This window comes from Lactiplantibacillus daowaiensis (assembly GCF_005405085.1).
Classification (GTDB): Bacteria; Bacillota; Bacilli; order Lactobacillales; family Lactobacillaceae; genus Lactiplantibacillus; species Lactiplantibacillus daowaiensis.
This window is the reverse complement of record NZ_BJDJ01000007.1, coordinates 57672-115342: the sequence shown is the minus strand read 5'-3', so window position 1 is coordinate 115342 and position 57671 is coordinate 57672. Positions and strand designations below refer to the sequence as shown.

The window sequence follows — 57671 nt, the reverse complement described above, 5'->3', positions numbered from 1 at the left end:
TCTAGAATTAGTTAAGTAAAACATAATTCCTGTGATCATGACTATAATAACATACGTATTATTTGAAATATTTCCGAAATTCAAATAGAGATATTCCAAAATACAAATCATAATCAAAGCGCCAGTAACATTAAACTGATTAAACCCTAAAGAGTCTCGCACAACAGTACTACCACCACCGCGCAAAGCAATCCTACTGGGAATCCAGCCAACTCTGTTAGCAATTAATATTATACCCAACAGTACAGTTCTTAATGTAAAATCTTTCCTAATGAACCTATTCAGGTTAATATTTTTTGCCGCGATAGCAAACATCAAGCCCATCAATAAAACATTTTTCCCAACTATAAAGAAAGCAAAAAGGCCAAGTATTAAACTCGAAATAACAAGTAAAAATTGGTCAAATGTGTATCGATTAGTAATAGAGAACATAAATAGGCCAACCATTACACATAGATTGATTATCATCGTTACTCGTGTTGTGTTAAAGAACGTATTAATATTACTGGTTCCTAGAAAATAGTAACAGGTTTCATAAATTGCATATAACCAGAAAAAAAGCTTTTCGCGAAGTGACTCACGTTTTTCAGCTTTTAATATATTAAAACTTTCTATCACTACATCAACCTCCAATTTTCCTTAAATTATTCATCATTAATGCGATGTTTAACGCAAGTGAGCCAAATTTTGTATGTTTTCTAAAACCTGCTTTCACAACAACTGCCAACCTCGCTATTGTTTTAGTATCTTTCATTGAAAGAAACATACGTCCTTTATCAGTCGTCTTAAAGTGAGTACGCTGAACAGATAAATTTCCTTGAATTATTTGCAATTCTGTTTGCATTCTAAATTTGTTGAATCTTCTAATTTTAGCAAACTTATGCCATAAGTTCGTATTGATTCCCACCTGATTGTCTCCATGTTGCCGATATAATATCGTCGCCTGATTTACAAAATTAATTTGTCCAGACTGTGATGCGATTTGTGCGAACCACCAATCATGCATCACAATGCTGTCAGTGTTAACAGGCAAGACTATATCTTTTAATGCTTGATTTATCATGACTGTACAGCCAGTAACGATATTATCGAACAAGAGGTTATCTGGACAAATCCAGTAATTAATATCAACACTTGATAGTACCGACTGATCAAGTGTTTTTAAATCACTATCAACCAATTTTAAATCTGTAAAAACTAATTGTGGTATTAAGGAATTCTCCTTCATAGCGGCCAAAGTTACTTCGATTTTTCTAGGTAACCACACATCGTCCTGATCACAAAACATATAGTAATTAGCCTTGGTTTCTTTAAGTAATATAATGAAGGACTCTTTTACACCAACATTTTTGACCTTTTGTCTATTTATCCATTGAACCCTATCATCTTTTCCAATAAGCTCCTGTATAATATTTGTTGTTTCATCAGTTGAACCATCATCTCGTATAAAAAGTTGCCAATTTTTATACGTTTGTCGACGAATTGACTCAATTTGATCTTTCAAATACTTTTCACCATTATATGTTGACAACAAGATCGCCACTTCTACTTTAGCCAATTAATTAATTCCCCCTAGATAAATTTCACTAATGCATTCAGATGCGGAACTCAAATCATAATTTCTCTTTTTCATTGCCTCTAAATGTGATGTTCTACGGTAACTCCCCATCTTGTCGTTAATAACTGTAGCCCACTCTTTATTTGATTTTTTTAGTGAAATAGGAAAAACAAGAGAGTCTAAATAATTTCCTAATGGCATTTCTTTAGATGGAAAAATTTTTAATCCTATGGTCTGTGCCTCAAGTAGTACTGTGCTCAATCCTTCATTGTAAGACGGCATAACCAACGCATCCATTGCTTGATAATAATCCCTAACATTGCTGATCTTTCCCGTCATGATAACTTTTTCAGACAAGTCTAATTCAATTATCTTATCTTGAATTTTATTTAAAAGGGGACCGTCGCCTATCAATACTAATCTTGCACTTGGTGTCTTACTTAAAATATCCTTAAAAATATCCAATAGTCTTAATTGATTTTTTCGTTGATTCAAGATACCAACATTACCAAATAGGATCTCATCATCTTTTACTTTTAACTTTTTCCTGTAAACACTTCTCGATTTTTGATTAAAGGTAAACTCTTTTAAGTCAATACCATTTGAAATAACCTTATAATTATTTAGTCTAATAGTCTTTTTTTCAAACATCCAAGTAGCAGCCTCCTCAGAAACTGCTATATTTATTGGCCTCGTTTTTGAAACTACTTTCTTTCCAATCGCATGCAATACCTCCAGCACCTTAAATACAATCCATTTACCATCAGATGCAAAATAAGTATTGTGAGAATTTATAACTATCTTTCCTGAACAAAAGTAGTTAGCGAAAACAATTGGGAGAAAGTTCCAAAGGGCGGTTTCGTTGAAATGAATTACGTCATATTTCGATGCATTTTTTTTAAAAAAGCTAAAAGCCTGCAAGTTATGTTTTATTAACGAGCCGTTTGCGGGAGCAATAACATGGAATTTCCATCCTAAATTTTCTACTCTTTCTTTACATTCTTCAGAACCAGAAACTGCCAACGCTTCAAACTTTAAATCAGAGCTTGATATATTTCCAATTACATTAAAAATATAATTAGTCATTCCGCTAGACTTAAGAAAATCTCCAACCACTAAAACTCGCATAGCAGCTCAACTCCCATTTCTAATTTTTAGCTTTTTGTTGTCTCTTACGACTGCTATTTTTTCTTTGCTTATAATACAAAAATAGACAAACAAGATATGCCAATACTCCACCAATTAAAGCACCGTTCTTAATATATTGAGCATATGGTGTTTTGCTAACAATTGCAGTAGAAGGCCTAGCTTTGGATAACTGATTTACCACTAACTTCTTATCTTTTTTTGTATATTTTGTTTTATAGCTACTAATTACACTATCTACAATTACACTAGATTTCTTTGCGCTATCAGTAGTGGCCGAAACACTCAGGATAGTGCTAGTTGGCTTAGTAACCACGCTCACCTTGTTCTGTAAGGCCTTGACCGAAATACTGATATTATTTTTATCTTTAATTGAACTACTTACTGATGCATAAATTCCAGGATCACTCATTTCACTCTGAACAACACCTAGGCGATTTACATCAGTATTTAATTGATCAAGATTACTCTCATTACTCTTAGTTTTATGATGGACATCCACACTTGATGCAACCATATAAGTTGGTGTATATGTTTTACGCATAACATAATAGCCAACACCTGAACCAATTAATGCAAAGACGATAATCCATACTAATCGATACCACAATACCTTAAAAAATGGTAAAAAAGAAAACTTTGAATTCATAATTCCTCCATAAATGTTTTAACTATAATATACCCAGTAAACAGTAATCAGTTTTTAAAGCCACGAAACTTTCTTAAAACAAAATTTCCACCCTTTTTTAACCAATTCTGTTTCTCCATAAAAACATAATTCACTTCTTTATATGAATAACCGTTTTTAACTAACCATACATCCAAAAGTAGCTCACTCACAAAGCCAATTACTCTTGATTCATATGCATCATATTCGGTTGTGTCAATTCTTCTTTCTAAGCTGGCAAGAATATCAAACATCCATTTACAATATTCGTCAAAATATTCTCGTTTCATTATAAATATGTTAAACATATGTGCTGATGTCTTTTTCATAACTTGATCATAAGCAGATAAATAATCCGGATAAAGTTTTTTTATGACATCTCTACACGCATCAAGTGGCTCTTTATGATGCGCATGAATATAATGCGAATAATTAGTTTCAATATAGTATTTTCGCTTTTTGGGCAGAATTATACTATTATCTTTCAACAAACTAATTACTTGATCTTTTGACAATACTTTTGAAAAGCTTTTTTCATGATTCAAGCTCAACAATCTCCTATAGTGAACGAGACCAATTGCATCAGCATCCAAATTTTTCCAGGCCCAGTATATTGCCGTTAACTCATTGTACGATCCATTTTTTAAAGAAATATTATCCCCCGTATCATCAGGCTGATATGGTAGATTCAAATCTGGATGTAGAGCTTTTCCAACCTGTACGGGTAGATAAAGCTCCTTATCATCCGGCATTCTTGCATTTTTATGTGCTGCCACCAAAACTTTTACTTTCAATTAATTACTCTCCTAAATTATATTTTTTGATAAACGCCTACTTAGAAAATTTTTTTAGAAGCATATCTTTACCTTCTAAAACAAGATTTGGTTGTAAAATAAGTAATATCCCAGAATAAATTAATACGCCTTCCGTTATTTGAGCCAATAAACTTAATACGGAAATATTCATTGTTATATTCAAAAAATATACGCCAAAAAACATTACTACACCTGCTATTAAATACTTTCCCAAGTCTGTAAACAAGTATTTAATAGTCAATTGTTTACGAACGCTGACAAGCTGATAAATTGTAACTGCAAGCTCCGCTGCTACCGTGGCAATTGGGGCACCCACGGCTCCCAACCACATAATCAAAGGAATATTAAAAACAATATTCACTATGGCCCCCAAAATGACTGATTTAGTATATGCTGGAATTTGCTTTGTTGGCATCATGTATTGTTGACCAATCACATTACTCCAACCAATCAAAATAATAACAGGTGACTCAATAATTAAAAGTAAGCCTGAAACCGTGAAGTCCCGCCCAAAATACCATGGTGCTAATGCTGTTGCAATACCTGAAATACCAAACATTAAAGGAATTGCAATAAATGATACAAATTCAAACGACTTATACAGATAATGTCTGATTTCTTCTAATTTTCCTTTAACATACAAATTAGCCATATGGGGCAACATAACTATTCCTGTAGCCGTCACAACGGCCAAAACAGTCTTTATTAATTTATCTGCATAATCAAAGTATGCTACTGAACTCACTGAATCAAGATTTCCGAGCATTGTCTTGTTAACTTGTTGATACACTAGATTAGCTGCCTGTGGCACAAAAAGCATCAACGCTGGAACATAATGTTTCCACACGTTCAACTTTCGTGGTTTAACAAACACAACGTTATTTTTTAAATACGGCCATAATGTAAAATTACCGAGCAATTGTGACAAAGCCAGAATCAGAATATATAATCCCAAATCACTTCTACTTTTCACAAAAATAAAAATAGATGCTAATGTTGCCAGTTTAACTAAAGTATTTCGAAAGACCGTTTTTTTAAAATCTTCTATTCCCATAAAAAACCAAGAAACATCAAACGCCCCCGCTAATAACTGAAATGCCTGAAAAATCATAAATAGTCTATATCTATGATCCAGTACCATAAAACCACCAAAGAACAAAAATACAATTGCTACGTTAACCGCCTGGAGTATTTCTATTTCCCAAAATGTTTTAGATCTTTCAAAGATATCATCTCTATGAAATGCCACTTGCTGATTTCCATACACTGTAATTCCAAGTGTTCCTATCAAAACAAAGTAGGTTATTATTGAATTAGTATATGAATATATTCCTACACCATTTGGCCCTAAAACACGTGCTACATATGGAACTGTTATTAATGGCGTTATTAAGATCAAGACTTGATAACTAGCATTATACAAATAGTTTCGTATTAATTTCATGTTGCCTCCCAGCACCTATTTATTAAAGTAACCCCAGAGCCTTTTCAAACAGGTGACCAGAATTTTCTAAAGTTAATTTTTTTACACTACGTTGCCCATTTTGAGCAAGCTTTACTCGTAATTGATCATCATCGAGCAATTTTTTTAAATTTAAATACAATTTCTGTGGTGAATGTACAGGCGAAATAAGAGCTGTCTCATTATTTATACCAAAATCATCTACACCACCATTATCTGTTGAACAAAGTGCGGCTCCACAGGCCATTGCTTCAGTAGCAGTTAGTCCCCATCCTTCTGAAACACTGGGAAACAAATAAATAGTTGATTCGTTATAAATCTTTTCACGAAGATATTTTCTACTAGGATTCTTAATGTACTCACAATACTCGGGTAAATTTTTAGGCTTATCAAACACACCAAAAATTTTAATTCGTACCTTTTTATTTTTTTCTCTAATCATCTTTAATGCATTAATCCCATCTTCTGAACCCTTTACAGCGTGCTCACTATATAACATTGAAATAGTTGGCACTCTTGCCTCGAAATCTTTGACCATGTAGAAATTATCTTGCTGAATGAAATTTGGAACTAAACATGCTTTTTCTCCGAAATTTTCTGCAATTTTCTTAAGCCACGTGGCAATTACTATTTTGTGTAAAGGCAAATGCCATGTCGCATCAACACGTTCCTTGCCTCCCCAGATTTCATAGTGTTGAATAAAGTAGTATTTAGTACCGCAACTATCTGGCAATTGTGCGACAAATTCTGCTGTTTCCCAAGCTGTCGCAATCACTTTGTCAGCATCTCTAACATCTTCATTTCTAACTTTACCAATATCCCTTACTTTTATCCTCTTATCCAGAATAAACCAAGGTTTTAAGATTCCCAGTTTTCTTAATGCTTTTTTTAATCTATACTTCAAAAGAGAGATTACCGATGCTTTTCCCTGTGTTGGTAAAAACATTGCGTGAAGGATTTCAATATCATATCCTTTTTTTACCAAGTAGTTAGCATAGTCATAAACTACTTGAAAGCCACCAACTGGGAAACGTGCAATTCCTGGTAATATAAACGTTATTTTCATGATTGTCCACCAATGTTATACTTTTGAAAAAAACTATGATCCAATAATAACTTGTAATTTGACTCTCTATTGGACTTTTGCGAATATTTAATCTTATAACTTAGTTTAAAGAAGAAAGTATCACTTTTTAATAATGAAATTGTATTTTCATCTGGGAATGTAGCATTAAGTCTGTTAATCAAATCTTCCTTGTATACATTACTTTCCGGAATACCGTTCATCACATTTCGAATCTTTGGTGAACGCCGACAAGCATATTCTATTACATAATCAAGAAGTAAGTAATCAATCAGAGCAGGTTCTTTACTATTATAATCAATCAAAACATCTCTAATAAAGGAAAAAAGTGGATTGCCAGCTTTGCCTCCAAAAACATAAGTAGTCCACCGCAAATGAGCAACACTAATATAATATAAGGGACTATTTTTATCTAAATCATTTCTAATAGTAAACACAGGCAACTCAAAAATTCTCTCCGGAATTAATCGAGTAACTAGTACCGTAGCATCAATCCAAAGTCCACCGTAATCAAACAACAACCAAAAACGGATAATATCACTATATTCAGTTATAGTAATTTTTCCCTCAGACACTCTTTCTTTTATAATATTTGGAATTTTTAAATATGTCTCCAAATTATCTTTAGTAATCAGAATAACTTTGTGCCCATTTGCATTATTTTTAACACTTGTAAACGTTTCTTTTACTATTTCTGGCATAGCCTGTTCACCCTGATACCAAAATACCCAGATATTATCACTCTTATTTTTTTTAGGAGTGACTGTTGTAAAATTCACGTTCGAATACTTTGCATCTAAATAATCTAAAATCAATTGATCTTTCCTTAACCATGCTTTTTCTTTCATTTTATATGGTGTATATCGAGACATCGTTTCTTTAAGATGTAAGGTTGCTAATTCAAATGAAAAGTATCTGGAATCGGTATAAAACTTTTTTGTAATCTTTATTATTTTATTCAATTTGCACCCCAGCTATCTTATTGATAGACTTCAAATTTCAGAATTAACCAGGACAAGAGCTGCGTGGATAACTTGATGCATATCGTAATAACGATATTGGCCCAACCGTCCACCAAAAATAACATTGCCTTCTTGTTTGGCCAAGGCAGCATATTGCTTATAAAGTGAATTATTTCGTGAATTATTAACTGGATAGTAAGGTTCGTCCCCACGTTTCCAATCAGCAGGATATTCACGTGTTATAACACTCTTACCTTTATCCCCTTTGCCAAATTCAAAATGTTTATGTTCAATAATTCGTGTAAATGGCGTCTCTGCATCTGTATAGTTAATAACTGCATTCCCTTGGTAATTATCAACATCCAATTCTTCTGTTTCAAATCGTAGTGAACGATACTCTAATTCACCCAATTGGTAATCAAAATATTGGTCAATCATCCCAGTGAAAATGACCTTTGGATAGTCTTTAAGGTATTGATCTTTATGAGCAAAAAAGTCCACACCAGTTTCAACATCAATTTCTGGATGATCCAACATTTTTTCGACAATTTGGGTATAACCGCCAATCGGAATTCCCTGATAAGTATCATTGAAGTAATTATTATCAAACGTGTATCGAACCGGTAGCCGGCGAATAATAAATGCGGGTAAATCGGTTGCCTCTTGTCCCCATTGTTTTTCGGTATACCCTTTGATCAGCTTCTCGTAGACGTCAGTCCCAATCAAAGAAATAGCTTGTTCTTCAAGATTCTTAGGCTCTCCACTTAGCTTAACAGCATCTTTTTGTTCCTGAATCTTTGCTCTAGCTTCATCAGGTGTCCGTACGCCCCATAGTTCACTAAAAGTATTCATATTAAAGGGCAAATTGTACATATGACCTTTATAATTAGCTACTGGACTATTTGTATAACGATTAAATTCCGCAAATTGGTTAACATAATTCCAGATATCTTTATCGGAAGTATGGAAAATATGTGCCCCATATTGATGAACTTGAATCCCATCAACTTCCTTAGTATAGATGTTACCGGCAATATGATTACGTTTTTCAATTACTTTAACCTTTTTCCCGCGTAATGCTGCCTCATGTGCAAATACTGCTCCAAAAAGGCCTGCCCCAACTATTAAATAATCATAATTTTTAGCCAATTTATTTTCCTCCAATAAAAAAAGTACCATCGTAGTATTATATCAAAAAAAACTAAAGAAAAAAGTAGCGTTATCAATCCTATTGTAACGTTATACCAGTCTCACTGACATTTCATTTCACTTACAAAGTTTCTTAAAAAAAACAACCGGATCGTCTATACTTTACGACAACCGGTTGCATCAAATTTAGTATCTATCCAATTCCAAAGAATCCATGCATAAACAAGGCCGCACAAGCTGCCCCAACAAATGGTGCAATCCCAGGAACAATAATCCCGTATTGCCAATCACTATCAGCCTTATTTTTAATAGGTAAGATAGCATGGGCAATACGAGGACCCATATCACGAGCAAGGTTCATCGCGAACCCGGTTGGACCACCAAGACCCATCCCAATTGCCCATACTAACAAGCCAACACCAATCGGAACGATCCCCGGCGTCTTCACTTCAGAAATAGCTAAAATGCCAGAAATAAATAAGAAAGTATCAAAGAATTCAACGAAGAAATTCCGAGGTAAGTTCCGAACAGCGGGCGCCGTTGAGAATAAGTTACGAATCGTAATTGGTGAGATTTCGCCTTCAGAAGCTGCAAAATGATCAGCGTACATAATCCAAACGATTACGGCACCAACAACCCCACCTAAGACTTCAGCAACTGAATATGGGATAAACATCGCCCAAGAAATGTTGCCTAACATACATTGTGCCAAGACCATTGCCGGGTTAATGCAGACATTACCAAAAATAAATAGTGCGATGGTAATCCCAAAACCCCAAGTTGTAATTGCAAAGATATGGCCAGAACCACGATACTTAGTCCCTTTCAAAACCTCACTACAATGTACACCGACACCAAAAATAATCATCAAAGCGGTTCCCATGAACTCTGCCAGAAGCTGATGAATCACTATAATTCTCCTCCAGTGGCGCTCGTCACGCCGTTTTATTTTGAATCCAGTCACGTTAGTTATCTTTCTGAAAGTAACGATCATTTTTTCACACGAACACCATTATACACAAAAAGCGAACGGTTTAATATGCTTATTTGATAATTAGGTGTTTTTTGGCGAAGTTCTGGTATTGACCGTCAGTTAAGGTATACTTAAATTGTAAGACAAACTGTAAGTAAGGGGGCCACTTTCATGATCAACATCGAAGGTACTGAAATTCATCGTGGCTGGAATCGGCGGATGGTTACTGGTAAAACACTCGCTGAATGTGACGAAAAGTTAACTAACTACCTCAACAAACAAGACTACGGCGATGGCGAATTCACCGTGTTACACGAAAACGATGGGACCAACCAAAATACCGGCTATGATTTACCAAATGATGATGTTTGTTATATCAGTTTCTTGATTTACAACAGTCGTCTTTAAAAAAAAAGACAAAAACCACATTTGTAATCAACAAATCTGGTTTTTGTCTTTTTTATATGCTTTATTTTTGAAAGAAAAAGTGATTTAACCGTTTTGCCGTTAAAAACTTTGTTGGATAGAATAAAAACTTCAAAAAAGATACTCTTTCAATAATAAAATCGCAAGCTATTGCGAAATAGAATGAAACTATTAATCCCAATGCAATTTGTATACCCAAGTTTACAATTCCGAATTTTAACAATAGAATTCGGAAAACAGACTCAAATGGAGCATGAATCAAATATATAGTAATGGTTATTGGACCAATCTTATCAAAATACTTGAAGAAGGCAGTATCTGTCTTTTGAGATTCAAAAACACTAAACGCAAATACAACAATGCATAGAGAAATTAAAACCTGCACAATACCCAAATTTGCATAATTTACGCCAGTAATTCCCTTAGCAGGAATAAAGATACGAAAAATCATAAACACCACAACAAAAGCTCCAGACAACCATCTAGTCATGTTAGACGTAATTAACTTAAAATGCAGGTGCAGTTGTTTACCAAAATAGAAAAATAAGGTCCACATAAAAGTTTGCTGAATACATACGATATTTGTAGGAAAAAATGTTACGCTTAAAAATCCAATAATCAGTATCAGCATAACGACATTAGGATTTATTATCAATGAATCCAACACCGATACAAACAAAAACACAAAGAAAAGTGTATATAAGAACCATAAAATTTCTATTGGAGATTTATAAATTTCCAACAAACTTGAAAAAGGAATACTTACTCTGGCAGTGCCCTTTCCAACTGCTTTAAGGCCCCAGTAAACAATTGAAAACAATACATATGGAATTCCCAGACCAATAAGCTTTCTAATATTAAAAACCAATAATTCTTGTGCTTTTAAATGATTATTCCTTAAAGAATAGACAAATCCTGAAATCGCAAAAAAAATAGGCATATGTGTAGAATACAAAATACCCATTATATATCTCATAAAATACTCTTGATTGTTGCTATATAAACCTGTTCCGTATAACCCTAATAAAACATGACCTAAAACAACTAATACCATTGTTAAACCTTTTCCAAAATCAATCCATTCGATCCTTTTTGCCAAAAAAAAATCCTCCTCATATTAAAAAAAGCGACAAAAATAATACTAACCTACATTATACACATAAATACGTTTATTAATTATGAATATAAGTTTGAAAGTTACTTTTTCTTTTTAGATTTTAAAAAAACATTCACATATTTTCCCACCACATGAGATTTAGGCTTAATCTCATGTTCAAACCACTCTTGGACGGTCGCGTTAACGACCCCGCCAAACATCAATAAGATGCCTGAAAAGTTTAACCAAAACATCAACACAATCAAACTTCCAATCGTTTGATATGACGTAATCCGCCGCGCAAACAATTCAACATAAAACCGAAACCCTTGTGAAATGACAATCCAACCAATCGACGTCACTAACGCCCCTATCCAGATGTAGCGTAACTTGACGACTGCATTGGGGACAAAGTAGTACAACACGATAGCTAAAACAAACATCCCCACAAAAGTAATCAAGTTCTTGTTATCTAACAATCGTTTCCACCAGCCTGGTATAATCGAACGCGATGAATTGGTTAATTCCAGAATACCGTCCATAATAACTTGACTAAGCGTGAAGAAGATGGATAATGCCACAATGAGTAGTAATAGCCCCAAAGTTAATAGAAAGGCCATCAAACGCGTCACAATGGCCCCCTGTGCATTTTTAACCCCATAGGCTTCATTTAGACTGCGCCGAATCGCCGCAATAATCTGTGACGCTGACCAGATGGTAATGACAATCCCAATAGACAAACTGCCACTACCACCACTTGATAAGAAAGAAACTAAGATTGGCTTAAAGGTCTTATAAATGTTGCTCGGAATAAACTCTTGCGCGTAAGCTAGAATTAATCCAGTTTTTAAGTTAAAGCGTGCCACGATGTTCCCAACAATCAAAATGATGGGTGCAATCGACATTAACGCATAATACGCTAACACGATTGCATTATTACTAACATTAGCTTGATTAAAGCGGCGAATTAATATTTCAATCCACTGCATCGTTTTTGGATAACGTTCTTTTAATTTCAACATAATGGTTCTCCGCTCTAAACTTAGTAATGTTAATTATACAATGGATTGTCTTCAGAAACATCTGTTATCCGTTTTATGGTAAGCTATTGAGGATTACATCACTGGGATGGGGGGATTTTAAGATGCAAAAAATCAGTTTAATCGTGCCTTGCTATAATGAAGAATTAACTATTGAAATCTTTTATAACACCGTTGAAAAAGTCTTCCACGATAACCCGGAAACTTTTAAAGATATTGCACACGAATATCGCTTTATTGACGATGGCTCAACTGATAAAACACTACCAGAATTACAACAACTACAAGCTAAACATCCGGAAACAGTTCATTACTTATCATTTTCACGCAATTTTGGTAAAGAAGCTGGCTTAGCTGCCGGTTTGCAACACGCTGAGGGAGACTATGTCGCCGTCATGGACGTTGATTTGCAAGATCCTCCAGCACTGCTGCCTGAGATGCTAGAACTGTTGCAGACGGGCAACTATGACTGTGTGGGGACGATGCGTGCCAACCGCCATGGCGAACCAGCCATTCGGTCATTCTTCTCACGCGCATTTTATTCCGTCATTAATAAAATCTCTAAAGTCCAAATCGTGCCTAATGCACGAGATTATCGACTCATGACCCGTCAGATGGTGGATGCAATCCTCGAGTTACCTGAATATAACCGCTTTTCAAAAGGAATTTTTAATTGGGTTGGTTTTAAAACAACTTATCTGACTTTTGAAAATGCCCCACGTTCGGCTGGTGAGTCTCATTGGAGTTTTTGGCAGTTGCTTAATTATTCTATTGAAGCCATTGTGGACTTTTCAGAAGTACCATTGAAAATCGCGACTTTTATTGGTGGTATGTTCGCTTTCCTATCAATTATCGGGATGATTTTTATCATTATCCGTAAACTGTTTTGGGGTAACAGCGTTGGCGGCTGGGCTTCATTAGTTTCGATTATGTTATTTGTTTCTGGTATTCAGCTATTTTGTTTGGGTATTATTGGTAATTATATTGGTAAGATTTATCTTGAAAGTAAGCATCGGCCACAATATATTGTTAAAGAACAAAGATAAGGTAGTTACAGCTGCTATGAACCATCATTCATGGCGCTGTAACTACCTTATTCTTTTAAACATTTATTGGGAAAGCTGTATATTCTCGAAGAATTATGATTAATCTAACTTCTTTTCAATAGCACTTAAAATATATTCAGCTGCATGACCATCACCATAAGGATTTTTGGCATTAGCCATTTGACTATATTTATCTTGATTGTCCAGTAAGGATTCCATAGCGGACTGCACTTCTTCACCATCAGTACCGACTAGTTTCAAGGTTCCTGCCGTAACCCCTTCTGGTCGTTCAGTTGTATCACGCAATACCAATACTGGTTTGTTCAATGAAGGCGCTTCTTCTTGAACACCGCCTGAGTCAGTCATGATAAAGTAACTCCGAGCTGACATATTATGAAAATCAACGACATCTAATGGGTTGATTAAATGAATACGTTCAGTATTACCTAGTATCTTTTTGGCAACGGTTTGAACTGCTGGACTTAGGTGAACGGGATAAACCACTTCAACATCATCGTGCTCAGCTACTACTCGCTTAACTGCCTTAAAAACTGACTCCATTGGCGCACCCTGGTTTTCGCGGCGATGCATTGTTAACAAGATCATCCGATTTCCGGATTTCACTAAATCAAGCGCATCATGATGGTAATCTTCACTAACGGTTTGTTTCAAAGCATCAATCGCTGTATTTCCAGTGACCGTAATATTAGCTTCATCATGATTTTCTTTTAGTAAATTAGCCTTACTTAATTCAGTTGGAGCAAAATACATATCAGCTAAAACATCAGTTAGTTGCCGATTCATTTCTTCAGGATATGGCGAGTACTTACTCCAGGTTCTTAACCCAGCCTCTACATGTCCAACCGGAATTTGATGATAGAATGCGCTAACACTAGCAGCGAAAGTTGTCGTGGTATCACCATGAACTAGAACAATGTCAGGTTTGACCTCATCCATAATTTCATCTAATTTCATTAAAACGCGACTGGTAATCCCAGCTAATGTTTGATTGGGTTTCATAATATTTAAATCATAATCTGGTTTAATATGGAAAATATCTAATACTTGGTCTAGCATCTCTCTATGTTGTGCCGTCACTACAGTAATTGGTATAAATTTATCTGATTGTTTCTGCAATTCTAACACCACAGGTGCCATCTTAATCGCTTCAGGACGAGTCCCGAAGATTGTCATTACTTTAAGTTTGCTCATAATTCAAAAGTGCCTCACATTCAATGTTATTAAGAAAAACGACTTAAATTTGATAAAACAAATTAAGTCGTTAAAAGTTTACTTATTTCTATGCCGAAGTATTAGGAACAATCATGATATAAAATGTTCGCAAGATAATTGAAAAGTCCTGCCACAAACCAATACGTCGAATATATTGAATATCCAGTTGCACCATTTCATCAAAGCCAACTGCATTTCTATCTCCAACTTGCCATAAACCAGTACAACCTGGTTTAACCATCAATCGTTGCATATCATAGTCGGTATATTGATTGACTTCTCTCTCTAAAGGTGGCCGCGGCCCCACTAAGGACATATCTCCTTTTAAAACATTCCACAATTGTGGTAGTTCATCTAAACTATATTTACGAATAATTCGACCAATCGAAGTTACACGAGGATCATCGTGCATCTTGAACATCGCACCATTGACTTCATTATACTTTAATAAGTCTTTCAAACGTTCATCAGCATCAACATACATTGATCGAAACTTGTACATCCGAAATTTTCGTTGATTTTTGCCTAAACGAACTTGAGAATATATGAAACTCCCTTTGGGATCATTTACTTTTATACAAATTGCAATTATAAGAAGAATCGGGCTCAATATGACCATACCACAAAGGCTTGCAACAATATCAAAAGCTCGTTTAATTGTGAAAAATAAGCCTTTACGTTTTAATTCACGCAAATTAACCTTTGGGAGCACTTCACCATCTTGCTGATACAACATAGAACCTCCAAAATAAATACATTATACATAATTTAAGACTATCTTAGCATATTACATATCCTGTACACATTAAAATAATGTAACATTCCTTTGTGAGAAAGCTACTCATTTCATAATGATATAACAAACCTACAAAAATATAAAGTTTCATCACATAGAAAAAAACCATTGCGGTATTATTTGTATCATCGCAATGGTTAGTATTTTTACAATATTATTTCGTACTTGTATTCAGTAAAATTTTTTCAATCAATCCAGACACAGAATTTGCCCCAGACCAAGAACTCTGATTACTAAATAACACAACGGCTATTTTCCCATCATTAGTCCCAAAGTAATAACTATGAAATCCATTATCAGCGCCACCAATCCGCACATTATTATCAGCCTGATAATAAACACCACCAGAATACTTCAACTTCAGCCCATCCGACAATTCCGCAAAGCCAGCCTTACCATCCAACTTCCCCGTAAACAGACTATTAATAAACGTATAATAATCCCCAACACTCGCATAAACATTGCCACACCCCAACTCACTTGATAATAAGTTCGTCGAAATATCATCGGCTTGCGATTGGCCGTTTTTATACGTATAGGACAATGGGGTCACCGCGCTACTTGGGATCTGATTATATAAAAATGTGTGCTTCATCCCCAGTGGTGTTAACACATCGCTTTGCAAATTGCTCATCAAACTCTTCCCCGTCACTTTACCGATAATCCCACTCAACAACGTAAAGTTGGCATTGGAATAACTCCATGTAAACTGTCCCGTCGAATCCAGATGCGCAATCGTAAAAGCGACTTGGGCGGCATCATTAGTCAATGGCGTTGCTGGTACGGGTTCGCCCATATGAATCCCAGAGGTATGATCCAATAATTCACGAATCGTGATTTCATTCGCATATGGCACTTGTGGGTAATATTTACTCAAAGTCGTAGTCATCGACAACTTACCTTCATTAATTAGTCGTTGCACGACTGCCCCGGTTAAGGCCTTCTCTAATGACGCTAATGGATACGGTTCATCGGTATTATTCGCAATTTTCTTAGCCACATTGGCATAGCCATAATTCATCACTTTGACCCCGGCTGACCCATTATTCGTGACTAATAAGGTCCCCATGATATGATTCTGGGTGATCAACGCATTGATTTGCGACAATGCTTGGGCTTCAGTTAATTGTCCAGTCGTACTCGTCCCTGTTGCGGGCTTGGTCGTCGACGTCGGCGTCACCGTTTTAGTTGCGACACTACTATTCGACTGGCTCGTCGGTTTAGTGACTGGTCGTACCACGACCGGCTTGGTTGACGTTTTAACCGGCGTCGTTGGACCGACAGTTTCTACTGGCGCTGCTGGTATCCCAACAATCCCTTGGGCTGGTGCGACCTGAACACTCACTGGTTTAGGTGCCGTCACGATCGTATCGGCATTGGCAGGCAAGCTTAACACAACCGTTGTTGCTTTCACCCAACCAGCTACGCCTTTACCCGCTAGTTGATAATACGTCCCCAAGTCGGTCTGTACCGTCTTCGTCACTTTTAAATGCGCTGCTGTAGCTTGCTTGGCCGTTAACGTTCGATATTGCATCGACTTCTGGGTCGCTTGCGGGCCATTAACATCGATCGTCAAACGTTTAACGCCGTTTTTAGCGGTTACACTACCACTAGCTGACCGGGTTCGATACATCGCTAACGTGCCATTGGCATTGACGTGTGTTAGCTTAGTCGTCTGGGTCTGCTTGAGCCAACCAATCAGCTTAGTCCCGCGCAACTGGACATATGTCCCACCATGACCAGCACGCCGCTTAACGACCCGATAGACTTGGTTAGCCGATACCGTTTTATGCTGGGCTTTTTTCACCTGTTTAGCGGTAGTTGGTACTTGCTTATAAACCGCGACCTTCCCTGCATGTGGCTTGACTCGCACATAACTGGCCTGACTAGCTGACACCACCCCCACAGCACCACTCATCAATGTCGTCGCACTGATCAATCCCACTAAAACCCGTTGTGCATTTCTCATCGCAATCTCCCCCTTGCGCTTAATTGCCGATATCATAAGGCCAGTACTTGAGAAATGCACTTGATATTAATTTAATGTTAAACTGCCTAACGTTATTTTTATAACTAGCTTAAAGGGATTGCCACGTTATCGTCGACAATCCCTCAGTCCATTAGGCTGAATACCGGTACGTTACCTTTTCAATCTCATCTAAAGTAACTGAAATCGTGTCCCAGTCATCCGGTGTATCGCCAACATCTGCCAAAAAGTGAGTCGCGTCTAAGACCTCTACAATTGCAGCGTTACGACCATCCTTTAATAAAACACAATCAAATTCATGAATCACCATTTTATCACCAGTTCCTCTGTTGACATTACAAGCATAACTTATCATCAAAAAACGACTAAAAAAATAAGGTTCTCATTTGGAGAACCCCATTTTTTATAACATTAATTATTCAGCTAACACAGCTTCAATCTGTTTCATCGTCGTCTTAGCGGTCACATGATCGCCCTGATTCCAAAAACCAACCACATTGACTTTTCCATCGCCAGAACGAAGATAGAAATTACTAATATGATTGTCGTAACCCGTTGCGTGTTGCCCACCATCGGTATGATAGTAGAAGCCACCCACATAGTGATGGGTCGTAATAACGCTCGTCAACTCAGCCCGCGCCGTCGTTGACAACAACTTGCCACTATTGAACGCGGTAATGAATTGATAATAATCATTCACTGGCATACTAATATCGCCAGCGCCCAATTCACTTGATAACAGCGGCTTAGAAATCTTATAAACAGTATCGTAATCCGCCGTATCAAACGCATATGGTGTCGCCACACCCGTTGTTGGCAGTTTAGCGACCGCATACGTTTGCGTCATCTTCGCTGGCGTTAAGATCCGTTGTTGCAAGTTCGTCGCATATGACTTCCCGGTCACTTGGCGAATAATGCCCGCTAACAACGTAAAGTTAGCGCTGGAATAATGCCAAGTATGCTCATTAGTTGAGGTTAAGTTGGCTAAAGCCCAATCAAGCGCCCCTGTTTCAGACAATACCTTACTTGGCCGGTCTTCTGGCATCGTAATGCCAGACGTATGCGTCAATAATTCCGCAATCGTAATTGACTTGGCATATGGAACCTTCGGATAGTACTTGCTTAATGGCGTAGTCATCGATAACTTACCAGCTTGGATCAACTGTTCGATTATCGTTCCAGTCATGGCCTTTTGCAGTGAAGCAATTGGATAGATCGTCGTTGCAGTATTCTTAGTTTTGGTAGCCGCATTCGCATAACCATAACTCCGAATAACCGGCGTCTTACTAGCCGCGGTCGTCATTAACAACGTCCCTTTTAAATGGGCCGCGTTGACCAGCGCATCGATTTGTTTAGCCTTCGTCGCGGACAAGGTTGTCGTCTTGGGCTTCGTCGCGGTGGCTTTTTTAGCCGTATACTTGAACCCAGTTGACTTGACCCAGCCGTAGTTCTTGCTATTTTTTTGTAATTGATAGTACTTCCCAAAATCAGTCGTACTTTGCTTAACGACGCGATACGCACTCGTGGTCAACGTCTTTGACGTGACTTTTTTCGTCGTCAACTTAGCTTTCGTCGCTTGTGGTCCTTGGACCGTGACCGTCACCTTTTTAGACTTACCGGTAAGTTTTAATTGACCGGCTAACTTCTTGGTTTGATATTGCGTTAATAAGCCATCTTTAGTGACATGCGTCAAAGTCTTCGTATCTGATCGGTTCAGCCAACCGACTGACTTGCCCGCTAACGTTTGCACGTGGATATATTTGAAAGTCAAATAACTCCCCGTCGTGGTCCCGCGATACACTTGATCACTGGCAACCTTAGCATCGATCCCGTTTTGTAACGTACTCGTTGAATCCGGAATTTGTTGATACACGGCTAACTTGCCGTCATATGGTTTTAATTGTAAATAGACTGGGCGCGTCGTCGCTGTACTGGTCGGCATCCCGAACAATAAGCTCCCACCAAGGCTCGCTAAGCCTAACATCCCAAGTATTCCTACTTTTTTAATGGTCATTCTGCTTCCCCCTGTGATAACACGCTCATAACTATACGGCTTCCGCTTGCAGAACGCAAGATTAGGCGCATGGTTATTGTTACAAGTATTGTACATTAGTTACAACGGAAAGACAGCTTACTTGGATTTTGTGGGAAGTTGCTTAACCAAAAAAGTCGATATTTTTCATATCGACTTACTTCGATGTATTGGCTAACATCATACATTAATATGGCACATTTTTAGTTGCGTAAAAAGTCCCATAGTAGGCTAGCTTATCATTCAATTCAATTATCATTCGATACGCCGAGGTGTCCATCGTATCCAAATTAATAATCTGATGTTCAGGTACCAAATGGGCCCCATCAAACACCGTAAACTTGCTTGTCGTTGCATCCTGAAAGCGAATTTTAAAATTCAAATAACTTTTCTTATTCTCCGGAGCTAATGGAATATCACTATTAGTCCACTCTGCGGGGAATGCATCTTCTCCACGATGCATTTTAATATTAACTTGCTCGTCATCCATCAAAACTTCATCAACATAGGTCCAACGCTTAAAAAAGTAAATTCCAGCATCATCTACTTGTACTCGATTAATATATTGGTCTAAATGCTTAAGTTTCAACAGATTAATCAACGTTTCTTTTTCTGCTACACTCCGTACAACAATATATAGCAAGTGTTCTAATGACAACTCATGTGGAACCACAATTTCGGCATGGCGATGATGGATAATGTTATCGCGATCATCTGGACTAAAGGCTTGATCATGATAAATGAGGTCGAACGGCAGTTTACTAAATGCTTCTGATCCAGACAACAATTCTGGTTCACGGTGCAACGCTAAACTTGTTGGACTAAATCGGGTATTAGGCAGATTTAGTATTTGTGCCAAGGGAAAAAGCAAGAACACTGGAAACGGGCAGCTTGCTTGATGATACTTAGACCCTGGTCGAAAGCCTTCATTATTATTTAGCGTTGGTGTTCGTGGTCGAAAATACAATCTTACATTCTGAGTGATTGACTCACTAGTGCCTGCAATTACTTCTGGATTTGCGTTATCATTCGACATGCTGTTAGTTTGTTGTGCATCCCAACGCGACACTAACCGGCCGGAACGTAGAATTCTAGCCAAATTACTCTCATCCGTAAAATGATAACAATACCTTGGCCAAATTTTTTGTTTAGTTAGACTTAATCCAGTATCAATATTGCCATTTAACAAATCATTGATTGTATTTGTGTAAGTCAACGCTAAGCCCCCTATGCTAGCCGAACACTAGCTTCTCGAACTTCTTCTCTTGGTAGATCACTTTTACTCAATTGTAAGCCATCCATCCTCTGTCCCCGATAAAATAAATGAATAATTTTAACATACGGTAATTTTCTTAATAACGCCTCAAAAAAGTGATCATCATCAGTACGTATAACAACACTTGGAAATTCAGGAACTATCAAAATACCGTTATTCCGTAACTTATTCCAGCTTTCCGCAATATCATTTTTCGTCAAAAAGTAATCCTTATCGTCATGCTTAACATGAATCGTTTTGGTATCACCGTCAACAGGTTCCATTTTTACAACCTTTGCTTCAAATTCATGATCTGCTATCAATGCGTCATTCAAATCTTGAATAACTTGAAAATAACTTAAAGCTGTCGGCGAACTATCTAGCCATTGTCTAATTTCTTTTGGCTGCGTATATTCTTGGTTTTCTTTACCAACTTGATAGATATGAATATAAACTCGAATTGGCAATTTACTCAAATATTGTTCCATCAGAGGTTTAACTTCCGTTTCCCAATCTAAGCCACCATTACCAGCACCTAATTGTGGAAACGCAATTGATGTAATTCCCCGTTCTTCATAAGTTTCAACAAACTTTTTTAATCCAGCCTCAATATAAGATAACTTGGACTTATTTCGCCAATTTTTTTTAGTTGGAAAATTTAATATCCATTTATTGGGCGTTTTATATAGCCAAAGCTTGCCGATTGTTAACTGTCCATTTTCACAGAACTTTTGATATTGTTTAAACATGTCCGGATACATTTTTTTAAAGTTAAGTGCAATTCCTTTTCCCATAACACCAACTGTATTAACAGTGTTAACGAGCACTTTAGCAGGACTATCAAACAAATTGCTATTCATATACATTAGCATGTTAACACCCCATCTCCAGTCATTTAACAAACAAAAACTTACTCAATCCCTGCTTTAACTTATCTATCATCGGTCACTGTGTATCTAATAGGAATAAAGCCTGATACACAAGGATTTCTAACTAGTAAAAGTATAACATATAACATATTTATTCTGATAAGAAGCATGCCATCTTTAGAAAAGAACAACATCGTACGCAATTGTATTTGATTAATTACTATCCACAAAAATTCACACAAAATTAGTCATTTTATCTAGTGCATTACCCGAACAAAACCAGTAAAATAAGCTTTATAGTTAATTTAAATATGGAAGGATGATTATTTTGAGTAAAGCAACCGATTATTTGCAACACGTTTATACGGTGATTGAACAACGCGATCCGCACCAAGCTGAATTTCTTGAAGCCGTCCATGACTTCTTCCAAACGATGACGCCCGTCTTTGAACGCCATCCTGAATACATTGATGCCAACATCTTGGAACGTTTGACCGAACCAGAACGGGTTATCCAATTCCGGGTGCCTTGGCTGGATGATGCCGGTCACGCCCAAGTCAATCGTGGCTTCCGGGTCCAATTCAACTCCGCCATCGGCCCTTACAAAGGTGGCTTACGGCTTCACCCTTCCGTTAATTTAAGTATCGTTAAATTTTTAGGCTTCGAACAAATCTTTAAAAACGCCTTAACCGGCCTCCCTATCGGTGGTGGTAAAGGTGGCTCTGATTTCGATCCTAAAGGTAAATCCGACAATGAAATCATGCGCTTTTGTCAAAGCTTCATGACCGAACTCAGTAAGTATATCGGCTTAGACACCGACGTTCCTGCTGGTGATATTGGTGTCGGCGGTCGTGAGATCGGCTTCTTATATGGCCAATATAAACGCCTCCGTGGCGCTGACCGCGGCGTGTTAACCGGGAAAGGTCTGTCCTACGGCGGTTCGTTAGCGCGGACTGAAGCTACTGGTTATGGGTTGGCTTACTACACCGATGAGATGTTAAAAGCCAATAACTTAAGCTTTAACGGGCAACGTGTCGCGATTTCCGGGGCCGGTAATGTCGCAATTTACGCGATTCAAAAAGTCACCGAACTTGGTGGCAAAGTCATCACTTGTTCCGATTCCAACGGTTACGTGATTGATGAAAACGGCATCGACTTTGCAGTCGTTAAGCAAATCAAAGAAGTTGAACGCGGCCGCATCAAAGACTACGCCGACCGCGTACCAAGTGCGACTTACCATGCTGGTTCCGTTTGGGATGCCACGGTCGCTTATGACATCGCTTTACCATGTGCGACTCAAAATGAAATCGATGGTGACCAAGCTAAGACCGTCATCGCCAATGGTGCCAAAGCCGTCGCTGAAGGGGCTAACATGCCAAGTTCACCCGAAGCCATTGCCGCCTATCAAGCTGCGGATGTCTTATACGGTCCAGCTAAAGCTGCCAACGCTGGTGGTGTCGCTGTTTCGGCCTTAGAAATGAGCCAAAACAGCATGCGTTTGAGCTGGACGTTTGACGAAGTTGATGCCCGCTTGAAGCAAATCATGCAAACGATTTTTGCCCAATCGGTCGCTGCGGCTGACGAATATGATGTTAGTGGCGACTACTTGAGTGGCGCTAATATCGCTGGCTTTACTAAAGTCGCTGATGCCATGTTGGCGCAAGGACTTGTTTAAAGCCAAGTCTTATTGAGTAACTATTAACAAACTAAAAGCACGCCTGACCAGTTAATTTGGCCAGGTGTGCTTTTTTGGCGTGCTATTGGAGATGCCTTTAGTGCTTTAAAGCCCTCTCCACCTTTCTAATGGCAAAAAAGCGCTCTCCACTAAAAGAGAACGCCCAATAATCACTATCATCTAATTTAAACTTTCGAATCCGGATACCCAGTATGCGCCGCTAACTGGGCATAAGTCTCATGTAACGTTTTCGCCGCTGCGTGCCAGCCAACTTTTAGTAGTGGTATCAAATGTAGTGGATCTTCCACTGGAATCTGATGTTCATGCGCAAATTTAAAAATAGCTGGTAACACTTCCATATCAGGATTGGCAAAATAATAATTACCCGCATCCGTTACAACAAAAATCGTGGCACGAAAGGCCCGCCGCGGATCTAACGCTGCTGAAGCGTGCCAACGAATCGCCCCAATCTGAATCAGCTTAATGTCCGCTAACAACATCTCACCCAAGTTTCGTTGCTCTGGTGACCAGAGAATGACCTTCGTTGGTGTGAGCTCCACAATGGCATACTTCTCACTGTGGGTGCCCGAAAGCCGCCGGAGCCAATTTGTCTCTTTCTTTGGTGCCGGATACTCCTGGCCCTTAATTTCAAAGTGAAACGGCACAATACATTTCTTTGCACGATCAATTGCGCGATAATGTCCGGCAATCTGATGGTTAGTAAAAATTGACGCCATTGGTTTGAACATGTCAGTCACGCCCCTTTCAGTGATTAGTATACGCTTTCATGTGGTGATTTACAGTGTTTTGAATTTGTTGGTTTATGGATATTGATGTTTGGTTATTTGGTCGATTGGTGGTTTTGGGTTGGCGGCGTTCTAGCTTGTGTACCGAAACGTGTTCGCTCGGACTGTCAGCTCCGCTTGCTACGCTAAGACAACCAGTCGGAAAAACCACCGACTAATTGCCTTAGCTAGGCAATGCTCACTGACACCCCGTCCTCGCTCACACTCTATACAAAAAGTGACCACCAAATTACTCACCCGTAACCTAGTCGCCACTATCTAATTGATCGCCATCTTAGTCCTCATTCCTATGTGCGCATAATTGCTATTATCAAGTATGTGTGCTGACGAATTATTGAATTAAACCGCCACCCCCAACTATGAACAACTAAGCCAACCATCAACTTATGTGATATTCGATGATTGCAGTGCCTCCAAAACAATGCCTTTTGACCCTGTCTGTAACTATGTTACTGGAGCAACTATCTCGACCGAAGTTATTGTAGCACACTTGTTAGCGCTTACACAAGCCTGTATTAAAATTTTTATATTCACTTAAGTTAGCCTTACAAAAAAAAGGTGACTCACCATTTGGTCAGTCACCCAGCATTTTAAACATGAATTGGTTGTGGCATTGCTTGGCCTAAATAAGGCTTCGCTACTAAGCTAACATCATGCGCAATTGCTTGTTGAATCATTGTTTGTAATTGCGCATCGCTCACAGCTGGTTGCGTGACCGCATAGCCATGGGCGGCTTGACTAGCTGCATAAACTTTCAACGCCTCGTTTTGGTCCGTTAACCGCTTGGTTTCAAAAGCAGTGACCCAGCTGGTAACGGGATTACTAGTCTGCTTCGTAAACGTATACGTCGTCCCAGGTTTAGCCGTGTTTGGTTGTAATCCCCGGACCCGACCGTTACCTAAACGAACTTGTAATTGTGACCCATTGAGCGTCAACGTACTCGTACGTTTCTTTTTGGCAATAAAGTGATGACTAACGGCGGCTTCTTGGAAATTATGGGCATACCGCCACCGCATCGCGCGATACTTCAAAGTAATTTTTTGACCACTTTGTTTTTCGCTAACGATCTTATAGGTCTTCACGCGCCCATTTTGATGTTGCTGATAGTCCCCAATTAATAAATACTTCCCGCTCTGGTGCAAGACCAATTTTTGTGACTGGTTGACATAGTAACCCGTCAACGTTGCCGTTTTCGCTTGCGCCGTTAAGTTTGGTACGACCGCGGCGAAGCTTAAACCGACTACCCCAGCGGTAACTAATTGCATCATTTTTTTCATAATTCATTACCCCCAAATACATTCTTGAACCCACTTTAAATATACGGCATTTACCCCACGTTTTCCAGTGCAAGTATGGATTTATTTAAAAAAATTTGGATAAAAAAAGTAGACTGCTTAACCAGTCTACTTAAAAAATATAATTATGCTTCTTGATTTTCTTGGGTGGTTTGACCGCCATCAAAATCAGCTGGCATGATTGCAAAGTTACTTGCTTCAGTTGAAAGCAAAGCAGCGTATGCCCGGGCCTTAGCTGATAAAGCTGGGATAACGGCGTTGTTCAAGTCATTTAACATGTCTTGTTCGTCGTCTTCTAATTGGTTGTCGCCAGATTGACGTTCGATAATGCTAACCATTTCACCACTTAAGCGAATAATCGCAAAAACAGTTGCAGAAAGGTCGTACATTTCTTCTTTGTAAGTCACGTCTAATTGCGCTTGGACAACATCGTCGCCAAACGTCTTTTTAACGTCGTCATTAGCTGGTGTATAGCTAAATTGGCCTTGGCCTGGTTCTTCTTTAGCTTCGTCCCGGTCGTAAACGATTTGAAAATGTAAGTCTTGGATCGCTGAGTTTAAAATTTCAATATTCATGTGGTAAACTCCTTTTTTGTAATACCCTTACCTTAACGAAAAATCACTAATAATACAATCAAATTTGCCTAGTTTTGGTTAAATCTTTATCCATTTTGCGTAAAGGTTTGGTAAAGTCTTAAATTCCAGTTGCCAACCATTGACGTCCCTATACATAACCCTTAAGCTTAGGGAGTACACTGATAAATTGGGGGGAATTATAATGAAACACCGGATGATTATTGCAGCGTTAGCCTTAGCACTAGGCTGCAGTCTGACGGTCGGCGCCACCACGGCCTCGGCTGCAACGACTACGAGTACGTATCAACCACGGTTGCGGCTACGGCTAAAACCACAACATGTTAGGCAAGTCGCACACGCGCAGACGAATGCGAAGACGACGTCTAAAAAGAAGACCTACACATACGGCAAACTATCGGCGGCGGACAAGCGGCTCGTCACGATCGCATTAACGAACCAAAAGCAACCGTTAAGTGCTGTGACTAAGTTAGACAAGTCGACCAAGAAGATCGTGACCTACTATGCCTACAGCTTCAAAGTTAAAAACAAGACTAAGAAAACGGTCAAGTTCTACTTCAGTAACCTCCGCTTCAACGTCTACGACTTAACGAGCAAAACCGTACCCGCTAAAAATGTGAAACCAGCAGCAACTGCCGCGCACATCACCTTAAAGCCAGGTGCTTCCAAAACGGTTAAACAAGCTGTTGAAATGAAGCCGAGTGCTTTTACTAACAAAACGAACCATACCCGTTACGCCTTCTTTACTTATGGCAACTTAGCCAATAATAAAGCGATGATGGGAACTGTGGTTTTAGGTAAGAATACCAAATAAAACATCTATTCAAGAGGCTGTCAGTGATGACGGGCTCTTTTTTAGTTGCACGGTAATTTATCAAAAAAGACAGCCATCATTATGATTGACTGCCTCCTTACCACGACTAGCTACTGTCCTTGCAGCCGACGTTGATTTTGCTTACGAATCTTATTTGGCACGTTTTCTTCTAAGAGATATTGGCGAATCAATGCGACAATTTGCTTATTTTGTGGCAAATCTGAGTGGGTCGTATTGGCCCCAGTGACCGTCACTTCCGTAAAATGCTTCACTTGATTTTGGAAAATATACTTTCCGGCGTTGACACTATTATATGGCACCGTGCCATCACTCGTATAATTTTCCGTGCCGGCAATCGAGTACATCGTTAACGAGCTTGGTAACCCATCACGATATTTGTACAGTTCTTTGTACATGCTTGTCGTCGGCGTCGAACTAGTTGACTCCATATTATATGGCGATGCAATCGTCATAAAGCGATCAATCGTCACTTTCGGTGATTCTTTTAAGTACCGTTCTAAGAACAAGGTCCAAATCAACCCACCGTTAGAATGTCCCATCGCCCGAAAATGATTGAAGCGATACGTCTTCACTAGCGCCTTAAACGCCGTATTCAACCAAACGGCTTGCTTATCGATATTGGCTTTGCCGTCTTTGTTATTTTCAAAGCCTACCACGATAAAGGGTTCGTAGTCGTTACGCTTGATTGAGCCACTATATTTAATCGACCCATCAGTTGCGACCGTTAACTTCAAAACGCTATGCTTTTGCGGCGTTTCTTTGCCTAATTCTTTAATCAAACTATCAAAACGGTTCTGACTCGCACTTGACCCGGGCACCATAATGACTGGCGCCATCCGAGTTCGGCCAGCATCTTTTAACGTCTTGATATTGGTCCGACTCCAATTATAAGCTGGCCAACAAACCGCCACTAAGACGACTAACCCAATTAACCAACGCCACCAATTACGCTTCATGGTCGGCACCTCCCGTTACAATGCGGTTATTAATTAAAATAAACGGCAAATAAATCGCAGTCGCAACGGCCAAGTTGATCACACTAACCAGTAACGCCCGCCAGTCGCCACCGGTTCCAAGCCAGCCCATCAAAAAGCCTGGCATCGTCCGATAGATTGGATAAGCCACCGGTGGCATCCAACTGAGTTTCAATGCCACCCACGTAATGACCATGCTGGCCATGGGCGCTAACAAGAACGGCACGGCTAATAATGGACTATATAAGATTGGTAACCCGACTAATAACGGTTGATTAAAGTTAAAGATGGCTGGTAGCCAACTCGTCTTCGCCACTAAACGAAAATCTTGATTCCGGGATTGCCACAAAATAGCAATAATAAGCGCTAACGTCATCCCCGGTCCACCGACATTGGCAAACGCATCATAGACCGTATGAATCGTGATTGGATTTGGTGCGCCCCAAGCAGATCCATGTTGAATCGCGTATTGCAGATTTTGTACGGTGCTCACCGAACCATTCCCACTAAAACTAATCGGGCCAATAATCCCAATTAGCCAGAATAAATTGCTTAATAACGTGGCTAAGAAAATCGTGATCATAATATGTGAGATTTTATTGAATGGTAGTTTAAAGGCGGCATAAAAAATACCGTTTAGCCCCATTGGACTTACAAAGCTGATGCCAAATCCAATCGCACTGAAAATCAGTAAACTTAAAATAATCGGCAACATATTGTTCTTAGCCCGTTGTAACAAATGGGTCCGACTTTCGATTAATTGATGGTCGTGGGGCTTAAACGCTAACTTGCTAAAAATCCAGCCAGTTAGTAAACCAACTAAAATTGCTAAAAAGATCCCCTGTGACCCCAAGTTACCTTCCAAAAATTGCGACCCATTGGCGTCTTCTTGATCACTGAAAAAGTCGAAGTTGAAGTTCAACATGACAAAACATAGCGCCGACGTTAACCCGGCCAATAAGTTATCCCGATTTGTCGACCGCACCACAAAGTTGGCGACCGCAAACGCGGCAATCACCGCAATCAAGTCGTTAACGCTGATACTCAACATCGTGGTATATTGCGACCACAGTTTAAAACCTGGTATCCAATGTGATAAATAATAGATGTGATTGAAAAAGCCATTTTTCGAAAAAACGGCTTGGTTCAACACATTGATAAACGCCCCAACTAATACAAATGGAAACAACAATGTCAACGTATCGCGAATCGCGCGAAAATAACGCTGCTGCGCGACCGCCGTATCGAATCGCTGTAACTGGTTCATCATTTTATTAATACTGCTCATCCCCTATCTCCCTAACTAACTCAAATCATACGCCACCGCCCCTGAAAAAAATATAAAATTAACTTAAAAGATGCATTTAGCTTCCTTAACGTCACTTAATCCGATATGCTTAAGCAAAATCACTGGAGGTGGTCATCATGCCAAGTACTTACAAGCATGTGTTAATTCCCGTCGATAGTTCTGCCCAAGCTGCCGCAGCGTTCAATGAAGCCGTGAATATTGCGCAACGGCACACCGCTACTTTAACCGCGTTGTATGTCGTTGATGACAGTGCTTATCATGCACCAGCACTTGATCCCGTTTTAAACGAGTTGCTAGATGCTGAAGCTAGTCACGCTAACGCTGACATGCGCGACCGCCAACGTTTCGTGGCCACCACGACGGTACCACAATTCAAAGCCGAGGTCGCTTACGGTAATCCCAAACGCACGATTGCTGATTATGCGAAGCAACATTCAGACATCGATTTAATCGTGCTGGGTGCCACCGGTAAAGATTCTCCGCATCGTGTGGCAGTTGGGTCTACGACGAGTTATGTGGTTGACCATGCACCTTGTAATGTGATTGTGATTCGATAATTAAGCTATAACGTTCATCAGCACCTAACTTGCCCACTAGTTAGGTGCTGATTTTTTATGTCATAATTTGTCGCTAACTTGTTAAACGCACTCATATTAATTTAGTAATAATGATATAATTATGACGTAACATAACTTAACTTTGGAGGCGCAAACAATGCGTAAATTATTTAAGCTTGCAGCGGTCGGGGTATTATCGCTGAGCATGGGTGTGGCAGCAATGCCAAGCAATACAATGAACGTGGCGGCTAAGACTAAGTCGGCCAAGTTGATCAGTAGTAAATCGATGAAGAAAACGGCTTACCATATCAATGGTGGCTATGTTTATTCCAGCGCTAAATTAACCAAGAAGAACCATAACGGTAAGAATTATCTAAGAACAACTTTTTATGCCACTAAGTCAGCTACTGTTAAAAAGACCAATGGTAAAAAAGCCGTTTATTACTATATCAAGAACAGTAAAGGCTCCGTTAAAGGCTGGGCTTGGCGTGGTAATTTGAGCAAGATCAATATGAAAGCCTTGAACCAACGGAAGTCTGATATTAAGAAGATGTTGGCTGCTATTCGGATGATGTCAGCTGACCATCAAGATTACGCGTTAAAGGACATTTCAAGCGTCAATACAACTAATACGTATGAAAGCGATGGGTTGTCTGCGGCTGTTTATGACATGCATTTTTATAGTGCAACTTTGCAAGATGCTAAGGCAATGTCAGCGGCTTATCAAATCTTCGCTGGTCGTTTTAATTCAGTTACTAATGCACAGTTGGCAGCTTTGAACAGTCGTTTGAACGATGTTATTCGCGCAAATGATGGTGATTTTTCTGACCCTATAGAAAATATGGCTCAAGCGTTATCTAATGCTATTGAAACGCTGAACTAAATACCTTAACTCAAAGGCGATGCCGTCATGACATCGCCTTTTTCTTAACCACTTACTTTGAAGAAAGTTCTATTGAAAAATCATCGGGGAATCGCACTACTTTTAACAATTGCAGCATTCGGCCTAGCGCTAATAACCAATAATCAAACCGCCAGCGCTAAAACTTACACCACCGTCCCAACCTCATTGCGAGGCACTTGGTACCATTACGATAGTGATTACGGGACTTACAACAAATTAAAAGCAACAAAATACCATTTCGATACTAAAGATGGTTTCACTGGCAGTTGGTATCGCATTTCCGGCGCTAAGTTTCCGAGCTATGCCATGGGACACTCACAATTAGTTGTGAAACAGACACCTAAAAACTATTATGTCGTTGCACGTTATGCCACTGATTCTTATCCTTATTGGAAAAAAAGTCTCCCACAAAGGCCATGCCGCATTACGAGCCGTGGTTCCTGACAATATGGAAAACGTTGGTAGTACCACCTATTGGTATAAAACTAAGAAGATTGCCAAACATCCTAGTATCACGTATCATTTCTCTAAGTTTAACGGTTACTACTATGACCACTACACACCGGCATATTTACAAGCCAACGCAGATCCGCAGAAGTTATATACCACGCCTGCAGGAGCCATCGCTAAAAAAAGGACCGTCAATCACCTACAGCAATATTTGTGAACTACTCGACCCTTAAAAGGCCGAGCTTCTAGGAACGCTGCAAACTTGCCGACAAATGCCTAAGCATTTCCAGTAGCGGTGACAGCTATTTACTAAGGCTTGTTCCAAGCCAGATTAGTTTGTTACGCATTCAAAATGTTAATAGATGCGTTAATATCTCGGTCATGTTGCGTACCACATACTGGACAATTCCATTCGCGAATATCTAGGGCATGTTTACCATCATCGTAACCACACGTAGAACATCGTTGACTAGTTTTATACGGATTTACAGTGATTAACTGTTTGCCGTACCAGTCACATTTATACTCCAACATGGCGCGTAGCTCACGCCACGCTTGATTAGCAATTGCTCGTGCTAATTTGTGATTGCTTAGTAGATTTTTGATTTTCAAATCTTCAATTTTGATCACATCATACTGTTTTACCAGCGCTGTGGTTAGTTGATGCAGGTAGTTATTTCGCTGGTTGGCGACCTTTTCACAGTACTTGGCAACCATATACTTGGCCTTGCGGTAATTAGCGAAGTCGCTTAACTCACGCGGTTCAATCACATTATTGTGTTTATCCCACGCAATTTCACGTTTGGCTTCTGCCCTGCGGCGTGCTAGGCGCTTTTCCCAGTAATGTTTCTTCCTGGATAAACACTTATCGAAACGCTTTGTGGCGTATTTAACCCCATCACTAATAATCATTAAGTTGGCCACGCCCATGTCGATACCGACTCCTCGGCTGGTTTTTGGCAGTAAGGTGACCTCGTTATCAACCAAAATTATGGCGTAAAATTTGCCAGTGGACGAAAGACGAACCGTAACGTTTTTGATTTTACCGTCAAGTTGTCGGCCACTCTTAAAACGCATGATTCCAATTTTAGGCAAACGAAGATGATGGGAACCGACCGCTTGTATATTTCCGTTAACGGCATTGCTTTGATAGCTTTGCTTTGGATATTTACGTGATTTAAAACGAGGAAATCCCACGTGTTCTTTAAATAATTTTTGATAGGCGTGGTGTAAATCACGACTAACTAATTGTAACGAAGTTGCCTCAGCTTGCTTTAAAAATGGATATTCTTGTTTTAAGGGTTTCAGCAGGTAATTCATGCCAAATGAATTGACGTAACTACCGCCGTTTTTATGGCGTTCTATCTGCATATTGAGCAATTGATTCCATACAAAACGGCCAGCACCAAAGTTACGCATAATTTGTAATTGTTGGTCTGCGTTTGGATAAATACGTGTTTTGATTGCTCGTAGAGTCATGCATTTCACCACCTCTTTCCAGTAGTATACCATGTGGACGTGAGCCCACAAACCAAGTCGATTCATCACTCCCTTAAAAGGGCATGTTTCTCGCTATTATTTAATAAAAGGGGAATGGTGGTGTAAATAGGGCTTACAATGAATATTAATAAGAGTCCCTCGAAAGGGGCCCAATTAGTAGCGTGAATGTACTCACTCCTAAGATCAGTCGGGTAGAAGTAGTTGATTTATATTTAAAACGGACGACCAACAAGGGGCCGTCCGTTTTAATAGTACACATTTGTAAAAGTATTATTGTATAAAGCTATTTAAATTGTCCATATATGGTACGACACAATCAATGGTCAATTTAGCTTCAATGTCGATTGAATCAACTGATAAATATTTTTCTAAATATTTATCTTCAGTTTGAGCAATTTCCAATTCAGGACCTACCATTTTTGATATGACGTCATATAAATAGCCTGGCTTATCCCATTCATCCCATTTGCCGAGCCCCATCTGGGTATCCAGATCCCCGCCAAATAAATAGGTGAGTTCGGTTTTTTTTAGGTCGTTCATATAGAATTCAAGAGATGAAAGCTCCTCAGGACCCAAACGATGCCGGTAATGATTGTAAATCTGCTCTGTTTGAGCTGCTTCCAACCAATCGTTAGGTGCCATTTTTGGATTCTTGTTAATTGCATAGATGAACGCAAGTCGAGCGGCAGTCGTGTCTCGTGTCATATCGTAAATAGACATAGCCTGGTCAGTTGACATCATTGCCGTTATAAAGCTTGTTACTCTTCCGTTTCCGTTTAAAAAGGATGATAAAGTGTCGACTGCTTCACTACCATTCAGCACAAGATTCCTGAGGTCTGAACTCTTTTTAACAACGGAAAAAGCTGTCCATGCATCGCCAGCAGCCATTTTTGGACTAAGCTTTTTGTAGTGATTAGCGGTCAGTCTTTTGTATTCTGCCTTCATATCTTTTGAAAATTTTAAGTTTCCTTGCATCACACGAGTCTGCGCATAGAGGCTTGCATTCGACTGTTTACCGACTGCCACTGCACTTTTGTTCCACGAATAAGTACCACCAGATAAAGAATCGTAAATATCACCGATAAATGGCTTATTACGCTTTTTAACGTAGAGGCGCTTTTTCGAAAGCTTATTTGTTGCTTTCGTAATGTTTGTTTTAGCCTTACTAGCATGCAATTGATTAACCAAATTTTTGGCGAATTTATAGTCTTTATCTTGTTGAGACTTTGGATAAACACGTAATAAGTAACTAGAATCTTTTGTAAAATCGACCCAACCTTTATTGGCTGTCGTCCACTTTTTCTTACCGGGCATTTTTTTCATATGTTTAACATAATAGAATTTATGATTGGTCTTGCCAATCTTTTTTGTAATATATTTGGATCCAATGACTTTCCATTGCTCTTTTGGTCTATTTTTACCGATGTATATATCCTCACCTATGTCAATTGCCTTGTTTAAGTTTTTCGAGGTGTACATTTTTCCACTGTACCAGCCATTCCATGGAAGATACACATAGTTTTTAACTGTTTTATAGTTTGTAATTGGCTTCAATGCAGAAGCACTGACGCTGGTATGGGTTGTAATAACCCCAATGCAGCCAATCGTGACTAATCCCGCGACAAATAAAGCCGATTTAAACTCTTTTTTCATATTTACTCCCTCCAATTTTCCTTATTATATTATAAAAAATGTTATAGATGCTGTCTATTTAACATTCATGGTTAAAACAACTATTTCTTGGGGCAAACGTCATTAATTTTAAGGGATTCATTTTCCAATAGCGATATATTATTGTAGGGGATAATATCTATGCTAATTCACTATTATGATAAAATTCTTTTATATAAATACCCGTTGTGCTAGTTGAAATGGGACAATTAAAGTACATAAAAAGCCTGGCAGGCTTACACTTTTAAGTATCCTAAACAAAGAAGTGTGAACGATGTCAAGCCAATATTATCTTACTCAACCTACAACTATCGTGCAAGCACCTTGGCAACCCTGGGTTGCGGTTGTAACGCCACTATATCAACGTTATGTTTCCTGCAAAATTCGGCAAAGAAAGAATGCTAATCATGCCAAAATATCAGATGTAACTATCATGGCTTTGATGTGTTGGCAGGTATCACTTGGTATCACTAATCAATGTGCTTTTTATCGTCTGTTAGTTGGGTTAGGGCTGACTGGTTTGCCGGAACGATCTCGTTTTAATCGACGGTGCACAGCTATGGGCTGTCTGCTCCAAACCCTGCGGGTTGGTTTAGTTAAACACTGTTTACCATCAGTGACTTACACCATCATAGATAGTTTTCCAATCCCATTATGCCAATCAATTCGTAATCATCGAGCCAAAGTTTTACGCTCACTTGCTGACATTGGCTATAATGCCACCAAGAAACAATGGTTCTATGGTTTAAAGGGACATTTTCAGGTCACCAATCAAGGCATTGTAGTGGCCTATTCAATTTCAGCTGCTTCAATTCATGATATTCGTTTAGTGCCAGAATTGATTGACCAATACGCTTGCTCACATGTTTTGGCCGATGTTGGCTACCTTAGTCAACCACTAAAAGATCAATTAAAGCAACGACACATTGATTTCTGGACACCCAAACGCCGTAACATGCCTCAATCACGACTGAATAGCACCTTATTGAAGCGCCAAAGGCGCATGATCGAAACTTTATTCTCTAAATGGCAGGTTTTATTTCAGGTTGAACATAATCGGGCCCGATGTCTGCGTGGCTTCAAAAGTCGATTAGAACAACTTTTATTCGTAGATACCTGGCAGCTAATTAACTAGCACAACGGGTATATAAATATAAATGGAAGAACCGTTGTGGCTAAAATAATTAATATCGATGGCGATCTTCGCTTTGGCGATAGTGTTTTACTAGCAATGGAGCTATCCAAGGCTCTTGCAAGTTCAGCCAAAAGTCCGAATCCGCTTAAGGTGCTAACTGTCGATGCAACAAAATACAACTTGATGGGCGCATATACCTATCGTAAATCTAACCTTGATAAAGATCGAACTGATTTAGCCCGTGTATTTGACTCAAAGAACAACGCATTTGGTTATGCTCAACTAGCTGCTCTAAATATTGATCAGGAAGAATTTGATGACGACTTGACTTGTATCAAGACGAGCATCATCTAACATTTTTGGAAGCTTTTAATACGCCAATTATCGATGAGCTTTTGCAATATTTATTAAATATTCAAGGTGAATTCGATTATATTGTGACTGCTGGAATCCCCACAACAATCTGCAATGCTGGAAAATTAGTTAGAAGAGAATTCTCCAAACTGATTACTACCTATATATGTGGATGTAATTTAGAAAATGACAAATATTGGCGCCCAAATATTACAAAGGCTCTAGGAGTCGTACCGTTACCAAAGGGGATGCGAAAATCATTATTGTAAATCAATTTGAAAAGAGCCTATTGCCGCAAAGTGTCTTAAACAAATTCATAAGTCTGGATTTGGCCGAATTCACAAATGCCAAGATGAACACATGGTCGCAATCATCAATGTTAATATTGACTTCTACTTTACCAATGGGTCCAAAAGAAAAGCCAAATCAAATGTTCTATTTTCATAATTACAGACAAATTTACGCTGTTGTAACAGAAATTATCGAGAAGTTATTATAAGTATGGAGCACCTAAAAGAGTCAGGATTATTGTTCTTCCAAAACAAAGGGAGCTGATATAAATACTAGAATTTCGATATACAAGGAGTCTTTTGTTATAAGGAAAAGCGGCATGCCGGCGGATTGAAGTTAAAATGATTAGAAAATGAAAGTATTTCCAACTAAAATATACGTGTTGTGCTAGTTAATTAACAAAATCTCATTTACACAAAAATAGCCTAAACAAGCTACACTTCAAGCATTCCAAGGCAAAGAGGTGTCTCCTATGTTAGGCCAATTAAATTCTAACCAACCTATCGTTAAATTACAATCCGGTCTCGCAAATTGGTTGGAAATTATCCAACCTTTGTACTTATCGTTTGTACCTAAAGCTATCCAACACCGGAGAAATGTCAATCAGGCCAAGGTTTCTGACGCTATGATCATCGCACTCATGTGTTGACAAGTTGAGCTAAAAATAACAACTCAGACACGTTTTTATCATTATCTTGTGAACAATATTTTCCCAATTGATAGATTTCCAGAACGGTCTCGATTCAATCGTTTGTGTCGTCAAGCTTGGATTTCCATTCAGTTTATTCGTGTTTGTCTAACTAAAACGTGTATGCCCAAAATTGGCTTTACCATTATCGATAGCTTACCAATGCCACTATGTAAACCTGTCCGTAATTTACGTGCTAAAGCCTTGAAGTCACAAGCAAATATTGGCTATAACACGACTAAAAAGATGAATTATTATGGTTTTAAGGGCAGTTTTGAAGTTGGTAATAATGGAATTGTTTTAGCCTATGTCATAACGAAAGCTTCACTACATGACATCAAAATAGTTGATACGTTAATGGATGAATATCCAAGTCCAAAAGTATTAGCCGATGTTGGCTATTTAAGCCAGGCACTCAAAGACGAACTAAAAAAGCGACTGATTTATTTATGGACACCGATTAGAAAAAACATGAAACAACCGGTAACAGACCAGCGACTAATGAATCGACTACGACGAAAAATTGAAACGACCTTCTCACAATTGAATGAATTATTTAATATCGAAGAATTTCATGTCTGGTCATCAACTGGATTTCAATCACGGTTGGAACAATGTCTTTTAGTGCGTAATCTTAGAATACTCGGAATTAACTAGCGCAACGCGTACGTACATTATTCAGAATAAAATACACGAAAAATTCGCAGTTAGATTTGACCATGGAACGTATCTTTGCTGACAAGTAAAAAAATCTCGTGTACCTAATTAGTAAAACCAGCGTTAACCAGAACGAATAGTTCAAAATCAAAAAGCACTACAATCCCTGTTAAATAAGGAATTGTAGTGCTTTTTGATTTACCATAATTACCCAAAACTACGGGTTCGATGACCCCATCCGGACTTGAACCGGAATCAACCGCTTAGGAGGCGGGTGCCCTATCCAGTTGTGCTATGGGGCCAAAAACCAATCCGTAAAATATCATCTCACGGATTGACTAATTTTTCAATTACGACTTATCAACTTGATTGTTAGATCGGTCGCGATTCTTCTTACGCATCCCTTTTTTCTTGGAATGCTTATTATGTCCTTTTTTCTTCTTCGGCCGAATTTCTGGCTTAACTGGTGTCCCAACCGGTTCTTGTCGTACCGTATCAGGATGGCCGATACCTTCAACGCGATGCCGGGCGCCAACTGCTTCGGTCCCACTACTTGGATGATCGAATGCTAAAGCTGGCTTGACCTTGGCTGGCTTAGTATCAACGATTTGATATCCGGCTAGATAGGCGGGTTTAACCTCATAATCCGTGGGTTTCATCATCTTCTTGAAGTCACGAATATCATGGTCATCACCCATCGTGATCACTAAACCTTTAGCACCCATCCGGCCAGTCCGACCACTGCGATGGATATAAGTCGTGACATCTTTAGGCAATTGGAAGTTGATGACAGCTGGCAATTCAGGTACATCTAAGCCCCGGGCCGCCAAATCAGTCGTCAATAACAATTCAACTTTACCTTGTCGGAACAAGCGCAACGCCTTTTCCCGGTCCACTTGGCGCTGATTACTCGTCAACGCGGCAAAGCTGACATGTTGGTGCCGTAATTCAACGACCACATGTTGGAGTTCTTGCATCTTATTGAAGAAGACTAACGCTCGTAAATGGTCGACACGGCTGATTCGCTTCAACAAATCAACGCGATGGCGATTACCGACTTCCATCGTGCGATGCCGAACTTCACCTTGCGTTTGGTCAATTGCGCGCACATCGATCTTTTCAACCTTTTGGCCGAACCAACGTGGTAATTCATCCAAAATCTTGGTTTCAGTCGCTGAGAAGAACCCTAATTGCAAGGTTTCCGCAAAGGTCGCATCTAAGATTTCACGAATTTGGTCCAACGTTTCATCCGTTAACAACTCATCGGCTTCATCGACGATCATTAACTGCAAATGACCGAGCTTTAACTTACCCGTGCCAATCAAGTTGGTCACCCGACCAGGTGTCCCCACGATAATTTCTGGATGCTTCTTCAGCTTTTCCATCTGCCGTTTAACATTGGCACCACCAGTCAACGCCAATACCTTAGCATCGATCAATTGGGCCCACTCACGGACCACACTGGTCGTTTGCATCGCTAATTCTTGTGATGGCGCTAAAATCAACGCTTGGGTCCCTTCACCGACGCGAATCATTTCTAACATCGGCCACGTAAACGCCAAAGTTTTCCCTGACCCGGTCGGGGCTAACCCCAACACGGAAGTGCCCGCTAACATGGGGGCTTCGACCGCCGTTTGAATTGGTGACGGTTGGGTAAAGCCTTGTGCGGCAAATTTTTCTTTAAATACGTCTAACATAGTTCCTCGTTTCTATTCAGCGGGCGTATCGCGTTCTGCATCTGAAAAGTACAGATGCGCCGATTGCCGTAAATTAAATAGTAGTTTATTAACATTGCGACTCAATTGACGCCAAGCTTGATAATCCTTAGCGTGACTAGCAGGATCATTGATGACTGCCGCAAAGTCACGGGCTTCAGCCAGCATGGGATTCTTATCTGGGGCGACGCCTAAGTTGTCAGTTTTGCCATCAGCACGATGATAGGTGACTTGTCCTAGTTCAGCGGCATTATCCATCACGATCGTGTCTTTCAAGCCATAAATTTCAGATGGCAAGTAAGAATTGCTCGACTTCCCGGTATTCAACGTCACGTTAAAACTTGGGTAACGTAAAATGGCCACCCCACTGTCATCGACTTTGGTGGGACCTAAAGTTGGATAGTAAGCCACATCATCGGGCATCCCAAACCAAGCGACCGCATCATAGGCCAAGTACACGCCTAAGTCTTGCAAGGCACCACCGGCAAACTTCAATGAAAAGACATTCGGTTCTTGCCCATCTAAGACGGCGTCATAACGTGATGAATACTTCATGTAAGTTAACGTCGCCCCTTGGATCCGGTCCATCGTACGTAACTTGGCTTGAATCAGTTTGAAGTTTTCTTCATGCACTTGCCGGGCAGCTTCAAAGTACAATACCCCCGGATGCGCCCGCAATAACTCATCTAACGCTTCAAATTCAGCTTGGTTAGCGACCGCTGGCTTTTCAACGATCACATGCTTACCATGTTCGATGGCTAACTTAGCTTGGCTAAAATGCACACTATTTGGTGAGGCGATATAAACCGCATCAAAGTGACCGTTACTAAAGAACTTATCTAAGTCATCAAAAGTCTCACTGACGCCATTTTGGCCCGCAAATTCATCAGCACGATCTAAACGGCGGGAATAAACAGACGTCAACGCCCATTCGCCAGATGCCTTAGCCGCATCAATAAATTGTTGGGTAATCCAATTTGTCCCAATAATACCTAATTTTAACATACTAAAAACAGCCTCCTACCACCTGTAACCGGTTTAATTTACCTATAATTACAGTTTACCAGTTTTGCGTCGAAAAGATGTCATCCATTACTTAAAAATGTCAATCGTTTAAAAGCTTTGCTAAGAAATCCATATTGCGTGACGGGGGCTTAGAAATAGTGGTATATTTTAACTGTAAACTTTAAGAAAGAAGGTTGATCCGGTGAAGCGACGTGGCGCCATTTTATTTGGCCTTTCATTACTGGCAGGACTCTCAAGCACATTATTACGCAAGCAACACTCGACCCAACAGACAAGTGGCGATCTGGCGGTCTTCTACGCGGGTACGTGGACGTATCGCGACGAAGAGCATCACCGTGATCACAAGTTAGAGATTGACCCGAATATGATTATTAAAATCGACGGTCGCGCGATGCCGGCCACGGTTGAATCAATCTCCACCAGTGAATTGGTTTTGCTCGATAAATACGGGTTCCACCTTGAAATTAAGGCTAACGAACAACGCCCGGTTTCGTTATTCGATGAAGCGGATAACCGTAATTACGTGATTTTATCACCCCATCAATTAGATGAAGCGGCCAGTAACTAAAATCCGTAAGTAAAATTAGCACCTAATCTGAAGCGTTTCAGATTAGGTGCTAATTTTTTATTACTGCAGGCCTTTGGCAATGACTTTTTGAAAGGCCGTCTCATCACCATTAAAGATCAAACCAGTGAACTCTTGACTCGTCCCATTTTGCCGATACAAAGCCCGATTAGAATAGTGCATAAACATGACCCGGTTAGCGCGATGGTGCGTGTTCGTGGTATCTAGCCACAACGGCGTCTTTTTAATGACCGGCTTAACGACCTTTTTGGCTAACGTCGGGGTCGTCCAAATCACACAGCTACGATTATATTGGGTCGTTAACCGCAATACCAGCGCGCGTAATTGCTTTTGCGCCCGCGCAACATCTAGTGTATCCGCCGTATAATTGCCATAATATTGCACTTGAATGGCGATTGGTAAGTTACCAATATTATCATTAACAGTCTTTTCAAAATATGCCGCCTGGGCCTGCGCCGAAGTCGAGAAGCTAAAAACATGATAGACCCCAACCCCGAGACTCGTGCCGAGGACCCGCGAATAATTACTTGAAAAGTTGTCATCGGTATAACTTGCCCCTTGCGTCGCTTTTAAGTACACAAACTTCAAGCCATCTTTTTGAAGGCCGTCAAAGTCTAAATAACCGTCATTTTGACTCACTGCCACGCCCCGGACATTAAACCCGCGGACCACCGCCGTGCGTCGCATATGTAACCATTGCAGACCACCCCAGCCCAACAGGGCGATCACGGCTAGAATCAGCACTAAGCTGAGCCGATGTCGCCACCGTGCACCCCGAGTCCGGGCATAAACTGGTTTAAGATGTTGCTGCGCCATTTAATCAATCCCATCTGCCAAACCGGCGTTAAATCTCCGTTCGTGTCTGACTAATCGCTTCACGAACGCGACTTAAGCTCTGCGCCATTTGTAAATTACCATGCACCGCGGTCATCAAGAATAAGCTGTCAATAATGCTCATCTGCGCAATTAGTGACGTCAAGCCTTCTGAACGGTAGTTGATTTCTTCAGCGACCGAAATAAACGCCACGGCACTGCCTTTCGCCAACGGTGAATTGCCAAAACTCGTTAGCGCAATCACGGGCACTTGATGTTCTGCTAAGGTACTTAAAATTTGTAAGGTTTGTTGATTACGTCCCGTATGTGAGATCACCACGGCGACGTCTTTAGCCGTCATTTGGGCAGCTTGCATCAGCTGCATATCATAATCGGCATTATGCGCACATGGAATACCGGTGCGGACGAACTTATGATACCCATCTAAAGCGGCGACCGCAGAACCACCTAAACCGTAAAAACCAATCGTTCGGGCTTTTAATAACAAGTGTGTGGCTTGTTTTAAGTCGGCTTCCGTCATCACTTGGCTCGTTTGATCCAGTGAGCTCCGAATACTGGCAAAGGTCGATTCGGCGATGCCTTTAAAAGTCGTTTGCTTTTCCACATCTTGAAAGACGTCTGCTTTGCTTTGTTCTAATGGTTCGGCCGCCGTTAACTCACGCGAAAAGTCGCGAAAACTACTAAAGCTAATCCGCTTAACGAACCGCGATACGGTCGCTGTCGAAACGCCCACGGCCGCCGCTAAATCTGAAATTGATTGGGCCGCCGTTTTAACGGGGTCCTTAATAATGTAATCGGCAATCTTGCGATCAGTATTACTCAAATTCGGGTAATATGAGCGAATCAAGGTCAACACGCGATTACGATGCGTCTTTTGTGTGGCCACGTCGGCTCACCTCCATGACCAAATTTTACCACAGTTTACCAATTTGCCCTAAACCACGCTAAGTTGCACCACGCGTGCTTTGCTTGTACACTAAATGCATGATTCGATTCACGGAAAGGAAGCTTTATCCATGCAAGCAATGCTCGGTGTCGATATCGGCACGACTAGCACGAAAGTCGTCTTATACGACCAAAATGGTCAAGTCATCGCCAGTGCCAACCACGGCTACCCCCTCTATCAAACAACCCCCGGAATGGCTGAAGAAGCCCCCGCTGAGATTTATCAAGCAATGGTCCAAGGCCTGACGGAAGTCACCGCCAAGCAGCCACAACTACCCATTGGTGGTATCAGTTTTTCCGCCGCAATGCACAGCTTGATTTTACTCGCAGCTGACGGACAACCCCTAACGCGGATGTACACCTGGGCCGACAACCGCGCTAAAGCCGCCGCTGACCAACTGCGCACACGATCCGATGCATTGACGCTCTATCAACATACTGGCACCCCACTGCATCCGATGACGCCGTTAGCCAAATTAGTCTGGCTGGAACAAACCCAACCAGCGCTAAAACACGCCGCCCGTTGGGTCGTTGATATTAAAAGCTACTTAATTTATCGGCTGACTGGCCAACTTGTGATGGATTATTCGATTGCCAATGCGACGGGACTTTTCAATATGCAGACTTTTGACTGGGATCCCTTAGCTTTACAACTCGCAGCTATCAAGGCTGACCAATTGCCAGCCTTAGTGGATACCACTGCTCAAGTCACTGGCTTAGCAGCCGACCTCGCGGCACAATGGCACTTAACACCGACCACCCCTTTGATCGTAGGGGCCAGTGATGGCTGCCTCTCAAATCTGGGGCTCAACGCCTTACAACCAGGCGTTGCCGCTTTAACGATCGGCACATCTGGGGCGGTGCGCGTTGTCAGTGACCACCCCCAATTAGATGCAAATGGCCGCCTATTTTGTTACTACTTAGCCCCCAACCGCTGGGTCATTGGTGGTCCCGTGAACAACGGGGGTAACGTGTTGGCTTGGGTTCGCCAACAATTGTTCGGCCATGATGCCGCCGTCCCGTCGCTAGCCAAGTTAAGTGACCTCGTTAGTCAAGTTCCAGCAGGTAGTCACGGGCTGCTCATGCAACCGTACTTAAATGGCGAACGGGCCCCGCTTTGGAACGCGGACGCGCGTGGGGCCTTTTTCGGGTTAACCGCCCAAACGACCCGTGCTGAAATGACCCGTGCGGCGCTAGAAGGTATCACCTTTAACTTGGTCCATGTCGCCAAACTCGTCCAAAACTTAACCGGACCATTTACGAGTTTACAAGCTACCGGTGGCTTTGCCAACTCAGCTCCGTGGCAACAACTAATCGCCGATAGCTTTGCCACGCCGGTGACGATTCCCAATAGTTTTGAAAGTTCTTGTTTAGGTGCAGCCATTCTCGGCTGGGTCAGCCTAGGTGAGTTAGCCAATATTGAGGCCGCCAGCACGTTAGTTGGCGCTGAACAAACCATCGTCCCTGATCCAGCCACAGTGGCAACTTACCAGCAACTCTATCTGCTCTATCAACAGCTACAACAAGTGTCACAACCATTATGCCAACAACTAGCGCGTTTTAAATAAAGTCCGTTAAACAGCTGACGTCCCATTTAAGGGGCGTCAGTTTTTTATAACCAAGTGGTCGTCAACTCAACGTCAAATGGCCGCGTCATCGCCACTTCTGCCGCTAATAATTGTTGTGAAATGCCAAGTTGGGCCAATAACCATAGCCGTAATAGCCCCTTTAAAATCAACTGAAACCGATACTTTTCATTCAGGGTCGTTAGCCCTTTTAAGCCTGTAATGGCTAACGAACTGTGCGCCGAAATATTACGCGCATCCCGAATCAAATCCAACAGCTGATTCGTCGTTTGGACAACCGGTAACGCCCGTAAGGCTTGTTGGACGTACGGTTGTTGACAATGCTGCAAGAAGATTCGCACCTTACGCCGATAGTAGACTTCTTTATGATGCGCCTTACCACTGGCATAAAATTCGTCGAAGACGACATTTAAACAGCCACAAACCGTTTGGACTTCGCGATTAAAGTCCAATACGGGCCGGGCTGGATTCAAAGCCGTCGCTAGCGGAATCAGCTTATCATAATGGGTCAACCAGTTTTGCAGTGACTGGGCCATGGCGCGTAGCCAAGCATCATCACGGGGCACCGCTAGCTTGGCGAACTGATAATCATGCCCTTCAAAGTGCCGCATGGCCCGGGGTTCAAAGATCACCACGGGCGTCGCTGTATCTTTGAGTTGCCAAATAACTTGCGTCACCGCTTCAGCCTGTCCACTAACGATGCTAAACCAATCCTCGACTTGGCGGGCCAGTAACGATAATTCACTGAGTCGATTACCCGTTTGCGGCAACTGGATGCCTAGCTTGTATTGCACCGCAAAGCCACTAAACTGTGCCCCTAACGCAGTTGTGGCCGCTTGCACTGGCTGCATCGCCGTTAACAATTGATACCGGCGCCCAGCTACCGTAAAGTGAAACAAATCTGCCGGTGTTAGCGCTGAGCAGTGTTGGTGCCGCGAGACACTACCTACTGCTGGTTGTAGCCAAGTCGTCAAGTTGCTCAAGCTAAGTTGCATCGCCGTCACGCGACTTGCCGCCGTGATGTGGGCACCAAGCGCCATCCCTAAGACGCCATATTTGACCACCAGTTGTGTTTGTTGGGCCGTTAAGGTTTGTTGCTGTTGTTGCCGATAAACCCCACTCAAACTGATTTTCACCGGTAAATACGTCGTCTGACCATCTGGTTGTTCTAATAAGACAGTACCTTCCCCATACAAATACGTTTCTTGATGTTGATTCAATGTCAAATCATCACTATAAATCAGTAGTGTCATTTGGTCCGGTTGGTAATGTAGCGTGCCACTATAACCTAATGTTTGACTGGTAAATCCCCATTTACCAACGATTTCAAACGTCATCGTTTCATCGAGTACCCGATAATCTTCGCCCTGCATACGTCTCGCCCCTAACTCTAACTTGGTCAAGAAAAAACGACCGACCAGTTTGGTCAGCCGCTGTCATTATGAAGATACAGTTAATAAAATCGTGTCATCGCAGTCATCATGTCCAAAGACCCCTTGAATTGGTAAATCTGGACTGACCTTTAAGGCCGAATTCGTCACGTAGACGGTGTCTTTAGTGACCGCTTTATAAGGTGTCTTGTAACGTAATTTTAAGCCTTTAACGTCAACCGTTTTAATCGAGTTGACCCGGTTAGCGGGGTTCATTACCGAAACACTCCCTGGATTGTTATGCGCTAACCCCAAGGCATGGCCCAGTTCATGTTCAGCTACTTTAACCCGTTCGGCTTTATTGTATTTAAATTTTTGAAATGATGCCCGGTTGACCATCACTTTGTTACTAATGATCCGGCCACTTGCGGTATATTTCGTTTGCTTCATCCCAATATAAACGACCCCTTGGGCGGAGCTATCGGCATAAGATGTTAAGACCGTCTTGGAACTACCTTTAACGGCGTTCCATTTAAAGCCTTTCTTTTGCCAATTCTTAGTGGCTTGACGCCAGACATCTTGATAGTACGCTGAGGTGGAGTTATCACGATAGTTGGCGGTGGTTTTGGCATACCGCCACGGGGCAATCGGCGTCGTTGTAGCCGTTGCGGCTTGACTAGGTTGTGCCGCCATCAACCACAGACCGCCAGTGACGAGACTAATTAACGCGAGTTGTTGGCTAACTTTCATGGTAAGGGCCTCCTTGAATTATTTTCTTAACTGGTTACAATCAAAAAGATAGTCGCGGATGGAACTTCCCTTGCGCGCACAAGATTAGTTAACGTTATTGTTGGTTGAAATGTTTAACCTTAATGTCGGCGTTCCCCATTAACGACGCGACTACTAAGGTTAACTAATTTCAACGTAAATTCATCATACGATATTTCTCGTGATGATGCTACCAATATGCAACCGATTACAACTTGAACACCATTAGTGCCATCCATCCGTTTAAACTTATCTACGCAGATTATAAACCCGGATGCCTTGCTAATGCCAACATTTACGTTTATAACTTTTCCAATCATATAATTAGTTATCAAAAAAAGACGCCAGCATTGGCTTGCTGACGCCACTTTAACATCGCTATTATTTAAGCTTAGTATAACTGAATCGACCCTGAATGGGCACGTCCATGAATGTTAACCTGCGCCGTCGTGCCAACCGTACCGGTTTGGTAACCATCCGCAATCCGGTCTTTCACGGCCCGCTTAGGTGCGATGACTCGACTACTATGTGATTCGAGTTCATAGGTATAACTCGCATCCGCGGGGGTCGCCAACTTGATGGCACCACTGTGCGCATTCAAATTAATATCACCCGTCAGCCGTTGAAAGGCTAAGCGAATCGCACCCGAATGGGCATTCCAACTGCCACCACCGACCAAGCCAGTCCCTTGGATACTGCCGCTGGTCGCATTAACGGTAAATTGCCCAGCCGTCACGCTTGCCAAACGAATCCGGCCACTCCGGACCAGCATACCGAACTGATCGGCAACTTGAATTCGACTAAGTTTCAAGCTTCCTGATTTAAGATCCGCACTTAATGCTTGGGCCTTTAAATCAGCTAAGTCACAATTGCCACTTGCCACTTGTAAATTGACGATGCCAAGCTGGGTTAAACCTGCCAGTAAGACGGTCCCAGACTGACTTTGGACCGTTAAGTTACCGGCAAAGTCCGCTGGCACATGGATTTGTACGTGGACCCGGAGTGGGATTAAAAAGGGCACTTTCCCTTGGGCAACTTGTAACCGCGGGCCCTGTTGGGTGATCTGCGCATAATACGCGGAATTATTCGGTTGTAAATACTCACGGACGATAATTTCATCACTGCCACCAACTGTTGGTAAAATTTTAACGCGGGCTGAGCGATAACTAATCGCTAAATCTTGAACATCAGCCACTGCAAACCGTTGTTCATTTGCTAATCGCAAACTATCTTGATATTCGCCCGCTAAATTCATGGGTTGCGCGGGGCCACCCCAATCCGGTTGGGTTGCCGGTTGACCATTGAAGCTAATGCCATCATCATTCATGACTAGCTTACCTAATTTTAGCCCATCAGCATCTGCTTTAATGGCGCCATTGCCAATCGAGACCCCGTCAGCATCGGCTTTAAAGGTCCGACCTTCATTTAGTGAAACCCCGTCACGATCAATTTTAAGGGTCTTACCATCATCGATCTGCACACCGTCATCATTCATCGTCATCCGATGTTGATGGAACGCTTCCGTCGTCCCATTATCGGCATTAACCTGGGCGATCACCGCGTTAATATCGCCGAAATCACTAAAAGCTTCCGCCACGGCAGCTTCAGGTGTCGCACCAGCTTGGGCCTTATCATTGGCCGCTTCATTTAAATCAGTCGCCAGCTCCGTCTTTAATTCGGCTAAAGCCGGCGTCATTGGTTGGTTTTTAAAATACGTGTTGAGTCGCATTGCCACTAATTGTTCAATCTTTTCAGACATTATCGTCAATCCTTCCTAATATCAAATCATCGATGACGTTTTTCGCAAACTGCCATTCTGTAATGTTATGTGCCAAGGTTCGTTTTCCTTGCGCCGTAATCTGATAATACTTCCGGCGGCCACCCTGGGTTTCATTGCCCCAGTAACTTGTGATGTCGCCATTTTTTTCTAAGCGTCGAAATACTGTATACAAGGTGGCTTCATTAATGTCATACGCCGCGTGGCTGAGCACCTTAATGGTTTTAGCAATCGCGTAACCATAACTATCGCCTTGATTCAAAATATTCAAGACAATTGTTGTTGTATGCCCGCGAATGGTTTCTTTTGAGATTTCGGGTTGCATATCAATCACCTTTCAACAACTACTTTGTGTCACATAGTAATTTTCAGTAGCACTAATGTAACACCAATTACTGTGTGTGTCAAAGTAATTGGTGTTAAAAAAGTCACTGACTTTTTTTGTCAGTGACTTTAGATAACTTTTTTTATTAAACTATTGTATGTCGTTTTTGGTGACGTGAAGCTAGTTTGGGACTTATTTTTATTGAAGTATATGTGCACGCGTTGATATTTTGCTTGCCGAAACGTGCTCGCTCACACTCTAAAAGTGTGTCTGATCAATCGCCAATTGCATCGTCTGCGTAAACCGCTTATCCAAGGCTTCTTTAGGCATCGTGAAGAAACCGCCTAACTCTTGGACGATGAAACCAAATAAAGCAGAACGATACAACGTGTTTTCAACTCGCGCGGTGTCGTCTAGTTGTAATGGCTTGAATAAGTCTTGATACAATTTGACTAACATCTTCCGCGTCTTGGGGATATCGAGATTTTCATTCATATCTAACAACACCGGTGCTAAGCCCCGATGCCGTTCACAAGCGCGCCGTAATTCTTGGGCGAACACCATTAAAGCTTCGTCACCCTTTAGATCAGTTAACTTTTCAGTTAATCGATCTGAGACGCCTTGGACGAATTGAATACCCACTTGGTCGAGTAAATCACTCAAACTATCAACGTAGTTATAAATCGACTGTGGTCGCACATCTAAGACGAGCGCTAAATCCCGAATCGTGAGACCATTGATACCTTTTGATTCAATTAATTGGTTAGCCGTTGCTAACACTTTTGCTTGGGTTAACGTTCTTCTTTTAACCATTGCTAATCCCCCATTTTAAAGTTAATTCGTTAATCATTATACCGCATTTTTATAATTTTTATTGTGTTCTATCAATCAAACAGTTTAAATTTTTAGGAAAAAGTTTTATAATACTACTAAACTGATTATAACAGTTTACTTTTTTAAGGACAAATGGGGGCATCTTTCATGGTAGATACAAATGGTAAACGTTATAGCCAACTGTGGCTGACGATTACCTTAATACTTGGGACCTTTAGTACCGCGCTAACCACCAATATGTTAGTCACGGCCTATCCCACGTTAATGACGAAATTTTCCATCTCTAGTGCGACCGTACAATGGCTCACCACGGGCTCGTTACTCGTGATGGGGATTATGATTCCGGTCAGCGCTTGGTTACTGAACAACTTTAGCTTGCGGCTGATCTACACTTCGGCACTAAGTTGCTTTTTGTTCGGCTTGATTATTAGTTATACCGCTAATAGTTTTCAGCTAATTCTACTAGGTCGATTAGTTCAAGCACTCGGGATTGGGATTACCTTTCCAACGATCCAAACGGTGTTACTCGTCATCTATCCACCAGAAAAACGGGGCGCGATGATGGGCTTAGGTGGCATCGTCATCGGGTTAGCACCCGCTTTGGGCCCAACCGTTTCTGGCTTGATCTTAGATAACGCCAGCTGGCGTGACCTCTTTGGCATGATGATTCCACCAGTTGCCATTTTACTAGTTTTAGCCATTTTTACCGTCCGGCCCGTTATTCCGTTGAAGAAAAGCGCCATCGACGGTTGGGCAATTTGCCTATCAACGATTGGGTTTGGTAGCTTACTTTACGGCTTTTCTTCAGTCGGTAAATACGGCTGGGGGTCTAGCATCGTTATCATCAGCATCATTATTGGTTTAATCTTTATTGCCCTCTTCGTTCATCGTGAATGGCCACAAGCCGAACCACTACTCAATATTCGCTTGCTGAAGATCCCATCATTTACGATTGCGTCAATGATCACCGCGCTCGCTAACACGGCGATGATCGGGATTCAAGTGGTCTTACCAATGTATCTGCAAGATGTTCGCGGGTTAACCCCATTGCAATCAGGCTTAACAATTTTACCAGGTGCCTTGTTATATGGAGTCATCAGTCTCATCAGTGGGAATGCTTACGACCGCATCGGTGGTCGGCGCTTAGCGTTAATGGGAACCTTCCTCTTAACACTGGGAACCCTACCGTTTGCGATGCTGACGCAACATACGCCTTACAGTTATATCATTATGGAATACGTCGTCTTAATGAGCGGGGTCGCCTTAGTGGCCATGCCGTTGACCGCCGCTAGTTCCGTTGATTTACGTGGGATTCAACTCAGTCATGGAACGGCCATTAACAGCACCATGCGGCAGATCATGACCTCAATGGGAACCGCCGTTTTAGGGAGCGTCTTGACCAATATCACGAGTCAAACAAAACCAGCTAAAGCCTTGTTACACAGCGCCCCACTTGCTTATCGGAGTCAAACTTACGCTGCCGCAATGCATGGGTTTCACGCTGCTTTCCTCGTTGCAACTGCTATGGGGATCATCGGCTTGATCTTTGCTTGCTTCGTTAAAAAAACACCGAAAGCAGGTGACGTCCAATGATTTTAATTATCTTAACGGTAGGCCTAATCATCTTTATTGCTGGCTTTTTAATTGGTCACAGTGAACGCCAACGACTCATGGTTGGTAGTATCGGGTTGATCTTGTTAGTTTTTGCCGCCGTCCTCATGATCGGCAATGATACTTGGCATTGGGGCATGCACGTCCAAACCAAGACGACGACAACCAAGTTGACCTCAAGTGTCAAAAACGATTACGTTAACTTACTCCTATACGAACCAGTCAAACAATCCAATACTGAAAAAGTCTACGTTTACCGGGCGAAAGCGGCGACTAAGCGGCAACATACCGCCATCAGTATCAAAACAACTAATCGCGTTCACACGACAACAAGTCGCCAAGCTAAACTGACTACAACCACGAAACGGTGGGCTTATAACAATCAGACTTGGCGTTGGCTCTATGCTGATACTGGTAGCCACACGACTTTGATCAGTACGCACAATACGTTCACGGTGCCTAAGACCTGGGCGACATTAAGTGTGAGTCAGGCTAAATGGCTTGAAAAACAAGCTAAAACCGTTCAAAAAACGGCCACCGCAACTGTCACCAAGGCCGTTACGGCTAAAGTCAAAGCTGCTAAAACCGCTGATCCAAGTTTGACAAGTGCGCAAGTTGCAAAATTAACAAAACAAGTTCAAGCTGCTGCGACTAAACAAGCCACCCAGCAAGAACCTGCAATGATTAAAAAATTGATTGCCGAAGCTAAACAACAATCGATTCACTAACCAAATTTCTAGCACTACCAATTTTTTTGGTAGTGCTATTTTTATTGTTATATCAGCGTTAATCGTCACTTTACCACTGATGACAAAATTAATTACAGCGCTTTCACTTGACTTATACCCCCTTAACCAGTTAATTTAGAGTACATACCCGGTTAAAAATGCATGAGAGACCGCTGGAATTAATTCAAGGGGGCACTAACATGGCTTACAAAACCATTAATCCATATACGAATGAAACTTTAAAAACTTATGAGAACACAACTGACGCAGAACTTGAAACCGCTTTAGCAACCGGTCATCACCGTTACCAAGCTTGGCGGCAGGATGCACCGGCTACGCGCCAAGCAACTTTACACAAAATCGCCGTTTTAATGCGCACTGAAAAGCATGCCTTAGCAACCATTTTAACGACTGAAATGGGCAAGCTCATCGGTGAAGCAGAAGCCGAAGTCGACTTATGTGCTGATATTGCCGACTACTTTGCCGAACACGGCGCAGACATGCTCCAGCCCACCCCACTAGCCACTAGTGCAGGCAAGGCCTATTACGCTAAGCAAGCCGTTGGTATCTTAGTGATGGTCGAACCGTGGAACTTTCCATACTATCAAATCATGCGGGTCTTTGCCCCCAACTATGTGGTTGGGAATCCGATGATTTTAAAGCATGCCTCTAACACCCCTAGTTCGGCGGCCGCTTTTGCCGATGTCGTGAAACGCGCTGGTGCACCAGCCGGGAGTTTAACTAACTTATTCATTAGTTATGACCAGGTGAGTGCCGCAATTGCTGATAAACGGGTCGCTGGGGTGGCGTTAACCGGTTCTGAACGTGGTGGCGCGGCCGTGGCCAAAGAAGCTGGTGTCAACTTAAAGAAATCCACAATGGAACTTGGTGGCAATGACGCCTTCATCATTTTAGACGATGCTGACTGGGACCTAGTCAAAGCCGTGGCACCACAAGCACGGTTGTTCAATAACGGCCAAGTTTGCTCAGCTTCTAAACGTTTTATCGTCATGGCTGACCACTACGATGACTTTTTAGCCTACTTAAAATCTGAATTTGCTAAGGTCAAACCTGGCGATCCACTCGATCCAGCAACGACCTTAGCCCCAATGAACTCCAAACGGGCTAAACAAAAGCTCCAAAAACAAGTCGATGCCGCTGTGGCTGCGGGGGCCAAAGTTTATGCGGGCAATCAACCGATCGACTTACCTGGTCAATTCTTCCAACCAACGATTTTGACTGACATTACGCCAGCTAACCCGGCCTTCGATGAAGAAATGTTTGGCCCCGTAGCCGCAGTCTACAAAGTCAACACCGAGGCCGAAGCCATCGCCTTAGCAAACAATTCAAGCTACGGTTTAGGTAGTACCGTCTTTTCAAGTGACCCGGCCCACGCTGACCGCGTTGCCCAACAACTCGAAGCTGGGATGACCACGATCAACCGGGCTTGGATCACTGCCCCAGAATTACCATTTGGTGGGGTTAAACATTCTGGCTATGGCCGTGAATTGTATCAACTTGGCTTAAATGCCTTTGTTAATGAACACTTGATTATTAATGCAACTGAAAACTAATTAGGGTTAAAAAGCGTCAAAGTTAAGCAAATTATCACTTAACTTTGACGCTTTTTCTTTACGCTTTAGCGCGACTCATCACCATCGCTAACCCAATATATAGCAACGAAACCACTGCCAAGACTAAGAACATCCCTTGATAACTCACCAACTCAACGACGCTACCTAACACAACGGCGCCCAGTCCCATCCCTAAGTCATATGAATTCAAGAACATTCCAGTCGCCGTATCGCGATTTTCAATCGTGGTGACTTTAAAAATCCATGCTTGTAACGTTGGATAAATTGCCCCGTCGGCAACCCCATAAAAGACCCCCGCCAAGAGCAACAACCAATTGTGGTTGACCCAAGCAATCAGTAACATTCCTAACGTCAATAGCACGGTACTCAACAATAGAATCAACCGCGGACCGCGCCGGTCAAACGTATGACCGACAATTGGCCGAATGACTACCCCAGCAATCGCGGCCACAAAAAAGAAGCCTGAAATCGCACTTAAATGCCGGACTTGCGCATAAATCGGGGTAAACGTCATCACGCCACTCATTAACACGCCTAGAATAAACACTAAACTACATTGCGGCAAGAATTTTAGATCAAACACGGGCGCTTTGGTTGCCGTCTTAACCGTTTCATGGCGATGTGGCGTTGTCCCTAAAATCGTGACCATTGAGGCCGCTAACACCCCGATACAGGTCATAAAAAAGGCGGTAAACCCGTACTGATGCACAACCGCCAATGCCAGTAATGGTGCCAATGATGCCGTGACCATCGTCCCAATACCAAAATACCCCATGCCCTCACCGATCTTTTGATGGGGTAATTCATCGGCCGCCGAAGTGGCAAAGTAAGTCGTGGTAATCCCATGTCCCAACCCATTGAACAAACGCAGTAAGACCAATAACCCAAAACTTCCTAACAACGGATAGCCAATCGAGGCTACCAAGTAAAGCAAAATCCCAACCACGAGTAGGACCTTTTTACTAAATTTACCAGAGAACCATGGCACAAATAGCCGCGTTACTAAGGCCGCAAACATAATCGCGCCTACAAAGATCCCGATTTGTGATGGCGTTAAGCCGAGTTTTTTCCCGTATAACGGTAAGACAGGGACTTGCATGTTATACACCATAAAGAGTAGTGCATTACCGATTAGGATCAAAATAAAGTTACGATTCCAATATGACGTGTTTGCCATCAAAAATTCCTCCTGAAAAGACCAAAAAACGGCCAGATAAGATTAAGGGTTCTAATCTTATCTGGCCGCAGCCCTCCGATACTCAGGTGAGTACCTTATCTAACTTTCAAGTCTTCCGATATTCATATTATTTATTAATCACTAGTTTAGCGTAAGCCGTAGTTAAAAATCAAGTTTAATTGTCATCATGATGATTTAGCAATCTCCAAATTTTTTAAATGCTGTAACCAAGTTTGGATCAGGCCATCTGATAAAAACCTGTAAAATAGCCCGTCATCAAACCGATTGCGTCGCCAGGCATGCACTAGTAACGCTAGCGTCACCTGCACATCGAAATCAGCAACAACTGCTTTTGCTATCTTATCATAATCAAGTGATAACTGATGTGCCCTAATCACGTCATCATAATGAGTCAAGTTTAATTCTGGATGAGTCATTACGACTTCATCTATCGCATCCCATAGCTCACAAATGACTAATGGTGTCGGCATCCCAAACGTAGCAGGTACCGCATGTGTGAGTGTACTTGTTACTGAACCAAGTGCATTATTAGTCACAAACTGTGTCAATCGTTCATACATAACATCATCTCATTTCAAAAAAATAAAGTTGCCAGAAAAATACTCCTGACAACTTTATTTACGTCAACGATCTGACATTTCAGTTAAATTAATTAGTCGCGTTCTAAAACCGTGACACTTTCGATATGTGGTGTTTGTGGGAATTGATCCACTGGTTGTACTGGCGCACTAATATGGTACCCATGTTCGCCAAAGCGTTGCACATCGCGCACTAAGGTCGATGGGTTACAACTAATGTAAACGACCCGCTTAGGCCCCATGGCTGCCGCACTTTCGATAAAGGCTTCATCCAAGCCCTTACGTGGTGGATCAACGACCACAACATCTGGTTTAACATCATCAGCTTGCCATTGGGCCATGACCTTTTCGGCACTCCCTAAGACAAAGCTGGCATTCTTGATACCATTCTTATCCGCATTTTGACGAGCATTATCAATCGCTGCTGGTACAATTTCAACACCATAAACATGTTTGGCATGTTGTGCCATGGTTAATGAAATCGTCCCAATCCCAGAATAGGCATCAATCACCGTTTCATTACCGGTCAAACCAGCTTTATCAATCGCTAATTGATACAACTTTTCGGTTTGTTGAGGGTTCACTTGATAGAACGATGGTGCTGAAATCGCAAAGGTCAACCCAAGTAATTGGTCATCAATGGTGGCTTTACCTGCTAACACGTTGTTAACCGGCCCTAAGATGACGTTAGTCTGCTTTTGATTGACGTTTTGGATCACACTGACCACTTCTGGTAAAGCGGCTTGAATCTCTTTTGTGACAACGTCAGCCATTGGCAAATGTTTCGTCCGTGTCACAATGACGATCATCATTTCATGACTGTAATAGCCACGCCGTACCATGATGGTCCGAATCGTCCCACTATGGTGGTGTTCATCATAAGCAGCTTCATGATACTTCCGTAAAATATCCCGAACAACTAGCAATGCTTTGTCGATTGCTGGATCTTGAATATAGTAATCTTCTAGTGGCATTAATTGGTGACTGTTTTTCTTATAAAAACCAGTCGTCAATTCGCCTTGAACGCGGCGAACAGGAACTTGAGCCTTATTCCGATATTGAGATGGATTTTCCATCCCAATCGTTGGTAAGACTTCCACATCATCCATGTGGACCTTGGCAAACAATTCCGCAATTTGATGTTGTTTGAACTTCAATTGTTCACTGTATTCCAAGTGTTGTAATGGTGCGATCCCAGTTTGGCGGTAAACACGGCCTTTAGGATTGACCCGATGGGGACTCACTTGAAGAATCTTTTCGACATCACCAAAAGCAAAGTTTTTGGTCGTCTTCGTTACTTTAACCGTGATTTTTTCTTCCGGTAACGCATTATCAATAAAGATTGGGTAGTTGTCGACTTTGGCAACGCCCATCCCTTGATAGGTTAAGTCCATAATATCGACATCTAAAACTTGGCCTTTATAGACTGGTAAGTTAACTTTCATGAATTTCCTCGTTTTTCTTTCTGGTTGTTTGGGTTCTGATTCGTATCTCATTGGCCCGTTGACCAATCGACGTTAAAAAAATTACCGTTCACTATTGTATAAGTAAACGGTAATTTAAGCAAGCTATTCAGTTTCTGAATCGTTGCCAGCTTCTTCTGGTAATTGGTCGACCGCCGAAACAAAGTTCCGTTCTGCATCTTGCAATTCGGTATCCGTCGTCGTGATAGCTTCGTCTGGAATCCGATCCGTATCCGCAAAGAATTCAATATGTTGCTTGAAATCACGGAACGTCATCGGCGCATCGCCACCGTATTCGCCATCTAAGTTAATCATTAAGCGACCCTTAACCGGTTTCGCCACCACTTTACTGGTCTTAACATAGATGATACTTGGGTCATTGATGTGCTTGCCACCATTTAAGACCAACGTCATCAAATGCAAAATCTTCGCTAAATTACTCGTCTTGACGATAATCATCGTAAACTTACCGTCATCTAACGAGGCATCCGGCACAATTTTTTCAAAGCCACCGACTGAGTTAGTCAATGCTAAGAAGAACATCGATGCTTTCCCGGTAAAATGCCCATCATCATATTTCAAATCCATCTCAACTGGTTTCACCCGTGGTAATAATTCAGCCCCTTTGGCCAAATAAGCCGCGTAACCGAAAATCGATTTTAATTGTGATGGCACGTCGTAAGTCAATTCCGTCAACATCCCCCCAGCTGCGATGTTGATGAAGTATTGATCCCCGGCTTGGCCGATATCCATCTTAACGGTTTGATTCTTTAAGACGACTTTTGCCGCCGCGACCGGATTATCCCGGGGAATGTGTAACGCCCGCGCGTAGTCATTCGTGGTCCCGGCGGGGATAATGGCCATCTTCGGGCGCCGCTTTAAGCCGGCTAACCCATTGACAACTTGATTGATGGTCCCATCACCACCAGCTGCCACAATTAATTCAAACCCGTCTTTGGCACAACGTTGCGCTTCATCGGCAGCCGAATTCGGTGCCGGGGTCGTCGCATAGGCACTTGTTTCGTACCCCGCCTGTTCAAAGATTCCTAAAATTTCAACTAAATCATGAGTTAAGGCCTCACGTCCAGAAGTCGGGTTATAAATTATTCGTGCCCGTTTGCGCATGTTACTTTCCTCCGCGTCCTATCTTTTTTCTGGTTGTTGATTGTTTGAAACGTCCTTATGGCAAGCAACTCCCGCTCGCCAACGCACGTTATTTGGCTTTCAACGAAGCCATCAACAACTGATTAACCACTTTCGGGTTAGCCTTACCATGCGTTTGCTTCATGATTTGACCGACTAAGAAACCGACTGCCCGGTCTTTCCCGTTCTTAAAGTCATCAATTGATTGTTGGTTATTATCTAAAACTTGATCAATGATTGGTTGTAATTGTGCAGGGTCTGATAATTGAACCAAGCCCTTGGCATTAACCCATTCAACC

Annotated in this window: 56 protein-coding genes, 1 tRNA gene and 1 pseudogene (2 of these 58 cut by a window edge); 17 read left to right on the top strand and 41 right to left on the bottom strand. The window is 41.4% G+C overall.

Annotated features, from left to right (window positions below; all coding sequences use genetic code 11):
- From FFM75_RS06280 to larD, 10 genes are all read right to left on the bottom strand, one after another.
- Positions 1 to 618, bottom strand: partial view of a hypothetical protein gene (locus FFM75_RS06280; protein ID WP_137628336.1) — the 5' portion only. 555 nt of this gene lie to the left of the window's left edge; 618 of the gene's 1173 nt are visible here — the first part of the coding sequence; the start codon lies at positions 616 to 618; its stop codon lies off the left edge, out of view.
- Between the two features lie 4 nt (positions 619 to 622).
- Positions 623 to 1558: a glycosyltransferase family 2 protein gene (locus FFM75_RS06275; RefSeq protein ID WP_171001441.1), complete on the bottom strand. Its 936-nt coding sequence runs from the start codon at positions 1556 to 1558 to the stop codon at positions 623 to 625.
- A complete protein-coding gene (locus FFM75_RS06270) occupies positions 1559 to 2686 on the bottom strand; it encodes a glycosyltransferase (RefSeq protein ID WP_137628335.1) in 1128 nt (375 codons plus the stop codon). It lies immediately after the preceding gene.
- Positions 2687 to 2705: 19 nt separating this feature from the next.
- The gene (locus tag FFM75_RS06265) at positions 2706 to 3353 is read right to left on the bottom strand and encodes a YveK family protein (protein ID WP_137628334.1); all 648 of its coding nucleotides are present in this window, start codon (positions 3351 to 3353) and stop codon (positions 2706 to 2708) included.
- A gap of 47 nt (positions 3354 to 3400) precedes the next feature.
- The gene (locus tag FFM75_RS06260; protein ID WP_137628333.1) at positions 3401 to 4165 is read right to left on the bottom strand and encodes a DUF4422 domain-containing protein; all 765 of its coding nucleotides are present in this window, start codon (positions 4163 to 4165) and stop codon (positions 3401 to 3403) included.
- A 37-nt stretch (positions 4166 to 4202) separates the two neighbouring features.
- Entirely contained in the window at positions 4203 to 5630 is a 1428-nt protein-coding gene (locus tag FFM75_RS06255) for an oligosaccharide flippase family protein (RefSeq protein WP_137628332.1), read from the bottom strand.
- Between the two features lie 22 nt (positions 5631 to 5652).
- Positions 5653 to 6714, bottom strand: coding sequence for a glycosyltransferase family 4 protein (locus FFM75_RS06250; protein WP_137628331.1), 1062 nt, complete (start codon positions 6712 to 6714; stop codon positions 5653 to 5655).
- Positions 6711 to 7694: a capsular polysaccharide synthesis protein gene (locus tag FFM75_RS06245; protein WP_171001440.1), complete on the bottom strand. Its 984-nt coding sequence runs from the start codon at positions 7692 to 7694 to the stop codon at positions 6711 to 6713. Before FFM75_RS06245 ends, FFM75_RS06250 begins: the two co-directional genes overlap by 4 nt.
- Before the next feature lie 30 nt (positions 7695 to 7724).
- Complete coding sequence (glf, locus tag FFM75_RS06240; RefSeq protein ID WP_137628329.1) at positions 7725 to 8873, bottom strand: UDP-galactopyranose mutase; 1149 nt, start codon at positions 8871 to 8873, stop codon at positions 7725 to 7727.
- 163 nt (positions 8874 to 9036) lie between these two features.
- The gene (larD, locus tag FFM75_RS06235) at positions 9037 to 9756 is read right to left on the bottom strand and encodes a D/L-lactic acid transporter LarD (RefSeq protein ID WP_379831596.1); all 720 of its coding nucleotides are present in this window, start codon (positions 9754 to 9756) and stop codon (positions 9037 to 9039) included.
- 231 nt (positions 9757 to 9987) lie between these two features.
- On the opposite strand from larD, the gene FFM75_RS06230 reads away from it, so the two are divergent.
- Positions 9988 to 10224, top strand: a complete 237-nt coding sequence (locus FFM75_RS06230; RefSeq protein WP_137628327.1) for a hypothetical protein — start codon at positions 9988 to 9990, stop codon at positions 10222 to 10224.
- 61 nt (positions 10225 to 10285) lie between these two features.
- On the opposite strand, the gene FFM75_RS06225 is transcribed toward FFM75_RS06230, so the two are convergent.
- Both FFM75_RS06225 and FFM75_RS06220 read right to left on the bottom strand, forming a co-directional pair.
- Positions 10286 to 11341: an acyltransferase family protein gene (locus tag FFM75_RS06225; RefSeq protein WP_137628326.1), complete on the bottom strand. Its 1056-nt coding sequence runs from the start codon at positions 11339 to 11341 to the stop codon at positions 10286 to 10288.
- 98 nt (positions 11342 to 11439) lie between these two features.
- On the bottom strand, positions 11440 to 12360 hold the full coding sequence (locus FFM75_RS06220; protein ID WP_223876625.1) for a YihY/virulence factor BrkB family protein: 921 nt from the start codon (positions 12358 to 12360) through the stop codon (positions 11440 to 11442).
- 122 nt (positions 12361 to 12482) lie between these two features.
- On the opposite strand from FFM75_RS06220, the gene FFM75_RS06215 reads away from it, so the two are divergent.
- Positions 12483 to 13424 carry a glycosyltransferase family 2 protein gene (locus FFM75_RS06215; protein ID WP_137628325.1) on the top strand — a complete coding sequence of 314 codons (942 nt, stop codon included), beginning with the start codon at positions 12483 to 12485 and terminating at the stop codon, positions 13422 to 13424.
- Between the two features lie 99 nt (positions 13425 to 13523).
- On the opposite strand, the gene wecB is transcribed toward FFM75_RS06215, so the two are convergent.
- The 7 genes from wecB to FFM75_RS06185 all read right to left on the bottom strand — a co-directional run bounded on the left by wecB (position 13524) and on the right by FFM75_RS06185 (position 21599).
- The gene (gene wecB, locus FFM75_RS06210; protein WP_137628324.1) at positions 13524 to 14636 is read right to left on the bottom strand and encodes a non-hydrolyzing UDP-N-acetylglucosamine 2-epimerase; all 1113 of its coding nucleotides are present in this window, start codon (positions 14634 to 14636) and stop codon (positions 13524 to 13526) included.
- A gap of 88 nt (positions 14637 to 14724) precedes the next feature.
- Positions 14725 to 15390, bottom strand: a complete 666-nt coding sequence (locus FFM75_RS06205) for a sugar transferase (RefSeq protein ID WP_379831578.1) — start codon at positions 15388 to 15390, stop codon at positions 14725 to 14727.
- A 217-nt stretch (positions 15391 to 15607) separates the two neighbouring features.
- Positions 15608 to 17422: a serine hydrolase domain-containing protein gene (locus FFM75_RS06200; RefSeq protein WP_171001439.1), complete on the bottom strand. Its 1815-nt coding sequence runs from the start codon at positions 17420 to 17422 to the stop codon at positions 15608 to 15610.
- Between the two features lie 151 nt (positions 17423 to 17573).
- Positions 17574 to 17750, bottom strand: a complete 177-nt coding sequence (locus FFM75_RS13955; protein WP_171001438.1) for a hypothetical protein — start codon at positions 17748 to 17750, stop codon at positions 17574 to 17576.
- Positions 17751 to 17855: 105 nt separating this feature from the next.
- The gene (locus FFM75_RS06195; RefSeq protein WP_171001437.1) at positions 17856 to 19454 is read right to left on the bottom strand and encodes a serine hydrolase domain-containing protein; all 1599 of its coding nucleotides are present in this window, start codon (positions 19452 to 19454) and stop codon (positions 17856 to 17858) included.
- A 205-nt stretch (positions 19455 to 19659) separates the two neighbouring features.
- On the bottom strand, positions 19660 to 20688 hold the full coding sequence (locus tag FFM75_RS06190; protein ID WP_171001436.1) for a DarT ssDNA thymidine ADP-ribosyltransferase family protein: 1029 nt from the start codon (positions 20686 to 20688) through the stop codon (positions 19660 to 19662).
- 11 nt (positions 20689 to 20699) lie between these two features.
- Complete coding sequence (locus FFM75_RS06185; protein ID WP_137628319.1) at positions 20700 to 21599, bottom strand: macro domain-containing protein; 900 nt, start codon at positions 21597 to 21599, stop codon at positions 20700 to 20702.
- Between the two features lie 316 nt (positions 21600 to 21915).
- On the opposite strand from FFM75_RS06185, the gene gdhA reads away from it, so the two are divergent.
- The gene (gdhA, locus tag FFM75_RS06180; protein WP_171001435.1) at positions 21916 to 23271 is read left to right on the top strand and encodes an NADP-specific glutamate dehydrogenase; all 1356 of its coding nucleotides are present in this window, start codon (positions 21916 to 21918) and stop codon (positions 23269 to 23271) included.
- A 185-nt stretch (positions 23272 to 23456) separates the two neighbouring features.
- Here the strand turns inward: gdhA and FFM75_RS06175 are convergent, their stop codons facing one another.
- The 3 genes from FFM75_RS06175 to FFM75_RS06165 form a co-directional block, all read right to left on the bottom strand.
- Positions 23457 to 24020: a hypothetical protein gene (locus FFM75_RS06175; protein ID WP_137628317.1), complete on the bottom strand. Its 564-nt coding sequence runs from the start codon at positions 24018 to 24020 to the stop codon at positions 23457 to 23459.
- A gap of 647 nt (positions 24021 to 24667) precedes the next feature.
- The gene (locus tag FFM75_RS06170; RefSeq protein ID WP_137628316.1) at positions 24668 to 25354 is read right to left on the bottom strand and encodes a hypothetical protein; all 687 of its coding nucleotides are present in this window, start codon (positions 25352 to 25354) and stop codon (positions 24668 to 24670) included.
- 143 nt (positions 25355 to 25497) lie between these two features.
- Positions 25498 to 25947 (bottom strand): hypothetical protein, encoded by a 450-nt coding sequence (locus tag FFM75_RS06165; RefSeq protein ID WP_137628315.1) that lies wholly within the window; start codon positions 25945 to 25947, stop codon positions 25498 to 25500.
- 202 nt (positions 25948 to 26149) lie between these two features.
- On the opposite strand from FFM75_RS06165, the gene FFM75_RS06160 reads away from it, so the two are divergent.
- Positions 26150 to 26779: a hypothetical protein gene (locus FFM75_RS06160; RefSeq protein WP_137628314.1), complete on the top strand. Its 630-nt coding sequence runs from the start codon at positions 26150 to 26152 to the stop codon at positions 26777 to 26779.
- A gap of 110 nt (positions 26780 to 26889) precedes the next feature.
- On the opposite strand, the gene FFM75_RS06155 is transcribed toward FFM75_RS06160, so the two are convergent.
- Both FFM75_RS06155 and FFM75_RS06150 read right to left on the bottom strand, forming a co-directional pair.
- Positions 26890 to 27756: an alpha/beta hydrolase gene (locus tag FFM75_RS06155; RefSeq protein ID WP_137628313.1), complete on the bottom strand. Its 867-nt coding sequence runs from the start codon at positions 27754 to 27756 to the stop codon at positions 26890 to 26892.
- On the bottom strand, positions 27746 to 29062 hold the full coding sequence (locus tag FFM75_RS06150) for a PTS transporter subunit EIIC (protein ID WP_223876624.1): 1317 nt from the start codon (positions 29060 to 29062) through the stop codon (positions 27746 to 27748). Before FFM75_RS06150 ends, FFM75_RS06155 begins: the two co-directional genes overlap by 11 nt.
- 137 nt (positions 29063 to 29199) lie before the next feature.
- Here FFM75_RS06150 and FFM75_RS06145 point away from each other — a divergent pair, with 137 nt between their 5' ends.
- The 4 genes from FFM75_RS06145 to FFM75_RS06130 all read left to right on the top strand — a co-directional run bounded on the left by FFM75_RS06145 (position 29200) and on the right by FFM75_RS06130 (position 31211).
- Positions 29200 to 29640, top strand: coding sequence for a universal stress protein (locus FFM75_RS06145; protein WP_137628312.1), 441 nt, complete (start codon positions 29200 to 29202; stop codon positions 29638 to 29640).
- 157 nt (positions 29641 to 29797) lie between these two features.
- A complete protein-coding gene (locus FFM75_RS06140; protein ID WP_137628311.1) occupies positions 29798 to 30523 on the top strand; it encodes a hypothetical protein in 726 nt (241 codons plus the stop codon).
- 72 nt (positions 30524 to 30595) lie between these two features.
- Complete coding sequence (locus tag FFM75_RS06135) at positions 30596 to 30988, top strand: hypothetical protein (RefSeq protein WP_137628310.1); 393 nt, start codon at positions 30596 to 30598, stop codon at positions 30986 to 30988.
- Positions 30989 to 30992: 4 nt separating this feature from the next.
- Entirely contained in the window at positions 30993 to 31211 is a 219-nt protein-coding gene (locus FFM75_RS06130; RefSeq protein WP_137628309.1) for a hypothetical protein, read from the top strand.
- Between the two features lie 122 nt (positions 31212 to 31333).
- Here FFM75_RS06130 and FFM75_RS06125 read toward each other — a convergent pair whose 3' ends face one another.
- Both FFM75_RS06125 and FFM75_RS06120 read right to left on the bottom strand, forming a co-directional pair.
- Positions 31334 to 32473 carry an RNA-guided endonuclease TnpB family protein gene (locus FFM75_RS06125; RefSeq protein ID WP_137628308.1) on the bottom strand — a complete coding sequence of 380 codons (1140 nt, stop codon included), beginning with the start codon at positions 32471 to 32473 and terminating at the stop codon, positions 31334 to 31336.
- Positions 32474 to 32764: 291 nt separating this feature from the next.
- Positions 32765 to 34147: a hypothetical protein gene (locus tag FFM75_RS06120; RefSeq protein WP_137628307.1), complete on the bottom strand. Its 1383-nt coding sequence runs from the start codon at positions 34145 to 34147 to the stop codon at positions 32765 to 32767.
- 292 nt (positions 34148 to 34439) lie between these two features.
- Here FFM75_RS06120 and FFM75_RS06115 point away from each other — a divergent pair, with 292 nt between their 5' ends.
- The 4 genes and pseudogenes from FFM75_RS06115 (at position 34440) to FFM75_RS06100 (ending at position 37290) form a co-directional block, all read left to right on the top strand.
- Positions 34440 to 35300, top strand: coding sequence for an IS982 family transposase (locus FFM75_RS06115; protein ID WP_042521211.1), 861 nt, complete (start codon positions 34440 to 34442; stop codon positions 35298 to 35300).
- 36 nt (positions 35301 to 35336) lie between these two features.
- Complete coding sequence (locus FFM75_RS06110; RefSeq protein WP_137628306.1) at positions 35337 to 35654, top strand: hypothetical protein; 318 nt, start codon at positions 35337 to 35339, stop codon at positions 35652 to 35654.
- On the top strand, positions 35630 to 35923 hold the full coding sequence (locus FFM75_RS06105) for a hypothetical protein (protein WP_137628305.1): 294 nt from the start codon (positions 35630 to 35632) through the stop codon (positions 35921 to 35923). Before FFM75_RS06110 ends, FFM75_RS06105 begins: the two co-directional genes overlap by 25 nt.
- 494 nt (positions 35924 to 36417) lie before the next feature.
- A pseudogene (locus tag FFM75_RS06100) lies at positions 36418 to 37290 on the top strand (IS982 family transposase).
- Between the two features lie 229 nt (positions 37291 to 37519).
- Here the strand turns inward: FFM75_RS06100 and FFM75_RS06095 are convergent.
- The 3 genes from FFM75_RS06095 to FFM75_RS06085 form a co-directional block, all read right to left on the bottom strand.
- Positions 37520 to 37592 (bottom strand) — tRNA-Arg (locus FFM75_RS06095).
- Positions 37593 to 37640: 48 nt separating this feature from the next.
- Positions 37641 to 38987: a DEAD/DEAH box helicase gene (locus FFM75_RS06090; RefSeq protein WP_137628304.1), complete on the bottom strand. Its 1347-nt coding sequence runs from the start codon at positions 38985 to 38987 to the stop codon at positions 37641 to 37643.
- A gap of 12 nt (positions 38988 to 38999) precedes the next feature.
- The gene (locus tag FFM75_RS06085; protein ID WP_137628303.1) at positions 39000 to 40010 is read right to left on the bottom strand and encodes a Gfo/Idh/MocA family protein; all 1011 of its coding nucleotides are present in this window, start codon (positions 40008 to 40010) and stop codon (positions 39000 to 39002) included.
- A gap of 202 nt (positions 40011 to 40212) precedes the next feature.
- Between FFM75_RS06085 and FFM75_RS06080 the strand changes: the two genes are divergently transcribed.
- Entirely contained in the window at positions 40213 to 40599 is a 387-nt protein-coding gene (locus FFM75_RS06080) for a DUF4828 domain-containing protein (protein ID WP_137628302.1), read from the top strand.
- A 60-nt stretch (positions 40600 to 40659) separates the two neighbouring features.
- On the opposite strand, the gene FFM75_RS06075 is transcribed toward FFM75_RS06080, so the two are convergent.
- Positions 40660 to 41433 (bottom strand): GH25 family lysozyme, encoded by a 774-nt coding sequence (locus FFM75_RS06075; protein ID WP_137628301.1) that lies wholly within the window; start codon positions 41431 to 41433, stop codon positions 40660 to 40662.
- 28 nt (positions 41434 to 41461) lie between these two features.
- Entirely contained in the window at positions 41462 to 42337 is an 876-nt protein-coding gene (locus tag FFM75_RS06070; RefSeq protein WP_137628300.1) for a MurR/RpiR family transcriptional regulator, read from the bottom strand.
- Positions 42338 to 42467: 130 nt separating this feature from the next.
- Between FFM75_RS06070 and FFM75_RS06065 the strand changes: the two genes are divergently transcribed.
- Positions 42468 to 43964 (top strand): gluconokinase, encoded by a 1497-nt coding sequence (locus FFM75_RS06065; RefSeq protein WP_171001434.1) that lies wholly within the window; start codon positions 42468 to 42470, stop codon positions 43962 to 43964.
- 44 nt (positions 43965 to 44008) lie between these two features.
- Here FFM75_RS06065 and FFM75_RS06060 read toward each other — a convergent pair whose 3' ends face one another.
- The 5 genes from FFM75_RS06060 to FFM75_RS06040 form a co-directional block, all read right to left on the bottom strand.
- Positions 44009 to 45355 (bottom strand): hypothetical protein, encoded by a 1347-nt coding sequence (locus tag FFM75_RS06060; RefSeq protein ID WP_137628298.1) that lies wholly within the window; start codon positions 45353 to 45355, stop codon positions 44009 to 44011.
- Positions 45356 to 45421: 66 nt separating this feature from the next.
- Positions 45422 to 46102 carry a matrixin family metalloprotease gene (locus FFM75_RS06055; protein ID WP_137628297.1) on the bottom strand — a complete coding sequence of 227 codons (681 nt, stop codon included), beginning with the start codon at positions 46100 to 46102 and terminating at the stop codon, positions 45422 to 45424.
- Positions 46103 to 46511: 409 nt separating this feature from the next.
- Positions 46512 to 47879, bottom strand: coding sequence for a DUF4097 family beta strand repeat-containing protein (locus FFM75_RS06050; RefSeq protein WP_137628296.1), 1368 nt, complete (start codon positions 47877 to 47879; stop codon positions 46512 to 46514).
- Positions 47872 to 48222, bottom strand: coding sequence for a PadR family transcriptional regulator (locus FFM75_RS06045; RefSeq protein WP_137628295.1), 351 nt, complete (start codon positions 48220 to 48222; stop codon positions 47872 to 47874). The genes FFM75_RS06050 and FFM75_RS06045 overlap by 8 nt, the downstream gene beginning before the upstream one ends.
- Before the next feature lie 258 nt (positions 48223 to 48480).
- Positions 48481 to 49035, bottom strand: a complete 555-nt coding sequence (locus tag FFM75_RS06040) for a TetR/AcrR family transcriptional regulator (protein WP_137628294.1) — start codon at positions 49033 to 49035, stop codon at positions 48481 to 48483.
- A 168-nt stretch (positions 49036 to 49203) separates the two neighbouring features.
- Here FFM75_RS06040 and FFM75_RS06035 point away from each other — a divergent pair, with 168 nt between their 5' ends.
- The 3 genes from FFM75_RS06035 (at position 49204) to FFM75_RS06025 (ending at position 52969) form a co-directional block, all read left to right on the top strand.
- Complete coding sequence (locus tag FFM75_RS06035; RefSeq protein WP_379831575.1) at positions 49204 to 50649, top strand: MDR family MFS transporter; 1446 nt, start codon at positions 49204 to 49206, stop codon at positions 50647 to 50649.
- Entirely contained in the window at positions 50646 to 51395 is a 750-nt protein-coding gene (locus tag FFM75_RS06030) for a DUF4811 domain-containing protein (RefSeq protein ID WP_137628292.1), read from the top strand. Before FFM75_RS06035 ends, FFM75_RS06030 begins: the two co-directional genes overlap by 4 nt.
- A 200-nt stretch (positions 51396 to 51595) precedes the next feature.
- Positions 51596 to 52969, top strand: a complete 1374-nt coding sequence (locus FFM75_RS06025) for an NAD-dependent succinate-semialdehyde dehydrogenase (protein ID WP_137628291.1) — start codon at positions 51596 to 51598, stop codon at positions 52967 to 52969.
- A 58-nt stretch (positions 52970 to 53027) separates the two neighbouring features.
- Here FFM75_RS06025 and FFM75_RS06020 read toward each other — a convergent pair whose 3' ends face one another.
- The 5 genes from FFM75_RS06020 to gatB form a co-directional block, all read right to left on the bottom strand.
- Positions 53028 to 54167 carry an MFS transporter gene (locus FFM75_RS06020; RefSeq protein ID WP_137628290.1) on the bottom strand — a complete coding sequence of 380 codons (1140 nt, stop codon included), beginning with the start codon at positions 54165 to 54167 and terminating at the stop codon, positions 53028 to 53030.
- A 185-nt stretch (positions 54168 to 54352) separates the two neighbouring features.
- Complete coding sequence (locus tag FFM75_RS06015; RefSeq protein WP_137628289.1) at positions 54353 to 54748, bottom strand: hypothetical protein; 396 nt, start codon at positions 54746 to 54748, stop codon at positions 54353 to 54355.
- 92 nt (positions 54749 to 54840) lie between these two features.
- Positions 54841 to 56211: a 23S rRNA (uracil(1939)-C(5))-methyltransferase RlmD gene (rlmD, locus tag FFM75_RS06010; protein ID WP_137628288.1), complete on the bottom strand. Its 1371-nt coding sequence runs from the start codon at positions 56209 to 56211 to the stop codon at positions 54841 to 54843.
- 123 nt (positions 56212 to 56334) lie between these two features.
- Positions 56335 to 57354: a diacylglycerol kinase gene (locus FFM75_RS06005; RefSeq protein WP_137628287.1), complete on the bottom strand. Its 1020-nt coding sequence runs from the start codon at positions 57352 to 57354 to the stop codon at positions 56335 to 56337.
- An 88-nt stretch (positions 57355 to 57442) separates the two neighbouring features.
- Positions 57443 to 57671, bottom strand: the 3' end of a protein-coding gene (gene gatB / locus FFM75_RS06000) for an Asp-tRNA(Asn)/Glu-tRNA(Gln) amidotransferase subunit GatB (protein WP_137628286.1). It continues 1196 nt past the right edge of the window; only the last 229 of its 1425 coding nucleotides appear in the window; the start codon falls outside the window, past its right edge; the stop codon is at positions 57443 to 57445.

Bases quoted from the DNA above. Each gene is read 5' to 3' on its own strand.
- FFM75_RS13955 (WP_171001438.1), bottom strand. From the start codon at position 17,750: ATGGTGATTCATGAATTTGATTGTGTTTTATTAAAGGATGGTCGTAAC.
- FFM75_RS06035 (WP_379831575.1), top strand. From the start codon at position 49,204: ATGGTAGATACAAATGGTAAACGTTATAGCCAACTGTGGCTGACGATT.
- gdhA (WP_171001435.1), top strand. From the start codon at position 21,916: ATGATTATTTTGAGTAAAGCAACCGATTATTTGCAACACGTTTATACG.
- FFM75_RS06115 (WP_042521211.1), top strand. From the start codon at position 34,440: ATGTCAAGCCAATATTATCTTACTCAACCTACAACTATCGTGCAAGCA.
- FFM75_RS06145 (WP_137628312.1), top strand. From the start codon at position 29,200: ATGCCAAGTACTTACAAGCATGTGTTAATTCCCGTCGATAGTTCTGCC.
- glf (WP_137628329.1), bottom strand. From the start codon at position 8,873: ATGGTACTTTTTTTATTGGAGGAAAATAAATTGGCTAAAAATTATGAT.
- FFM75_RS06060 (WP_137628298.1), bottom strand. From the start codon at position 45,355: ATGCAGGGCGAAGATTATCGGGTACTCGATGAAACGATGACGTTTGAA.
- FFM75_RS06185 (WP_137628319.1), bottom strand. From the start codon at position 21,599: ATGCTAATGTATATGAATAGCAATTTGTTTGATAGTCCTGCTAAAGTG.
- FFM75_RS06165 (WP_137628315.1), bottom strand. From the start codon at position 25,947: ATGAATATTGAAATTTTAAACTCAGCGATCCAAGACTTACATTTTCAA.
- FFM75_RS06025 (WP_137628291.1), top strand. From the start codon at position 51,596: ATGGCTTACAAAACCATTAATCCATATACGAATGAAACTTTAAAAACT.
- FFM75_RS06160 (WP_137628314.1), top strand. From the start codon at position 26,150: ATGAAACACCGGATGATTATTGCAGCGTTAGCCTTAGCACTAGGCTGC.
- FFM75_RS06265 (WP_137628334.1), bottom strand. From the start codon at position 3,353: ATGAATTCAAAGTTTTCTTTTTTACCATTTTTTAAGGTATTGTGGTAT.
- FFM75_RS06045 (WP_137628295.1), bottom strand. From the start codon at position 48,222: ATGCAACCCGAAATCTCAAAAGAAACCATTCGCGGGCATACAACAACA.
- FFM75_RS06230 (WP_137628327.1), top strand. From the start codon at position 9,988: ATGATCAACATCGAAGGTACTGAAATTCATCGTGGCTGGAATCGGCGG.
- FFM75_RS06255 (WP_137628332.1), bottom strand. From the start codon at position 5,630: ATGAAATTAATACGAAACTATTTGTATAATGCTAGTTATCAAGTCTTG.
- FFM75_RS06075 (WP_137628301.1), bottom strand. From the start codon at position 41,433: ATGGCGCAGCAACATCTTAAACCAGTTTATGCCCGGACTCGGGGTGCA.
- FFM75_RS06055 (WP_137628297.1), bottom strand. From the start codon at position 46,102: ATGAAAGTTAGCCAACAACTCGCGTTAATTAGTCTCGTCACTGGCGGT.
- FFM75_RS06065 (WP_171001434.1), top strand. From the start codon at position 42,468: ATGCAAGCAATGCTCGGTGTCGATATCGGCACGACTAGCACGAAAGTC.
- FFM75_RS06215 (WP_137628325.1), top strand. From the start codon at position 12,483: ATGCAAAAAATCAGTTTAATCGTGCCTTGCTATAATGAAGAATTAACT.
- FFM75_RS06015 (WP_137628289.1), bottom strand. From the start codon at position 54,748: ATGTATGAACGATTGACACAGTTTGTGACTAATAATGCACTTGGTTCA.
- FFM75_RS06140 (WP_137628311.1), top strand. From the start codon at position 29,798: ATGCGTAAATTATTTAAGCTTGCAGCGGTCGGGGTATTATCGCTGAGC.
- FFM75_RS06120 (WP_137628307.1), bottom strand. From the start codon at position 34,147: ATGAAAAAAGAGTTTAAATCGGCTTTATTTGTCGCGGGATTAGTCACG.
- rlmD (WP_137628288.1), bottom strand. From the start codon at position 56,211: ATGAAAGTTAACTTACCAGTCTATAAAGGCCAAGTTTTAGATGTCGAT.
- FFM75_RS06050 (WP_137628296.1), bottom strand. From the start codon at position 47,879: ATGTCTGAAAAGATTGAACAATTAGTGGCAATGCGACTCAACACGTAT.
- FFM75_RS06175 (WP_137628317.1), bottom strand. From the start codon at position 24,020: ATGTTCAAACCAATGGCGTCAATTTTTACTAACCATCAGATTGCCGGA.
- FFM75_RS06040 (WP_137628294.1), bottom strand. From the start codon at position 49,035: ATGGTTAAAAGAAGAACGTTAACCCAAGCAAAAGTGTTAGCAACGGCT.
- wecB (WP_137628324.1), bottom strand. From the start codon at position 14,636: ATGAGCAAACTTAAAGTAATGACAATCTTCGGGACTCGTCCTGAAGCG.
- FFM75_RS06030 (WP_137628292.1), top strand. From the start codon at position 50,646: ATGATTTTAATTATCTTAACGGTAGGCCTAATCATCTTTATTGCTGGC.
- FFM75_RS06170 (WP_137628316.1), bottom strand. From the start codon at position 25,354: ATGAAAAAAATGATGCAATTAGTTACCGCTGGGGTAGTCGGTTTAAGC.
- FFM75_RS06250 (WP_137628331.1), bottom strand. From the start codon at position 6,714: ATGAAAATAACGTTTATATTACCAGGAATTGCACGTTTCCCAGTTGGT.
- FFM75_RS06130 (WP_137628309.1), top strand. From the start codon at position 30,993: ATGGAAAACGTTGGTAGTACCACCTATTGGTATAAAACTAAGAAGATT.
- FFM75_RS06005 (WP_137628287.1), bottom strand. From the start codon at position 57,354: ATGCGCAAACGGGCACGAATAATTTATAACCCGACTTCTGGACGTGAG.
- FFM75_RS06085 (WP_137628303.1), bottom strand. From the start codon at position 40,010: ATGTTAAAATTAGGTATTATTGGGACAAATTGGATTACCCAACAATTT.
- FFM75_RS06020 (WP_137628290.1), bottom strand. From the start codon at position 54,167: ATGGCAAACACGTCATATTGGAATCGTAACTTTATTTTGATCCTAATC.
- FFM75_RS06125 (WP_137628308.1), bottom strand. From the start codon at position 32,473: ATGACTCTACGAGCAATCAAAACACGTATTTATCCAAACGCAGACCAA.
- FFM75_RS06195 (WP_171001437.1), bottom strand. From the start codon at position 19,454: ATGACCATTAAAAAAGTAGGAATACTTGGGATGTTAGGCTTAGCGAGC.
- FFM75_RS06200 (WP_171001439.1), bottom strand. From the start codon at position 17,422: ATGAGAAATGCACAACGGGTTTTAGTGGGATTGATCAGTGCGACGACA.
- FFM75_RS06090 (WP_137628304.1), bottom strand. From the start codon at position 38,987: ATGTTAGACGTATTTAAAGAAAAATTTGCCGCACAAGGCTTTACCCAA.
- FFM75_RS06220 (WP_223876625.1), bottom strand. From the start codon at position 12,360: ATGTTGAAATTAAAAGAACGTTATCCAAAAACGATGCAGTGGATTGAA.
- FFM75_RS06270 (WP_137628335.1), bottom strand. From the start codon at position 2,686: ATGCGAGTTTTAGTGGTTGGAGATTTTCTTAAGTCTAGCGGAATGACT.
- FFM75_RS06150 (WP_223876624.1), bottom strand. From the start codon at position 29,062: ATGAGCAGTATTAATAAAATGATGAACCAGTTACAGCGATTCGATACG.
- FFM75_RS06155 (WP_137628313.1), bottom strand. From the start codon at position 27,756: ATGAAGCGTAATTGGTGGCGTTGGTTAATTGGGTTAGTCGTCTTAGTG.